The 56387-nt window shown below is 71.1% G+C and carries 50 protein-coding genes and 1 pseudogene (2 of these 51 cut by a window edge); 25 read left to right on the top strand and 26 right to left on the bottom strand.

Translation table 11 applies throughout. From position 1 onward, the window contains the following. Both ACWGKQ_RS08680 and ACWGKQ_RS08675 read right to left on the bottom strand, forming a co-directional pair. Nucleotides 1-320, bottom strand: partial view of a hypothetical protein gene (locus ACWGKQ_RS08680; protein ID WP_453291145.1) — the 5' portion only. Its footprint begins 250 nt before the window's first position; 320 of the gene's 570 nt are visible here — the first part of the coding sequence; the start codon lies at nt 318-320; its stop codon lies beyond the left edge, outside the window. 68 nt (nt 321-388) lie between these two features. After that, complete coding sequence (locus tag ACWGKQ_RS08675; protein WP_453291144.1) at nt 389-2377, bottom strand: SIR2 family NAD-dependent protein deacylase; 1989 nt, start codon at nt 2375-2377, stop codon at nt 389-391. Nucleotides 2378-2673: 296 nt separating this feature from the next. Between ACWGKQ_RS08675 and ACWGKQ_RS08670 the strand changes: the two genes are divergently transcribed. Continuing rightward, on the top strand, nt 2674-2826 hold the full coding sequence (locus ACWGKQ_RS08670; RefSeq protein ID WP_453291143.1) for a hypothetical protein: 153 nt from the start codon (nt 2674-2676) through the stop codon (nt 2824-2826). A 96-nt stretch (nt 2827-2922) separates the two neighbouring features. Here ACWGKQ_RS08670 and ACWGKQ_RS08665 read toward each other — a convergent pair whose 3' ends face one another. Next, a complete protein-coding gene (locus ACWGKQ_RS08665; protein ID WP_453291142.1) occupies nt 2923-3525 on the bottom strand; it encodes a hypothetical protein in 603 nt (200 codons plus the stop codon). 80 nt (nt 3526-3605) lie between these two features. Between ACWGKQ_RS08665 and ACWGKQ_RS08660 the strand changes: the two genes are divergently transcribed. The 3 genes from ACWGKQ_RS08660 to ACWGKQ_RS08650 all read left to right on the top strand — a co-directional run bounded on the left by ACWGKQ_RS08660 (nt 3606) and on the right by ACWGKQ_RS08650 (nt 5730). Continuing rightward, entirely contained in the window at nt 3606-4685 is a 1080-nt protein-coding gene (locus ACWGKQ_RS08660; RefSeq protein ID WP_453291141.1) for a sialidase family protein, read from the top strand. A 47-nt stretch (nt 4686-4732) separates the two neighbouring features. Then, a complete protein-coding gene (npdG, locus tag ACWGKQ_RS08655; protein ID WP_453291140.1) occupies nt 4733-5452 on the top strand; it encodes an NADPH-dependent F420 reductase in 720 nt (239 codons plus the stop codon). Nucleotides 5453-5547: 95 nt separating this feature from the next. Then, nucleotides 5548-5730 (top strand): hypothetical protein, encoded by a 183-nt coding sequence (locus tag ACWGKQ_RS08650; protein ID WP_453291139.1) that lies wholly within the window; start codon nt 5548-5550, stop codon nt 5728-5730. Here ACWGKQ_RS08650 and ACWGKQ_RS08645 read toward each other — a convergent pair. Further along, nucleotides 5720-6430, bottom strand: coding sequence for a PhzF family phenazine biosynthesis protein (locus ACWGKQ_RS08645; RefSeq protein ID WP_453291138.1), 711 nt, complete (start codon nt 6428-6430; stop codon nt 5720-5722). The two genes, ACWGKQ_RS08650 and ACWGKQ_RS08645, sit on opposite strands and share 11 nt — an antisense overlap. A gap of 423 nt (nt 6431-6853) precedes the next feature. On the opposite strand from ACWGKQ_RS08645, the gene efeO reads away from it, so the two are divergent. Genes efeO through ACWGKQ_RS08625 form a run of 4 tightly spaced genes read left to right on the top strand, consistent with a single transcriptional unit; the run spans nt 6854 to nt 11118 of the window. Further along, the gene (gene efeO, locus ACWGKQ_RS08640; protein ID WP_453291137.1) at nt 6854-7987 is read left to right on the top strand and encodes an iron uptake system protein EfeO; all 1134 of its coding nucleotides are present in this window, start codon (nt 6854-6856) and stop codon (nt 7985-7987) included. 10 nt (nt 7988-7997) lie between these two features. Beyond that, entirely contained in the window at nt 7998-9257 is a 1260-nt protein-coding gene (efeB, locus tag ACWGKQ_RS08635) for an iron uptake transporter deferrochelatase/peroxidase subunit (protein WP_453291136.1), read from the top strand. 3 nt (nt 9258-9260) lie between these two features. Further along, nucleotides 9261-10169, top strand: coding sequence for an iron uptake transporter permease EfeU (efeU, locus tag ACWGKQ_RS08630; RefSeq protein ID WP_453291135.1), 909 nt, complete (start codon nt 9261-9263; stop codon nt 10167-10169). Beyond that, complete coding sequence (locus ACWGKQ_RS08625) at nt 10093-11118, top strand: hypothetical protein (RefSeq protein ID WP_453291134.1); 1026 nt, start codon at nt 10093-10095, stop codon at nt 11116-11118. The genes efeU and ACWGKQ_RS08625 overlap by 77 nt, the downstream gene beginning before the upstream one ends. Nucleotides 11119-11207: 89 nt before the next feature. Here ACWGKQ_RS08625 and ACWGKQ_RS08620 read toward each other — a convergent pair whose 3' ends face one another. From ACWGKQ_RS08620 to ACWGKQ_RS08605, 4 genes are all read right to left on the bottom strand, one after another. Continuing rightward, nucleotides 11208-11939 carry a bifunctional DNA primase/polymerase gene (locus ACWGKQ_RS08620; protein WP_453291133.1) on the bottom strand — a complete coding sequence of 244 codons (732 nt, stop codon included), beginning with the start codon at nt 11937-11939 and terminating at the stop codon, nt 11208-11210. A gap of 117 nt (nt 11940-12056) precedes the next feature. Continuing rightward, the gene (locus tag ACWGKQ_RS08615) at nt 12057-13043 is read right to left on the bottom strand and encodes a small ribosomal subunit Rsm22 family protein (protein ID WP_453291132.1); all 987 of its coding nucleotides are present in this window, start codon (nt 13041-13043) and stop codon (nt 12057-12059) included. Continuing rightward, a complete protein-coding gene (locus ACWGKQ_RS08610; protein WP_453291131.1) occupies nt 13040-14233 on the bottom strand; it encodes a serine hydrolase domain-containing protein in 1194 nt (397 codons plus the stop codon). The genes ACWGKQ_RS08615 and ACWGKQ_RS08610 overlap by 4 nt, the downstream gene beginning before the upstream one ends. Beyond that, the gene (locus ACWGKQ_RS08605; RefSeq protein ID WP_453291130.1) at nt 14173-15486 is read right to left on the bottom strand and encodes a multidrug effflux MFS transporter; all 1314 of its coding nucleotides are present in this window, start codon (nt 15484-15486) and stop codon (nt 14173-14175) included. Before ACWGKQ_RS08605 ends, ACWGKQ_RS08610 begins: the two co-directional genes overlap by 61 nt. A gap of 248 nt (nt 15487-15734) precedes the next feature. Between ACWGKQ_RS08605 and ACWGKQ_RS08600 the strand changes: the two genes are divergently transcribed. Further along, on the top strand, nt 15735-16733 hold the full coding sequence (locus ACWGKQ_RS08600) for a Gfo/Idh/MocA family protein (RefSeq protein ID WP_453291129.1): 999 nt from the start codon (nt 15735-15737) through the stop codon (nt 16731-16733). A gap of 147 nt (nt 16734-16880) precedes the next feature. After that, nucleotides 16881-17639, top strand: coding sequence for an SDR family oxidoreductase (locus ACWGKQ_RS08595; RefSeq protein ID WP_453291128.1), 759 nt, complete (start codon nt 16881-16883; stop codon nt 17637-17639). Between the two features lie 240 nt (nt 17640-17879). On the opposite strand, the gene ACWGKQ_RS08590 is transcribed toward ACWGKQ_RS08595, so the two are convergent. Next, nucleotides 17880-19112 carry a D-alanyl-D-alanine carboxypeptidase family protein gene (locus tag ACWGKQ_RS08590; RefSeq protein WP_453291127.1) on the bottom strand — a complete coding sequence of 411 codons (1233 nt, stop codon included), beginning with the start codon at nt 19110-19112 and terminating at the stop codon, nt 17880-17882. 199 nt (nt 19113-19311) lie between these two features. Here ACWGKQ_RS08590 and ACWGKQ_RS08585 point away from each other — a divergent pair, with 199 nt between their 5' ends. Together ACWGKQ_RS08585 and ACWGKQ_RS08580 are read left to right on the top strand one after the other, a co-directional pair. Continuing rightward, on the top strand, nt 19312-20781 hold the full coding sequence (locus ACWGKQ_RS08585) for an ABC transporter permease (protein ID WP_453291126.1): 1470 nt from the start codon (nt 19312-19314) through the stop codon (nt 20779-20781). Nucleotides 20782-20866: 85 nt separating this feature from the next. Next, on the top strand, nt 20867-21652 hold the full coding sequence (locus ACWGKQ_RS08580) for an ABC transporter ATP-binding protein (protein WP_453291125.1): 786 nt from the start codon (nt 20867-20869) through the stop codon (nt 21650-21652). A 28-nt stretch (nt 21653-21680) separates the two neighbouring features. Here the strand turns inward: ACWGKQ_RS08580 and ACWGKQ_RS08575 are convergent, their stop codons facing one another. Next, nucleotides 21681-22667 (bottom strand): aldo/keto reductase, encoded by a 987-nt coding sequence (locus ACWGKQ_RS08575; RefSeq protein ID WP_453291124.1) that lies wholly within the window; start codon nt 22665-22667, stop codon nt 21681-21683. Nucleotides 22668-22733: 66 nt separating this feature from the next. Further along, complete coding sequence (locus ACWGKQ_RS08570) at nt 22734-23060, bottom strand: nuclear transport factor 2 family protein (RefSeq protein WP_453291123.1); 327 nt, start codon at nt 23058-23060, stop codon at nt 22734-22736. 123 nt (nt 23061-23183) lie between these two features. On the opposite strand from ACWGKQ_RS08570, the pseudogene ACWGKQ_RS08565 reads away from it, so the two are divergent. The 3 genes and pseudogenes from ACWGKQ_RS08565 to ACWGKQ_RS08555 all read left to right on the top strand — a co-directional run bounded on the left by ACWGKQ_RS08565 (nt 23184) and on the right by ACWGKQ_RS08555 (nt 24829). Then, a pseudogene (locus ACWGKQ_RS08565) lies at nt 23184-23716 on the top strand (DoxX family protein). Between the two features lie 134 nt (nt 23717-23850). Then, complete coding sequence (locus ACWGKQ_RS08560; protein WP_453291122.1) at nt 23851-24084, top strand: hypothetical protein; 234 nt, start codon at nt 23851-23853, stop codon at nt 24082-24084. 616 nt (nt 24085-24700) lie between these two features. Then, nucleotides 24701-24829: a DUF6408 family protein gene (locus ACWGKQ_RS08555; RefSeq protein WP_240678240.1), complete on the top strand. Its 129-nt coding sequence runs from the start codon at nt 24701-24703 to the stop codon at nt 24827-24829. Between the two features lie 39 nt (nt 24830-24868). Here ACWGKQ_RS08555 and ACWGKQ_RS08550 read toward each other — a convergent pair whose 3' ends face one another. Next, nucleotides 24869-27001 carry a DUF2075 domain-containing protein gene (locus tag ACWGKQ_RS08550; protein WP_453291207.1) on the bottom strand — a complete coding sequence of 711 codons (2133 nt, stop codon included), beginning with the start codon at nt 26999-27001 and terminating at the stop codon, nt 24869-24871. A gap of 195 nt (nt 27002-27196) precedes the next feature. Beyond that, nucleotides 27197-29083 (bottom strand): DNA/RNA helicase domain-containing protein, encoded by a 1887-nt coding sequence (locus ACWGKQ_RS08545; protein ID WP_453291121.1) that lies wholly within the window; start codon nt 29081-29083, stop codon nt 27197-27199. 346 nt (nt 29084-29429) lie between these two features. Between ACWGKQ_RS08545 and ACWGKQ_RS08540 the strand changes: the two genes are divergently transcribed. The 3 genes from ACWGKQ_RS08540 to ACWGKQ_RS08530 all read left to right on the top strand — a co-directional run bounded on the left by ACWGKQ_RS08540 (nt 29430) and on the right by ACWGKQ_RS08530 (nt 33915). Further along, nucleotides 29430-31946, top strand: coding sequence for a hypothetical protein (locus tag ACWGKQ_RS08540; RefSeq protein WP_453291120.1), 2517 nt, complete (start codon nt 29430-29432; stop codon nt 31944-31946). Nucleotides 31947-31957: 11 nt separating this feature from the next. After that, nucleotides 31958-32398, top strand: a complete 441-nt coding sequence (locus ACWGKQ_RS08535) for a hypothetical protein (RefSeq protein ID WP_453291119.1) — start codon at nt 31958-31960, stop codon at nt 32396-32398. A gap of 812 nt (nt 32399-33210) precedes the next feature. Further along, entirely contained in the window at nt 33211-33915 is a 705-nt protein-coding gene (locus tag ACWGKQ_RS08530) for a DUF4142 domain-containing protein (protein WP_453291118.1), read from the top strand. Nucleotides 33916-34142: 227 nt separating this feature from the next. Here the strand turns inward: ACWGKQ_RS08530 and ACWGKQ_RS08525 are convergent, their stop codons facing one another. Next, nucleotides 34143-34409: a LuxR C-terminal-related transcriptional regulator gene (locus ACWGKQ_RS08525; RefSeq protein ID WP_453291206.1), complete on the bottom strand. Its 267-nt coding sequence runs from the start codon at nt 34407-34409 to the stop codon at nt 34143-34145. Nucleotides 34410-34458: 49 nt separating this feature from the next. Continuing rightward, a complete protein-coding gene (locus tag ACWGKQ_RS08520) occupies nt 34459-35667 on the bottom strand; it encodes a PP2C family protein-serine/threonine phosphatase (protein WP_453291117.1) in 1209 nt (402 codons plus the stop codon). A 347-nt stretch (nt 35668-36014) separates the two neighbouring features. Here ACWGKQ_RS08520 and ACWGKQ_RS08515 point away from each other — a divergent pair, with 347 nt between their 5' ends. The 4 genes from ACWGKQ_RS08515 to ACWGKQ_RS08500 all read left to right on the top strand — a co-directional run bounded on the left by ACWGKQ_RS08515 (nt 36015) and on the right by ACWGKQ_RS08500 (nt 38637). Then, nucleotides 36015-36416: a MazG-like family protein gene (locus tag ACWGKQ_RS08515; RefSeq protein WP_453291116.1), complete on the top strand. Its 402-nt coding sequence runs from the start codon at nt 36015-36017 to the stop codon at nt 36414-36416. A 40-nt stretch (nt 36417-36456) separates the two neighbouring features. Continuing rightward, nucleotides 36457-37089 carry a DUF1345 domain-containing protein gene (locus ACWGKQ_RS08510; RefSeq protein ID WP_453291115.1) on the top strand — a complete coding sequence of 211 codons (633 nt, stop codon included), beginning with the start codon at nt 36457-36459 and terminating at the stop codon, nt 37087-37089. A gap of 96 nt (nt 37090-37185) precedes the next feature. After that, nucleotides 37186-37641 carry an NUDIX domain-containing protein gene (locus ACWGKQ_RS08505; RefSeq protein ID WP_453291114.1) on the top strand — a complete coding sequence of 152 codons (456 nt, stop codon included), beginning with the start codon at nt 37186-37188 and terminating at the stop codon, nt 37639-37641. A gap of 99 nt (nt 37642-37740) precedes the next feature. Then, a complete protein-coding gene (locus ACWGKQ_RS08500) occupies nt 37741-38637 on the top strand; it encodes an SGNH/GDSL hydrolase family protein (RefSeq protein ID WP_453291113.1) in 897 nt (298 codons plus the stop codon). A gap of 75 nt (nt 38638-38712) precedes the next feature. Here ACWGKQ_RS08500 and ACWGKQ_RS08495 read toward each other — a convergent pair whose 3' ends face one another. After that, nucleotides 38713-39360, bottom strand: a complete 648-nt coding sequence (locus tag ACWGKQ_RS08495; RefSeq protein WP_453291112.1) for a helix-turn-helix transcriptional regulator — start codon at nt 39358-39360, stop codon at nt 38713-38715. A gap of 293 nt (nt 39361-39653) precedes the next feature. Next, on the bottom strand, nt 39654-40433 hold the full coding sequence (locus ACWGKQ_RS08490) for an alpha/beta fold hydrolase (RefSeq protein WP_453291111.1): 780 nt from the start codon (nt 40431-40433) through the stop codon (nt 39654-39656). 271 nt (nt 40434-40704) lie between these two features. Here ACWGKQ_RS08490 and ACWGKQ_RS08485 point away from each other — a divergent pair, with 271 nt between their 5' ends. Continuing rightward, nucleotides 40705-41760 carry a M28 family peptidase gene (locus ACWGKQ_RS08485; protein ID WP_453291110.1) on the top strand — a complete coding sequence of 352 codons (1056 nt, stop codon included), beginning with the start codon at nt 40705-40707 and terminating at the stop codon, nt 41758-41760. Here ACWGKQ_RS08485 and ACWGKQ_RS08480 read toward each other — a convergent pair. Together ACWGKQ_RS08480 and ACWGKQ_RS08475 are read right to left on the bottom strand one after the other, a co-directional pair. Beyond that, nucleotides 41757-42350: a hypothetical protein gene (locus tag ACWGKQ_RS08480; protein ID WP_453291109.1), complete on the bottom strand. Its 594-nt coding sequence runs from the start codon at nt 42348-42350 to the stop codon at nt 41757-41759. The genes ACWGKQ_RS08485 and ACWGKQ_RS08480 overlap by 4 nt on opposite strands. An 84-nt stretch (nt 42351-42434) precedes the next feature. After that, entirely contained in the window at nt 42435-43112 is a 678-nt protein-coding gene (locus tag ACWGKQ_RS08475) for an alpha/beta fold hydrolase (RefSeq protein WP_453291108.1), read from the bottom strand. A 300-nt stretch (nt 43113-43412) separates the two neighbouring features. Between ACWGKQ_RS08475 and ACWGKQ_RS08470 the strand changes: the two genes are divergently transcribed. Further along, nucleotides 43413-46253, top strand: a complete 2841-nt coding sequence (locus tag ACWGKQ_RS08470; RefSeq protein WP_453291107.1) for an ATP-binding protein — start codon at nt 43413-43415, stop codon at nt 46251-46253. Nucleotides 46254-46257: 4 nt separating this feature from the next. Here the strand turns inward: ACWGKQ_RS08470 and ACWGKQ_RS08465 are convergent, their stop codons facing one another. Then, nucleotides 46258-46914 carry an RNA polymerase sigma factor gene (locus ACWGKQ_RS08465; RefSeq protein ID WP_453291106.1) on the bottom strand — a complete coding sequence of 219 codons (657 nt, stop codon included), beginning with the start codon at nt 46912-46914 and terminating at the stop codon, nt 46258-46260. Between the two features lie 355 nt (nt 46915-47269). Here ACWGKQ_RS08465 and ACWGKQ_RS08460 point away from each other — a divergent pair, with 355 nt between their 5' ends. Continuing rightward, nucleotides 47270-47833, top strand: coding sequence for a PadR family transcriptional regulator (locus ACWGKQ_RS08460; protein WP_453291105.1), 564 nt, complete (start codon nt 47270-47272; stop codon nt 47831-47833). Between the two features lie 25 nt (nt 47834-47858). Here ACWGKQ_RS08460 and ACWGKQ_RS08455 read toward each other — a convergent pair whose 3' ends face one another. The 6 genes from ACWGKQ_RS08455 to ACWGKQ_RS08430 all read right to left on the bottom strand — a co-directional run. Continuing rightward, nucleotides 47859-49565 (bottom strand): amidohydrolase, encoded by a 1707-nt coding sequence (locus tag ACWGKQ_RS08455; RefSeq protein WP_453291104.1) that lies wholly within the window; start codon nt 49563-49565, stop codon nt 47859-47861. Nucleotides 49566-49885: 320 nt separating this feature from the next. Further along, nucleotides 49886-52687: an AAA family ATPase gene (locus ACWGKQ_RS08450; RefSeq protein WP_453291103.1), complete on the bottom strand. Its 2802-nt coding sequence runs from the start codon at nt 52685-52687 to the stop codon at nt 49886-49888. A 332-nt stretch (nt 52688-53019) separates the two neighbouring features. Next, a complete protein-coding gene (locus ACWGKQ_RS08445; RefSeq protein WP_453291102.1) occupies nt 53020-53541 on the bottom strand; it encodes a nuclear transport factor 2 family protein in 522 nt (173 codons plus the stop codon). Nucleotides 53542-53670: 129 nt separating this feature from the next. Continuing rightward, nucleotides 53671-54510: a carbohydrate ABC transporter permease gene (locus ACWGKQ_RS08440; RefSeq protein ID WP_453291101.1), complete on the bottom strand. Its 840-nt coding sequence runs from the start codon at nt 54508-54510 to the stop codon at nt 53671-53673. After that, on the bottom strand, nt 54507-55874 hold the full coding sequence (locus ACWGKQ_RS08435; protein WP_453291100.1) for an ABC transporter permease subunit: 1368 nt from the start codon (nt 55872-55874) through the stop codon (nt 54507-54509). Before ACWGKQ_RS08435 ends, ACWGKQ_RS08440 begins: the two co-directional genes overlap by 4 nt. A 5-nt stretch (nt 55875-55879) precedes the next feature. Continuing rightward, on the bottom strand, nt 55880-56387 hold the 3' portion of the coding sequence (locus ACWGKQ_RS08430) for an ABC transporter substrate-binding protein (protein WP_453291205.1). Its footprint extends 824 nt past the window's final position; the window shows 508 of its 1332 coding nt (coding positions 825-1332); its start codon lies off the right edge, out of view — the gene reads right to left on this strand; the stop codon is at nt 55880-55882.

Below are 56387 nucleotides of genomic sequence, written 5' to 3'. Positions count from 1 at the left end.
GCCCATTGGGTCCCGGTAGGGGACGCCGCCTGGCCCCGCGCGTTCACGAGTATGTCAAAGCACCGCTGAACGTCCGCCGGCGTGAGCAAGCGGTCGCGGGGAACCGACAGGCCTCTGTTCCTGAGGTTGTAGGTGAGCTGGGACGTGAACCACGCATACGGATGCCGCACGAGCCCGAACGTCCACAGTCTGTCCCACCGGTCCGGCCCCACCAAGGCCTTCATGCCGACCGCCGGGAGATGCCGCTTGGTGAAGAACCCCCGGCGCTCGACCAGATCCAGGTCGGCGCGCTCCTGCCATGGCGCAAGCAGGTGCTCCACGGTTGTAGAAGCAACTTTCGGATTCGCCACGAAAGCGAAATTCCGAGAATATGAGACTATCGCCACTGCTACCCCCGACTTGTGGAGACACCCCTCATGCCCGCGTCGCCCTGTTGCGACAGCCAACTGTTCAAAGTTGCCAGAGCATTGGCGAGAAAGTCGGCGCTCGCACTGTTCAGCATTCTGAGGTCATTTCGGTCCGACTGCCCTCCGATATTGACTCCGCACAGTCTTTCGAATTCCGAGTCGAAGGCCCTACAGTAATCATCGACGGCGGTGCTGGACCGGTTCACCACGGTCACCGTGTAACCAGAGGCCGAATCGCTTCTCACACCCCGGTACAATGCCTCCGGTCCGAACGCGACATCCGCGAAATGGGTAGCAGTCGAGCACACCACCAGCAGGCGAGGAGTGTCGGGTGTCTCCAGAGTTGCTCGCACCAGACCGAGAAGCCGTTGACACCTGTCCCTCAGTCGTCGAGCGAGGATGACGTCTCTGGCCGTACTTGTGGACAAGTCGGAGGAGAAGATCGGACGTCTTCCGACAATGAGCCTCATCTCAGCACCCTGACTGAGGAGAGCGCGAAAAGCATCCCGCTCCTGCTTGAGTAGCTCACTGTAATGCGGGTCGTCAGGGTGATCGTTGTCGCCCAGGCTCAAAGCACTATAGCCCTGACGCATCCGGACGATCATGTGCTCGGCTCGTCCACTTTCAAGAATACGACGTGCGCATTTCACAATCGAAGCGGTACGCACGGTCTTGCCTTCGATATACTCCACTTCACGGTCCGCAGATTCGCTTCGCCCCGAACTTTCTTCCTCACGTGCCCGCTTCAGCAGAACGCGGATCCAGTCGACAACTCGCCGCACATAGTCGGCCCCGACCGCATCATGTATTTCTATGACAGTGATTCCACGCGAGGCGAGTTCTAGTTGCTCCAGCTTCTCCAGACCATCGCTGAGAAAGAATGCTCTGCGTTCATAAAGCCCCGGTTCTCCCTTCATTCGTGTCAGGATCGCACGGAAATCAGGGTCTGTGACGGAGTACCCGATGAACAGGAGTGTCTTGGTGTGCAGCTCCGCGGAAAGAAGCTCTGCCATCCCGGGATGACGGGTCTCGAAGAGTTCATGATCCCGGCTCGTGACGACAAGCGAACCAGGACGGTCAAGCGCACCGAACGGCTTGATCAACGGACACGGCGAAGCGGAAACGTAGGGAATCTCATCGTCCGTGACCACAAGAGTGTATGCGTACTGCCGATTACGAAAGGCCCGCTCCAGGCGGTCGTCGAAAGACGTCACGTAAACAGTGCGCGGCTCAAGGAGCGCGACACTGTTATGCAGATCGTTGGGCCTGTCCGAGCCGGCCGCCGCAGACAGCGTGCCCCGTAACCGGTGATATCCGTAGGTGAGCTCGAAATACCGGGCGGTCGTGGGAAGATCGGCTCCTTTTGGTATCTCCGGCAGCTCCTTGCACAGAAACGCGGTGAGTTGGCTCCATGCCGAGCCGCCACCTGAGGCTCCTGCCCCCAGAAACAGCGTGAGGTTCTTACGACGCCAGGCCGCCACCAATTCCGACGGCACCTGGAGGTTGGCATCCGGCCGCCCGCGAGCCGAGGACGATACATGGTCGTGACGATCCGGCGTACCCTCGAACCGCTCGGGCGAGTTGTGCAGGCGTCGGGCCAGTGCTGGCGCCACGCGGCTGCTGTAGACCGTCTGAACCGTTCTCACAGATATGGGATGAAAGCCGGACCCATGCGTCTGGCCTTTCTTCTCCAGCCACTTACGACGGGCGACAACCTTGAGTTCAGAAATTTCCTCGTATTCGAGGTTCAGACTCACCAGGGCCACAGTCCGGTGGACTGGATCGCCAAGTTCCGCTACCAGTCGGGCCAGTTCCACCGAAGTCTTCCGCTGCGCCTCCGCCGGACTGTCCTCGGGTTGGACACCGAAGATCCGACGTAAGTCACTGCCAAGCGCCTCGTACAAATCATGTCGGCGAACACCGAGATCCTTCGGCAACTCTTTGAGGACGGCGACGAGCGGATCATCCACAGGGTGAACCTCCGGGTTCCCTCGCAGAGTCGGCTTCGGCATTTTAGCATTGCAGTGGCTCTACGCGGCTGCGCTGAATCGATCCGGCATGTGAGGTTCCATCGATTGGATCACTGGCTGCCAACTGGCTGCCACTGCGCGACTTTCTGGCAAGTGGCAGCAGACATGGGGGGCACCCTGCCCACTCCCGGCAGCATGGCCATGAGGCCGCACGCCGACCTCACGCCGCCCGCACCGCGGTCGGAATGTGCGTGCGCCTGGCCATGCCGTTCGGCAACATCGCAGGAAGGTCCGTCATGAAGAACCTGGTAATTCCCGGGCTCGTCCTCGGCGCGTTCTACGCCGGAGCGTTGCGCCAGTGGTGGCACGATCGCCAGACCTATCGGTTCGGGCGTCATGTCCAGAAGGCCTTGGAGGAGATCACAAAGCGGGGAGGCGCAGGTGGTTGACGGCTGCAACGGCTCGCGTCGGGCAAGTGGCGGTGGGTTGTCCCGCGGCGGCGCTGCCGAAGGCAGTTCGGCCGGGCGAGTCGGGTGGGTGGGCAATCACCACGGGGTCGGAGGCGGGGCCATCACTGTTTCTGCCAGGCGGGCGAGGCGGTCGCGGAAGCGGCGGCGTCCTCGTGGGGAGGGGCCGTTCTCGCCCGTCGCCGCGCTGACCAGGTGCTGGACCGTGTCCAGGTCCAGTTCCGCGGCCTCGGGGACGGTGAGGGTCTCGTGGGCCATGGCGGTCAGCGCGTCGTCGGCGGTGGAGGAGGACAGGGTCAGGACCGTCACGCCGGCGCGCCGGGCCGTGTGGACCCGCTCCAGCAGCGCTTCCGACTCCCCCGGCGCCACGACCAGCAGCGTCTCGCCCCGGCGGGCCGTCTCGATGCGGCCGGGGCCGACCGCGAGGTGCGCCGGGTCGGTGGGGCGGGCGTCGTGCCGTACGAGGGTCGGCGCCAGTTCCGGCGTACCGGACCAGGCCGCCTCGTCCACCAGGTGCGCGGCGAGATGCCAGGGCTCGTACTCCGGGGTGCCGAGGAGGAGCAGTCCGCCGCCGTGGGTCACCACCGAACCCCGCAGTGCTCCCGCGAATCTCCGGGTGGCGGTCAACCACTCGGTCCCGGCGAGCACTTCGCGCAACAACGCGACCCGTACGGCGTCCATGCCCCCGCATACTGCCGTAATCGGACACTCGTGACACGGAGTTCACCCCGAATTCGCCCGACCCGGGGAGGAGGCGGCCCATGAGTGACGTAGAAGCAAGCATTCCCTTTCGCGCGGGCAAAGAGGGTTACGCCAGTTTCCGGATCCCGGCGGTGGTGGTCTCCCGGGCCGGCACCGTGCTCGCCTTCTGCGAGGGGAGAGTCGACTCCGCCGCCGACTACGGGCACATCGACGTCGTGCTGAAGCGGTCCGGGGACGGCGGGCGCACCTGGGGGCCGCTCCAGGTCGCCGCGAGCAACGGCACCGATCTCGCCGGGAACCCCGCCCCCGTCGTCCTCGACACCGGACGGATCCTGCTCGTGCACGTCCGCAGCGCCGCGTCCGCCACCGAGGACGCCATCCTGCGCGGGCAGGTGCCGGACGCCGACGGGCGGCGGGTGTGGGTGCAGCACAGTGACGACGACGGGGTGACCTGGTCCGGCCCGGTCGAGATCACCAAGTCCGTGAAGAAGGCCGGGTGGCGGTGGTACGCCACCACGCCCGGGCATGCTCTGCAACTGCGCTCGGGGCGGGTCGTCGTGGCCGCCAACCACACCCTGCCGCCCACCGGGACGGACAACGGCACCGAGGCCAAGTACAACAGCGGGCACTGCCTGCTCAGCGACGACCACGGGGAGACCTGGTACCTCGGCTACCTCGACGAGAACACCAACGGGTACGTCAACGTCAACGAGACCACCGCCGCCGAACTGCCCGACGGACGCGTCTACTTCAACACCCGCAACGATTCCCCGGCGCCGGGGAACAGGGCCGACGCCCATTCCGCCGACGGCGGGCGGACCCTCGTCAAGCCCTTCCGGCCGCAGGCCGGGCTCACCGCGCCCGTCTGCGAGGCCAGCGTGCTCCAACTCCGCGATCCGGACCTGCTGCTGTACTCCGGGCCGGGCGATCCGGCGAGCCGTGCCCTGATGACGATCCGCGCCTCCGTCGACGGCGGTACCACCTGGCGGTCCGTGTACACCGTGGACGGACTGCCCGCCGCCTACTGCGACCTGACCCGGATCGACGCGGCGAACGTCGGGCTCCTGTACGAGACGGGCGACTTCAGCGCGTACTCGACGATCACCTTCCGGCGGGTGCCCGTGAACCGGCTCACCTGACCGCACCTGACCGGGTACGGCCGTCGGCCCGGACGTAGAGTCGGCCCATGACCTCTACCGACAGTGCACAGCAGCCGGCGGCCGAGAAGGCCCCCGCCAAGGACCCCTGGGACCTGCCCGACGTCTCCGGTCTGGTCGTGGGGGTGCTCGGCGGCACCGGCCCGCAGGGCAAGGGCCTTGCCTACCGGCTGGCCCGGGCCGGCCAGAAGGTGATCATCGGCTCCCGGGCCGCCGAGCGCGCGCAGGCCGCCGCCGACGAGCTCGGTCACGGAGTCGAGGGTGCCGACAACGCCGAGACCGCGCGCCGCAGCGACCTCGTGATCGTCGCCGTGCCGTGGGACGGACACGGCAAGACGCTGGAGTCACTGCGCGCGGAACTGGCCGGCAAGCTGGTGGTGGACTGCGTCAACCCGCTCGGCTTCGACAAGCAGGGCGCCTACGCGCTGAAGCCGGAGGAGGGCAGTGCGGCGCAGCAGGCCGCGGCGCTGCTGCCGGACTCGCGGGTCACGGCCGCCTTCCACCACCTCTCCGCCGTGCTCCTCCAGGACCCGGAGATCGAGGAGATCGACACCGATGTGATGGTGCTCGGCGAGGTGCGGGCCGACGTGGAGATCGTGCAGGCGCTGGCCGGCCGCATCCCCGGCATGCGCGGCGTCTTCGCGGGGCGGCTGCGCAACGCCCACCAGGTGGAGTCCCTGGTCGCGAACCTGATCTCGGTGAACCGCCGCTACAAGGCACACGCCGGGCTCCGCGTCACGGACGTCTGAGCGGATGGGGGACACTGGTGGGCGCCGGCAGTGTCCCCCGCACTCGTCCCGCGTTCGTCCCGCGTTCGTCCCGCACTCGTCAGGAAAGCGATCTCATGCCCCGCCTCGCCCTCTACGCCCTGATCGTCTGCGTCCTCGCCGTCGTCGCCGCCGTCGTCTCCTTCGTCCAGGGCAGCTGGCTGATCGGCGTGGTCTGGGTGCTGCTGACGGGCCTGTCGTCCAACATGACCTGGTACTACGTGCGGCGCGGGCGCGCCGGCAAGTCGGTCACCGGCTGATCCCCGGCTGCTTCTCCGGTCCCTCCAGGAAGACCCGCCCACCGATCTCCACCCAGCCGTACGGCTGCGGTGCGGTCAGGATCTGCGAGCCCTTGCCCTGAGTGATGTTCAGGGCCCGGCCCAGCCGGTCGGTGAGCAGCAGCGCCGCCGCTCCGGTCGCCTCGTCCTCGTCGATGCCGTCGTCACGGCCGGGGAAGGCGCGGGCCCGGACCCGGCCGGCCGACTCGTCCTCCCACGCCCAGGCGTAGATCCTCCCCCAGGCTTCGCCCGGGGGGACCCCCATCTCGCTTCGCTCGCCCGGCGGCGGCACCGGCAGCGCGTCGACCTCGGCGGCACTGGCGTACTGGCGCAGGGTGCGCGGCGGGGCCCACTCCGGAAGCGCCTCGATCCAGCTGAACTCCCCGTCCAGCCGGGCGCCGACCACACCGGCCGGCGTGACCAGCTCGGGCACGTCCAGCAGCCAGGCCGTACCGACGCAGGGGTGTCCGGCGAACGGCAGGCGCAGGGTGGGGGTGTAGATGTCGATGGCCCCGCGCTCGGGGTCGTCCACGAACACGGTCTCGCTGAACCCGAGCTTGGCCGCCAGCGCCTGCCGGTCCTCCCGGTCGGGCAGTACGGAGCCGTCCCGGACCACCCCGAGCTCGTTGCCGTATCCGCCGTTCGCCGCGCAGAAGACACGCAGCACGTCGTAATCAGTCACCCCGGCATTGAAGCACCACGGGGGCGGACGGACGTCCCAGGCGGGGGTGCCTCCGTCGACGGGTGCGGCGCCGCCGTCATCGACGGGTGCGGCGCCGCCGTGGCTGATCGCGCAGTTCCCCGCGCCTCTGAGGGGCGCCCGCCGCCGGCCCGCCGCCGAGGTGTTCGAGGAGCGGCTGTTGTCGGAGGTCCACAACCTGCCGGTCGAGGTGTTTCCGCAGCCGCGGACGGGAGTTGCCGCCGTCGGACGGAGCGAGCCTTGACCTTCCCTTTGCCCCCACTTGACGTTCGTTTTAGGCCGACGAGATCAAGCCGTGTCTGTGATCTTTCTGTGTCTGGTGAATCACCACCCGCACGGGTATGAGTGAGGTAAGCCTCAGGTAAGTTAGGCCAGCCTCACCACACCATCCCGCTTGGAGCCTGCATGCGTGCCGTCCGACTCACCGTCACCGCCGCCGCGACCGTGGCCGCCTTGACCGCCCTCTCGGCCTGCACGGCGAAGAGCGACGCCAAGGGCGACGACGCGATCAAGGTCACCGCCGCCGACTCGAAGTGCGAGACGTCGACCAAGTCCGTTCCGGCGGGGCACGTCACGCTCGCCATCGAGAACACGGGCGCCAAGGCCACCGAGGTCGAGATCCTCTTCCCGGACGACCGGATCGTGTCGGAGAAGGAGAACATAGGTCCGGGGACCAAGTACACGCTGACCGCCGAGGTGAAGGCGGGATCGTACGAAATAGCCTGCCGGCCCGGGATGAAGGGGCACGGGGTGCGGCAGAAGCTGACCGTCACCGGCGGCACGGTCGCCAAGCGCGACCCGAAGCTGGACGCGGCCGTCGCCGCCTACCGCGAGTACGCGCAGGAGCAGGCCGACGCGACGATCCCGAAGGTGGAGACGTTCGTCAACGCCGTCAAGGCCGGGAACATCCAGGCCGCCAAGGACGCCTACGCCCCCTCCCGGGTCGGCTGGGAGACCACCGAGCCGATCGCCGAGTCGTTCGGGGACATCGACCCCAAGACCGACACGCGCGTCAACGACCTGGAGAAGGGCCAGAAGTGGACCGGCTGGCACGCGCTGGAGAAGGCCCTGTGGGTGGACAAGAAGACGGGCGCCGAGCAGCAGGCCCTCGCCGATGAGCTGCTCACCGACCTGAAGGACTGGCAGAAGCGGGTCGGCAAGGCCGAGATCACCCCGACCTCCATGGCCAACGGCGCCAAGGAACTCCTCGACGAGGTCGCCACCGGCAAGGTCACCGGCGAGGAGGACCGCTACTCGCACACCGACCTGAGCGACTTCAAGGCCAACGTGGACGGCGCGCAGAAGGCGTACGAGCTGCTCAAGCCGGTCGCCCAGAAGAACGACGCGGCGCTCACCGGCGAACTCGACAAGCAGTTCGCCGCGCTGGACACGCTGCTCGACAAGTACCGCACGGACAAGACCTCCGACGGCTTCGTCTCGTACGACAAGGTCACCGAGGCGCAGCGCAAGGAGCTGTCCGACGCGGTCAACGCCCTCGCGGAGCCGCTGTCCAAGCTCGCCGCGGCCGTGGTCAAGTAGGGGGCGGGCGATGAACGAGAAAGTCAATCCGTCGCGGCGGGCGCTGATCGGGTGGGGCGGGGCCGGGCTCGCGCTCGGGGCCGCCGTGGCCGGGGGCGCGGTGGCGATGGCCGAGGCCGGCGACGACGTCGACCCGGTCGCCGCCGACACCGGTGCCGCCGTCCCGTTCCACGGCGCCCACCAGGCCGGGATCGCCACGCCCGTCCAGGACCGGCTGCACTTCGCCGCGTTCGACGTGAAGACCGACGACCGGGCCGAGTTCGTGCAGCTGCTGAAGGACTGGACGGCCGCGGCCCGGCGGATGACCGCGGGCAAGGCCGTCGGCGAGGGCGCCTACGGCGGGCTCGCCGAGGCACCGCCGGACGACACCGGTGAGGCCCTCGGACTCAAGCCGTCCCGGCTGACGCTGACGATCGGCTTCGGCCCCTCCCTCTTCGAGAAGTTCGGACTGGACGGCCAACGGCCCGCCGCGCTCGTCGAGTTGCCCGCGTTTCCCGGGGACAACCTCGACTCGTCCCGTACCGGGGGCGATCTGTGTGTCCAGGCATGTGCCGACGATCCGCAGGTCGCCGTGCACGCCATCCGCAACCTCGCCCGGATCGGCTTCGGCAAGGTCGCCATCCGGTGGTCCCAGCTCGGCTTCGGCAAGACCTCGTCGACGACCCCGGACGCGCAGACGCCCCGCAACCTCATGGGGTTCAAGGACGGCACCCGCAACATCGCGGGGACCGAGACCGACCGGCTGAAGAAGTTCGTGTGGGCCGGGGAGGGGGACGGTGACGGGACGGCGTGGATGAGCGGGGGGTCGTACCTCGTCGCGCGGCGGATCCGGATGAACATCGAGACCTGGGACCGGACTTCGCTCCAGGAGCAGGAGGACGTCTTCGGGCGGGACAAGGGCGAGGGCGCCCCGGTCGGCAAGGCCAAGGAGCACGACGCGCCGTTCCTGAAGGCGATGAAGCCCGACGCCCATGTGCGGCTCGCGCACCCGGACTCCAACGGCGGGATCACCATCCTGCGCCGCGGCTACTCCTTCACCGACGGGACGGACGGGCTCGGGCGGCTCGACGCCGGGCTGTTCTTCCTGGCCTACATGCGTGACGTCCGCAAGGGGTTCATCCCCCTCCAGCGCAAGCTGTCCGCGTCCGACGCGCTCAACGAGTACATCCAGCACGTGGGTTCGGCGGTCTTCGCGGTCCCGCCCGGCGTCCGGGACAAGGACGACTGGTGGGGCCGGACGCTGTTCTCCGCATCCTCCGAGGGGGCGTGAGCCGTGTTCTCCAACTACCTGATCGGTCTGCGGGAAGGCCTTGAGGCCTCGCTCGTCGTCTGCATCCTCATCGCCTACCTGGTCAAGACCGGGCGCACGGACGCCCTGAAGCCGATCTGGATCGGCATCGCGGTGGCGGTGCTCATCGCCATGGGCTTCGGGTGCGCGCTCGAATTCGGCTCCCAGGAGCTGACGTTCCAGGCACAGGAGGCGCTCGGCGGGTCGCTGTCGATCGTGGCCGTGGGCCTGGTGACCTGGATGGTGTTCTGGATGCGGCGCACCGCCCGGCACCTGAAGGCGGAGCTGCACGGCAAGCTGGACGCGGCGCTCGCCATGGGCACGGGCGCGCTGGTCGCCACCGCCTTCCTGGCGGTGGGCCGGGAGGGCCTCGAGACCGCGCTGTTCGTGTGGGCGTCCGTGCACGCGGCGAGCGACGGCACCCCGCGCCCGCTGGTCGGGGTCGCGCTCGGCCTCGCCACCGCCGTGTTCCTCGGCTGGCTGTTCTACCGGGGTGCGCTGCGCATCAACCTCGCCAGGTTCTTCACCTGGACCGGCGGCATGCTGGTCGTGGTCGCGGCGGGCGTGCTGGCCTACGGCTTCCACGACCTCCAGGAGGCCGACTGGATCCCGGGCCTGACCAACCAGGCCTTCGACATCAGCGGCGCGATCCCGCCGGACAGCTGGTACGGGACGCTGCTGAAGGGCGTCTTCAACTTCCAGCCGGACCCGACCGTGCTCCAGGTCACGGTGTGGCTGCTGTACCTGGTCCCGACGCTCGCACTCTTCTTCGCCCCGGTAGGGTTCGCCTCCGGGAAGGGGAAGGTGAAGGCACCTGATGACGCATCTGAGGACGCTTCTGAGGACGCATCCGACGACCGGGGATCGCGGCCCTCGACGGCTCCGCAGACGTGACCGCCGCGCGCTCCTGGCGGTCTCGCTGAGCGCCGTGTCGCTGACGGCCGGCGGATGCGTGGTGGTGCACGGGGAGCGCGAGGTGCTCCCCACCACCACCCGCGCCGAGGCCGCCAAGGCGCTCAAGCAGTTCACGAACGCCTACAACAAGGCCGACAAGGCCTACGACAGCTCCCTGGACGCGGACTACACGACCGGCGCCCTCGCCGACATCGACGCCGCGCGCCTGAAGGCCGGGCACGTCAACAGCCCGGGCGGCAACTCCGGCCATTCGCCGCTGGAGTTCGACGACGTCACGTACACCATCCCGAAGAAGGCCGGCTGGCCGCGCTGGTTCGTCGCGGACGCACACGGCAACAAGGGCGGCGACGAACGCTGGCTGCTGGTCTTCACCCGCAACAGCCTCTCCGAGCCGTTCCAGGTGGCCTATCTGACGCTGGTCGCGCCGGACGACGTACCGAAGTTCACCACCGACAAGGACGGCTGGGCCGAGGCCGTGCCGGCGAACAGCGCCCAACTCGCGGTCTCCCCCGGCGACCTGAGCCAGGACTACGCCACCTACCTGAAGAGCGGCGGCACCGCCTTCGCGGACGGCGCGCACACCAGCGGCTGGCGCACCGACCGCAAGAAGTCCACCAAGCCGGGCCTGGCCACCCAGTACATCGACGAGCCGCTGGTCAACGGCGACTACGCGCCGCTCGCGCTGCGGACCGCCGACGGCGGGGCGATGGTCTTCTTCACCACCCGCTACTACGCCAAGCAGACGGCTGCCGCGGGCACCTCCGTGCCGACGCCGAACCAGGACGTCAAGGCGCTCACCAAGGGCGAGATCAAGCAGTCGCTGACGATGCAGTTCATCTCCAACCAGGTCGCCCTGGACCCGGCCGGCACCGGCAAGGTATCGGTCCTCGGGCGCATCCAGGGCCTGACTTCGGCACAGGGTTCCTGAACAGCGCCCCCGAAGGGGCGCGGGGAACTGCGCGACCAGCCACGACGGCGCCGCAGCCGACCGACGACCCGGCGCTTCCCACGGCGCGCCTACCAGGCCGCGCCCACCTGGTCGGCCTCCTCGCCCGCGTACCGGGCGCCCGCGTCGGTGAGGGTCTCCAGCAGGCTCAGCGGGTCGGGGAGCGCGTGCTCGGGGCCGCGTACCCAGTGCACCCGGCGGTCACCGTCGCCGGGCAGCCGGGCGGGCGGTACGAGGACGTAGGAGCCCCGGCAGTGCCAGCGCAGCCCCGGGTGCTCGTCCATGGTCTCGGGACGGCAGTCCAGCTCGCAGGGCCACCACTCGTCCTCGTCCTCGGGGGTGCCCCGGGTGAGGGTGAAGAAGAGCAGGCGGCCGTCGTCGCTCTCGGCGACCGGACCGACCTCGACGCCGTTCGCGAGCAGCCGCTCCAGCGCCTGCCGGCCGGCCTCCAGGGGGACGTCCAGGACGTCGTGGGTCATGCCGGTCGCGGTGATGAAGTTGGCCTGCGGCTGGTGCCGGGCCCAGCGCTCGATCTGGGCGCGGTCGGTGGTGGACTGCGTCTGCCACGCGAAGGACACCGGGTGCCGGGCCGGGGTGGGACAGCCGACGCGGTCGCAGGAGCAGCCGTAGCCGGGCGCGGGGTGTGCGGCGGGGGCCAGCGGGAGGCCGGCTCCGGCGGCGGCGAGCAGCAGGTCCGCACGGCCGGCGTCGCCGGCGGCGTTCGCGTCCTTCGGGCGGCGTCCGCGGAGCCACCGGGAGAGTCTGCCCTGCCGTCCGCTCGGGCCGCCGAACGTCGCGCTCATCTATCGCCTCGCCTCGCTGTCGTCCGGCCAGGATGCCTTATGGCCCCGTCTGGGTGCGAAGCGGGGGGTACGGGAGCTGTGTCTCGGGCGGTGTCACGGGCGGTGTCACGGGCGGTGTCACCGCGGCGGCCAGGCGTCTCCCCAGTCCGCGTCCCGGGCCGCCTTGTACAGGTCGCCGTGGCGTTTGGTGACCGTCGTGCGGCGCAGCTGTTCGTCGGTCTCGCACAGGTCGAGCAGGACCTGGCCCTTGCGGATCTGGGGGCGGCGGACCACCCGGGCCGGTGCCGGGACGGGCGGGAAGCGGGTCGCGGCCACGTAGCTGAACTTCTCGTCCTCGTAGGGCAGTGACCCGCCCTTGACCTGGCGGTGCAGGGAGGAGCGGCTGACCCGGGCGGAGAAGTGGCACCAGTCGGTGCCGGGGACGATCGGGCAGGCGGCGCTGTGCGGGCAGGGGGCGGCGACGTGGAAGCCGGCGCCGGTCAGGCGGTCCCGGGCCTCGATGATCCGGGCGTAGCCGGCGGGGGTGCCGGCCTCGACGATGACGACGGCCTGCGCGGCGGCCGCGGCGGCGTCGACGAGGGCGGCGCGGCCGGTCTCGTCGAGCTCGTTGAGGACGTACGACACCGTGACGAGATCAGTGCTCTCGATGGTGAGCGCCGCTCCGATCCGAGAGCGCTGCCACTTCGCTTCCCGCAGCGCCGGGTTCGCGGCGGCGATCTCCCGGCCGAGGGCCAGCGCCGGCTCGGCCCAGTCGAGCACCGTCACCGGCCGTGCGCCCTCCCAGGTGTCGGTCACCGCCCAGGTCGCCGCGCCCGTCCCGCCGCCGACGTCCACATGGCTGCCCGGCGTCCATCCCTCCGGTACCGCGTCGGCGAACGCCGCCAGCGCGGACCGTACCGCCTCGAAGGTCGCCGGCATCCGGTACGCCGCGTACGCCACCACGTCCGCCCGGTCCCGCAGGATCGGCGCGTCGGTCGGGGTGGCCCCGCGGTAGTTGGCGATCAGCCGCTCGACGGCTCCGGCGGCCTGCTTCGGGGGCAGCCCGTCGAGGAGGTCGGAGAGCGTGGCCCGGAGCCGGTCGGCCGGTGGGATGGGGTGGTTCACCCGGCGATTGTATGGACAGCCCGGGCAAGGCGGGTCGCCGCCGCTGCCCGCGGGGCGCTGTCGCCGGGGCGGCGGCGCGGATGCACCGTGTTGGCCAGCAGCACCAGGAACGTGTCCGTCGCCCGGTCCAGGACCAGGCTCGTCCCCGTGAACCCGGTGTGGCCCGCCGCGCCGTGTCCCGCCAGCTCGCCCATGAACCACCGCTGGTCCACCAGGAAGCCCAGACCGGGCGGGGCCAGCAGCAGGTCCACGAAGTCGGGGCCGAGGATGCGTGCGGGGCCGTACGCGCCGCCCGCGAGCAGGGCGCGGCAGAAGACCGCCAGGTCCCGGGCGGTGCCGAAGAGCCCGGCGTGCCCGGCCACCCCGCCCAGCGCCCAGGCGTTCTCGTCGTGCACGACGCCCCGCAGCATCCCCCGGTCCGCCTTGGCCCACGGCCGCCGCTGGTCCTCGGTGGCCGCCGCCCCCGGGCAGGGGCCGAAGTCGGTGTCGGTCATGCCGAGCGGACGGGTGATGCCGTCGCGGACCAGGACGTCGAGGGGGCGGCCGGTGATCCGCTCAAGGACGTGCTGGAGGAGGAGCATGTTGAGGTCCGAGTACCGGTAGGCGCCGGGGGCGCTGCTCGGGGCCTCCGCGCGCAGCAGGTCGAGGCGGGCCGTGTCGTCGGGGCAGTCGTACAGCGGGAGTTCGGGGCGCAGTCCCGAGGTGTGGGTGAGGAGCTGGCGGACGGTGGTGCCGTGGGCGGCTACCCCGTGGAAGTCGGGGAGGTAGGCGCCGACCCGGGCGTCGATGCCGAGGGTGCCGCGTTCGAGCTGCTGCACGGCGGCGACCGCGGTGAACAGCTTGGTGAGGGAGGCCAGGTCGAAGGGGGTGCCGACGGTCGCCGGGACCCGGGCGGCGGGCGGCAGTCCGACACCGGCGTCGGTCGCGGGGGCGTACGCGGAGTAGCGCACGGCCCAGCCGGACGCCTCCTGTACGGCGATCGCGGGTCCGCGTCCGGCCACCACGACGGCCCCGGCCGCCCAGGGTCGCTCACCGGTGGTGAGGCCGTGCACTTCGCGGACGAGGTGCCTGAGTTCCGCGGGGTCGAGGCCGGCCCGTGCCGGGATCTCGACGCGCAGTCTCGGTACGCTCAGCTCTCTGCTCCCTCCACGCTCGCACGGGTGTTCCCACGTGCTGCCCAGGGACGGCACATTCCCACGAAGCAGGCCAGCGCCACCAGTGTCCCCGCCAGTTGGACGATCGCCATGGGCACGGCGGTTCTCTCCCCGGCGATCCCGACCAGCGGCGAGGCGACCGCGCCGACGAGGAACGAGGAGGTCCCGAGCAGCGCGGACGCGGACCCGGCGGCGTGCCGGGTGCGCAGCAGGGCGAGGGACTGGGCGTTGGGCAGGGTGAGGCCCATCGCGGACATCAGCACGAAGAGGGCGGCGGCGACCGGGGCGAGCCCGACCGGGCCGAAGGCGCCGGCCGCCATCAGCAGCAGCGCGGTCGCGGCGACGACGGTCACCACCAGGCCCGCGCCCAGCACCTTGTCCAGGCTGACCCGGCCGACCAGCACCTTCCCGTTGACCTGCCCGGCGATCACCAGTCCGACCGAGTTGAGGCCGAAGAGGAGGGAGAAGGTCTGCGGGGAGGCGCCGTAGATCTCCTGGATGACGAACGGGGACGCGGATATGTAGGCGAAGAGGGCCGCGAAGGCGAAGCCGCCCGCGAGCATGTAGCCGGTGAAGGGCAGGTCGGCGAGGAGGGTGCGCATGGCGCGGACGGCGGCGGCCGCTCCCCCGGCGTGCCGCCCGGCCGGCGGCAGGGTCTCCGGGAGCCGCACCCAGACCAGCGCGGCGAGCAGCGCTCCGACGACCGTGAGCACCACGAAGACGCCCCGCCAGTCCGTCACCCGCAGGATCTGCCCGCCGATCAGCGGGGCGACGATCGGGGCGGTCCCGGAGACCAGCATCAGGGTGGAGAAGAAGCGGGCCATGGCGACGCCGTCGTAGAGGTCGCGTACGACGGCTCGCGCGATGACGATGCCGGCCGCGCCCGCGAGGCCCTGGACGAGACGGAAGGCGACCAGGGTCTCGACGTTCGGCGCGACGGCGCACAGGGCGGTGGCGAGGACATAGACGGCGAGGCCGGTGAGCAGCGGGCGGCGACGGCCCCAGCGGTCGCTCATCGGGCCGACCACCAGCTGGCCGAGGGCCATGCCGGCGAGGCAGGCGGTGAGGGTGAGCTGGACGGTCGCGGCGGGGGCGCCGAGGGAGCGGGTGACCGCCGGCAGGGAGGGCAGGTACATGTCCATCGCCAGCGGGGGCGTCGCGGTGAGCCCGCCGAGGGCCAGGACCAGCAGGAAGCCGGTACGGCGGGCGGCGGGCACGGCGTGGCGCCGCAGCACGGCCACGGCGGCGTCCTGGGCGTCGAGGCTCGACGACGCCGGCTGCTCGGGCATGTGTCCCCCTTCTTCGTGAGATCTCGCGGTTCTCGCAGGTCTCGCGGTGTCCCGCGATGCGCCGCCCGTCGACTGCGGCGCCGTTGTGGCTGGTCGCGCAGTTCCCCGCGCCCCTTCGGGGGCGCTGGTCGACCCCTCTCTTCGTCGGTCCCGCCGGGTCCGCTGTTGATGACCCTCGTCGGCCCCCGCATATGCTCTCAGCTCGTACAGACTGCCGGGAAACACGTGAGCGAGGGTGGGCGGCCGGGATGGGTGAGCAGAGCGTGCGGTGGGGGATCCTGGCGACGGGCGGGATCGCGGCCGCGTTCACGGCGGACCTGGTCGACCTGCCGGACGCGGAGATCGTGGCGGTGGCCTCGCGGTCCCGGGAGTCGGCGGAGGGGTTCGCGGAGCGGTTCGGGATCGGACGGGCCTACGGGGACTGGGAGTCGCTGGCCCGGGACGAGGACGTCGACGTCGTGTACGTCGCCACTCCGCACTCGGCGCACCGGGCGGCCGCCGGGCTGTGCCTGGAGGCCGGGCGGAACGTGCTGTGCGAGAAGGCGTTCACGGTCAACAGCCGTGAGGCCGGGGAACTCGTGGCGCTGGCGAAGGCGCACGACCGCTTCCTGATGGAGGCGATGTGGATGTACTGCAACCCGCTGATCCGGCGACTGACGGCACTGGTCGCGGACGGGGCGATCGGCGAGGTACGGACGGTGCAGGCGGACTTCGGCCTGGAGGGCCCGTTCCCGCCGGCGCACCGGCTGCGGGACCCGGCGTTGGCCGGGGGCGCCCTGCTCGACCTGGGGGTGTACCCGGTGTCGTTCGCGCACCTGCTGCTCGGCGAACCGGACGGGATGTCGGCGCGAGCGGTGCTCTCGGACGAGGGCGTCGATCTCCAGACGGGTGCACTGCTCTCCTGGGAGAGCGGTGCTCTCGCGTCGGTGCACTGCTCCATCGTCGGCGGCACCGGCACCACCGCCTCGGTCACCGGTTCCCGCGGCCGGATCGACATCCCGGACGGCTTCTTCAACCCCGAATGCTTCGTCCTGCACCGCGACGGCCGCGACCCGGAGGTGTTCGCCCTGGACCCGACCGACGGGCCACGCAACACACTGCGCCACGAGGCCCGAGAGGTCATGCGAGCCCTGCGGGCCGGCGAGACCGAATCCCCCCTCGTCCCCCTCAACGGCACCCTCGCGGTGATGCGCACCCTGGACGGCCTACGAGAGCAGATCGGCGTGCGCTACCCCGGCGAGCTCTGAAGGGCGCCCGAACTGAAAGCGCCAAAGGGGCGCGGGGCTGTATCTGATATGCGGCTCCGCCGCGTGGGCGCGACCAGCCCCAACGGCGCCGCACCCGGCCAACGACGCAACGCAGCCCTCCCAGCGGAGCGCCTACGCTGCGACCCCATGAACACCAAGCAACCAAAGATCGCCGTGGTCACCGGCGCCGGTTCCGGTATCGGCCGGGCCGTGGCCGCGGAGCTGCTGCGGGCCGGCTGGTCAGTGGCGCTGGCCGGACGGCGCCCGGCGACGCTGGAGGAGACGGCCGCGCTGGTGCCCGAGGGCGACTCGGTCGCCGTACGGACCGACGTCTCACAACCCGACGACGTGACCGGGCTGTTCGCGGCGGCCGTGGACCGGTTCGGGCGGGTTGACCTGCTGTTCAACAACGCGGGGATCAACGGCCCTCGCGAGGTGCCGGTCGAGGACCTGTCCTACGACGCCTGGCGGCACGTCGTGGACACCAACCTCAACGGGGCGTTCCTGTGCGCGCAGGCGGCGTTCCGGCAGATGAAGGCGCAGGAGCCGCAGGGCGGGCGGATCATCAACAACGGGTCCGTCTCGGCGCACACGCCCCGTCCGCGCTCCGTCGCCTACACCGCGACCAAACACGCGCTGACCGGCCTCACCAAGTCGCTGTCCCTCGACGGGCGCCCGTACGGCATCGCGGTCGGGCAGATCGACATCGGCAACGCGGCGACGGACATGACGGCCCGGATGCAGACCGGCGCGCTGCAGGCGAACGGGGAGATCGCCCCGGAACCCGTGATGGACGTGGCCGACGTGGCGCGGACCGTGCGGCACATGGCCGAGCTGCCGCTCGCGGCGAACGTGCAGTTCGCGACGGTGCTGGCGACGGCGATGCCGTACGTGGGCCGGGGCTGAACCGCCGTTCAGTCGGACAATCCACAACCTGCACAAGCGGAATGCAGACGTCCGCGATATCGCGGCCGGTAACGGGCCTATGCTCAACTCTCCTCCACCAGAACTTCACAGTTGAGGCTCTGGCATTCCGCCGACCACACCGAGGGGGGAGGCGGCAGCCGTTCCACCGGACCGGGGTGGGGGTGGACCCGCGTGGGACCGCGGGTACGCACCGGTGGGTGGAGCGGCTGCCGCGTGACGTCAGCTGGCCGTCGTGTCGTCCGAGCCGACGGGCGCGTCACCCGAGCCGGGGACGGCAGCGGCGCCGGCACCTGCCGCCCGCCGCCGTCGGCGCAGCACCCACGCCCCCGCGCCCGCGCCCAGCAGCGCGAGCGTCGTCGCCCCGCCCTCCGCGACCCGCCACGGCGACGGTCCCGACGACCCGGAACCGGCCGCCCCGGCCGCCCCCGCGGCCCCCCGCCCCTTGGACGGCGACGGACTCGCACTCGCCCCGCCCTCGCTGAGCGGATCCACAAGGAGGCCCACCGACTGCGCTGCCGAACCGCCCTTCCCGAAGCCCCAGTCGAGCAGTGCGGCGGTCTGCTCGTACACGGCGTTGGTGGCGGGGGCCGGGTGCATCACGGTGACCAGCAGGGTGCGGCCGTCCCGGGTGGCGCCGCCGGTGAAGGTGTTGCCGGCGTGGCTGGTGTAGCCGTTCTTGACGCCGAACAGGCCCTTGTAGACGTCGAGCCCCCAGGCGCCGGTGAGCAGGCGGTCGGTGTTCTGGATCTGGAAGGTCTTCTTGCCGCCGGCCGGGAAGTTCGCGGTCCGCGTGCCGCAGTAGCCGCGGAAGTCGTCGTTCTTCAGCCCGTGCCGGGCGAAGAGGGTCAGGTCGTACGCCGACGAGAGCTGGCCCGGGTGGTCGAAGCCGTCGGGGCTGACCACATGGGTGTCGAGGGCCTGCAGGTCGGCCGCCTTGGCCTGCATCTCGGCGACGGTCCTCGCGATCCCGCCGTTCATGTGGGAGAGCACGTGCACGGCGTCGTTGCCGGAGCGCAGGAAGACGCCCTGCCACAGCTGCTCGACGGTGTAGGTGAGGCCGGGCTTGATGCCGACCAGGCTGGAGCCGGCCGGGACGTCGGAGATGTCCGAGTCCTTGACCTTGTAGCGCTCGGTCCGCTCGAACTTCTTCAGCACGGTGTCCGCGAACAGCATCTTCAGGGTGGAGGCGGGCGCCAGCCGCCGGTGCGCGTTGTACGAGGCGAGCACCTCGCCGCTGTCACAGTCGGCGACCAGCCAGGCGCGAGCGGTGATCTTCTTGAGCAGGCCGGCGGCTCCGCGTACCTGTATGCCGCCGCGGGCCAGCCGTTCGCCGCCTATGACGGTGGCGGCCGAGGCGGGGGCGGCCGAGGCAGGGGCCGCCGCGGACAGGGGAAGAGCGGCGGCCGTCAGTCCGAGGGCGGCACGCCGGGTCAGCCGAGAGGAATCGCGCATCCCGGGACCGTACACCGCAGGCCACCGGGGCTACCTGGCAGTACCCCTCGCCCCGCCTGGAATTTGCTGTCTTATGAAAGTTTGCTAAGACCTCCCCTTTTCTCAGCTCTGACACATGTTTTACCCAGGGCTGCTCAAAGGTTCCTCCCTAACTTGAGCTCGCGTCCACAGCGGGCGCCAAGAACCTTCGAGGAACGGGATGTTTGGCATCTATCTCAAGCGCGAGCTGGGCCGCAGAAAGAAGGCTGCCCTGGTCATCGCTCTGGGTCTGGCGCTCGGTATCGCGCTGGTCATCACGGTCAACTCGGTGTCGGCCGGCATGACTCAGGCGCAGGACAAGGTCCTCAAGTCGCTGTACGGCCTCGGGACCGACATGACGGTCACCAAGGCCCGTACGGCGCCGACCTCGGGCAGCTCAGGCGGCCCGAACTTCAAGTTCGACGCCAAGTCCAGCAGCAGCTCCACCCAGAGTTCGGACCGGGTGCAGACGCAGGGCGGTCAGGCCCTGAAGTCGTCCCTGGTGACCCAGGTCGCCGGCCAGAAGGGCGTGGAGAGCGCGGTCGGAGCGCTCTCCCTCAACGTCACCAAGGTCGACGGCTCCTTCACCCAGGGCAAGGCGAAGTCCTCCACCAGCGGCAGCAGCAGCACCAGCGGCGGCCAGGGGCAGCCGGGCGGCGGCACCAGCAGCTCGGGCGGTGCGCCGCAGGTCCAGGGCGGCGGCGCCAACTTCAACGTCAACAGCTACTCCGTGGCCGGCGTCGACGTGGCCCACCAGGGCCTCGGCCCGCTGTCCACCATGAAGATCACCACGGGCAAGACCTTCACCTCCACGCAGACCGGCGCCAAGGTCGCGGTGGTCAGCAAGTCGTACGCCAAGGAGAAGAAGTACAAGGTCGGCTCGACCTTCAAGATCTCCAGCACCAAGTTCACCGTCATCGGCATCGCCACCCCGGACAGCAGCGAGTCCGACACCGACGTGTTCGTCCCGCTGAAGGTCGCGCAGACCCTCGGCGACGCCAAGAACCAGGTCACCACGATCTACGTCAAGGCGACCGACTCCAAGCAGATCTCCGCCGTGAAGAAGGAGATCACCGCCAACATCTCGGGTACGACGGTCACCACCTCCGCCGACCTGGCGTCCACCGTCTCCGGTTCCCTCTCCACCGCCTCCAGCCTGGCGACCAGCGTCGGCAAGTGGCTGTCCATCGCGGTGCTCGCGGCGGCCTTCCTGGTGGCGGCCCTGCTGACCTCGTCCGCGGTGTCCCGCCGGGTGCGCGAGTTCGGCACCCTGAAGGCGCTCGGCTGGCCCTCGCGCAACGTGACCCGCCAGGTGGTCGGCGAGTCCATGGTCAACGGCCTGATCGGCGGCGCCCTCGGCATCGCCCTCGGCGTCGGCGCGGCCTACGCGGTCACCGCGATCAGCCCGAAGCTCACCGCCCAGCTGGGCAGCACCGGCGGTGGCGGTGCGGGCGGCGGCCCGGGCGGCGGCGGTCCCGGCCAGCAGGCCTCCCAGAACACCCTGGAGATCGCGCTGTCCGCGCCCGTCTCCCTCACCACCATCGCGCTCGCGGTCGGCCTCGCGGTCACCGGCGGTCTGATCGCCGGCGCGATGGGCGGCTGGCGGGCCTCCCGGATGCGCCCGGCCGACGCCCTGCGCAGCGTCGCGTAACACCCCGCCCCCGAGCCGGGGCGCCGCTTCCACTCCCCCCGGGACGCGGCGCCCCCACCCCCTTACAGCACCCAGTGGAGAACCCATGTACAGACTCACCGGAGTCACCAAGCGCTACACGCGGGGCAAGGAGACGGTCGAGGCGCTGCGCGGCGTCGACCTGGCCATCGAGGACGGCGACCAGCTCGTCATCCAGGGCCCGACCGGCGGCGGCAAGTCGACCCTGCTCCAGATGATCGGCGGCCTGGACCGCCCGACCGAGGGCAGCGTCGAACTGGACGGCGTCGACCTCGCCCGGATCAGCGAGACCAAGCTGACCCGGCTGCGCGCTGAGAAGATCGGCATCATCTTCCAGTCGTTCAACCTGATCCCGACCCTCACCGCCCAGGAGAACGTCGAGACGGCCCTCGTCCCGCTCGGCATCAAGCCGGCCGATCGCCGTGAGCGGGCAGCGGAGGCGCTGCGCTCGGTGGGCCTCGGCGAGCGCCTCACGCACGCCCCCGCCGAGCTCTCCGGCGGCCAGCAGCAGCGCGTCGCGATCGCCCGCGCGCTGGTGAAGAAGCCGAAGGTGCTGCTCGCCGACGAGCCGACCGGCAACCTCGACGAGGGCACCCGCGACGACATCATGGCCCTGCTCGAAGGCCTGTGGCACGAGTACGGCCTGACCTTCATCATGGTCACCCACGACTCCTCCATCGCCCGCCGCGCCCCGCGCCTGGCCACCATCAAGGCCGGCCAGATCACCCTCACCGAGCAGGGCGACGGCCGGCGCTTCGCCCAGCAGGCGGCGGGGTACGGCGACCAGCAGCAGGCGGCGTACGACCAGCAGCCGTACGTGCAGCAGCAGTACGGCGGTGGCCAGGGCTACTGACCGACGCAGGTGAGCGGCACGGGGCCGCTCACCGTCCGAGGAGCCGGTCGATCTCGGCCAGCTGCTCGGCGGTGAGCGGCCCCTTCGCCATCGCGCCGGCGTTCTGCTCCGCCTGGGCGACCGACCGGAAGCCGGGGATGGGGACCGTCCGCGGGCTGCGCGCCCAGATCCAGCCGAGGGCGCCCTGGGCCAGGGTCCGCCCGCCGCTGGTGAGGACCTCGCGCAGGGCCTCGATCCGCTCGACCCACGCGGGATCGGCGCCGTCGCCGTCCCCGAACCCGGGCAGCCAGGCCGGCGGCCTGCTGCGGATGTCGCCGGCCGTGGCCGCCGCTCGCCGTCCGCCGAGCAACCCCATCGCAAGCGGACCGCGGTTGATACTCGCGAGCTCCAACTGCGCGCTCAGCGCGATGAGTTCCGGCGCGTCCTGAAGCACGTTGAGGGTGTGCTGCACGGCCGTGCAGTGCGCCCCTTCGGCGAAGACGGCGGCGCGGGCGGGATCGTCGGTGCTCCAGCCGTAGGCGCGGATGAGACCCTCTTCGGTGAGTTCCTCGCAGACATCACGCAGTTCGGCGGCGCGGGCCGGGTCGGCGTCCGAGAGGTGAAGCTGGTAGAGGTCGACGTGGTCGGTGCCGAGGCGGCGCAGGGAGGCGGTGAGGGCGCGACGGACGTAGGCCGGGGAGTCGTCGTGCCCGGTGAGCGTCCGGCTCTCCTCGTCGAAGACGTTGCCCCACTTGGTGGCGACGACGACCTCGTCCCGCCGCTTGCCGAGGGCACGGCCGAGGACGCGCTCGCTGTGGCCGGCGCCGTAGGTGTCGGCGGTGTCGAAGAAGGTGACGCCGAGGTCGAGGGCGCGGTGGACCGCCCGTACGGACTCCTCGTCGTCGACCTTGCCCCAGCCGAGCGGCTGCCCGGTGGCGTCCTGCCACTCACCTCCGATGGCCCAGCAGCCGAAGCCGAGCGCGCTGACCCGGATGCCGGAACGTCCCAGGGTCCTGGTGGTGCTGTCGTGTTCCATGCCCCAGACGCTAGAAGTTGAAGTGCGCACGAAGACAAGGGAATTACCGGACCCGCCGCCCTGCCGCTACGCCTGCCCGGTCTCGAAGCGGGAGATGCGGCCGTCGTCCTCGACCGTGAAGTCCCAGCGGGTGACCATCTCGCCCCAGGTGTCGTTGCGGTAGTGGGCGACCAGGGAGCGGCCGCCGTTGGACTCGTTGTCGACGTCGATGTGGCCGTTGGAGGAGAAGATCTCCCGGTCGATCCAGTCGTCGAGGTTCCGGTCGGAGCCGTCGTCGGCCATGGTCGCGTCCGGGGTGAGCAGGCCCCGGAAGCGCTCGCGGTCGCTGGCGTTGACGGCGGTGACGAAGGCCCGGACGGCGGGGTCGCTGAGCTTGGCAGTCTTGATCGTCATGTCAGTCAGCGTCACATCGGTCCCGGTGGCCCGCCACCCGAACGGCGGCGCGGGCGGGCCGACCGGGTGGCGCGGGTGCGACGGTGGAGACCCGCGTTCCGCTGTCGCCGATGGGAGCACTCCGTGACCTGCTACGACCGACGTGACGTAGGCCTGCTGCTGCTCGGCTGGGGACCGGCGGGGTGCTGGCGGCGCACGGCGCGCAGAAGCTGTTCGGCTGGTTCGGCGGGGGCGGGATCGAGGGCACGGGCCAGTTCATGGAGTCGGTCGGGTACGCGCCCGGGAGGCAGAGCGCGCTGGCGGAGGCGGGCGGCGGGAGCCTGCTGGCGCTGGGCCTGGCGACGCCGGCGGCGGGTGCGGCGGCGGCCGGGGCGATGGCGGGAGCGGCGGCCCTGCACATGCCCAACGGCTTCTTCGCGGCGGAGGGCGGCTACGAGTACGCGGCGAGTCTGGGCCTGGCCGCAACGGGCCTGGCGGTGACCGGCCCCGGGCGCCTCTCCCTGGACCACGCGTTCGGCCATGTCTTCGACCGGGGGTGGATGGTGCCGGCGGCGCTGGGGGTGACGGCGGCGGCGACGGCGGTGGTGATCGGCGCGCGGAACCGGCGGGTGCGGCGGGCCAAGGAGGGCGAGCAGGAGTCGCTGTTCGAGGAGTAGCCGTGGGTGGGGGCGGGGCGGGCTTGCCGCCATGACGGAACGCGGACATCGCCTTGTACGCCCCTGTGCCTGAAGTTCTCCTGAACCTCGGGCTTGAGCCGCGAGTGGTGGCAGCTCCCTGCCATCATGTCGCCGTGATCACCGTGGACTCCGCAGGCGTTCCCGACCAACCGCTTCGCGCCCGGCTGAAGAGTCTGCTCAGCGGCATCCGGCCCTGGGATGACCAAGAGCGGACACACCTTGCCGAAACCGCTGAATGGATCACCAGCGGGGCGCCCCTGTACACCATCTACGTCGGGCGCGATTCCGTCCTCGGATCACCGGGCGGGGTCGACACGCGCGCGATGACGCTCTGCAAGATCTTCTGAGCGCCTGACACGCGCCGCTTGGACCTCCATCACGAACCGCACGGATGGGGTCCTCCGACTGCGAAGTGGGCTCGAACCATCACCGACCGCACTCAGCCCCGGGCCGGGAACCTGTCACTCGCCGCAGCAGGGCGAGCCGAGCGAACCGACGCCGAACCTGCAGGCCGCGTACGGCACGGTGGTCCGCGTCGGGCAGTACGAGGCGCTCACCTGTGTCCTCGCGGGCCGTGCGCCAGTCGGTCGGGGCGCGCTGCCAACGCTCCCCGCAGCCGTGCACACCATTGAGGCCCGTGGGCGTGAGCTCCTGCTCATCGAGGCGCTGACCGCCTCGTGGGGACGGAACCTCGTACGCCTGCACAGAAGACGGCCTGGGCCGGTCTTGAGTTCTGACTCCGCCCGGAGGCCTGGGAGTTGGCAAGATCCGGTGTCCGAGCTTTGCGCTAGGCTTGCCATTCGCTGCGCACCTTCCCGGAGGGTACTCGGCGGAGCCGCGGTCCAGTCCGCTGGTCGTGAGTGACGGATGGTGAATCCACCACGTGGACCTCACTTAGGTGAGGGCGGATGCCCGGTAGGGCGATCCCTGCCATTCCGAACTCACAACCTGGAGTGGCCCTTCATGGAACCGGTCGAGTACAAACCTGCGCGTCGTTCCTGGATCCGCGAGATCCTGGTCGGCGCCGCCGCCGGAGTCGTCTCCAACCTTGTGTTGGAGGCGCTGGCGGCGGCAGCGCACCTGCTCGTCTGAGGCAGGCATGTGGCGGGCCCGGCGAGCCCGCCACTCCTCTCAGAAGAGAGGTGGCTGCTCAGGGCGGGTCTGGTTCTGCTTCTTCTTCCGGTTGCGGGCACGGTTGCGCTTCCCCTTCGGTCGGGGAAGGTGAGGGACTCTGGCTATGGGCGGAAGGTTCTCCCACGTGGGTCGCAGGCCGTGTATCTGCACGTCACCGACGACCTCCTTCAGGTAGGCCTGCGTCTCCTCGTCCGTGGAGTAGAGGACGGTCGCACGGCTCGCCCGGGTCATGAGGACGTGGTACGCGTGCCGGACGCACCGAGCGAAGTCCTCCTCGCTCAGGTTCTTCCATCGCAGCCTGGGGTCGAAGGAACCGGGGACAGCGACACGCTTGACCCCCGCTTGCGGGTCCTTGCGCGCCTTGCCGCGCCGGAAGACCCAGCGGCCGTCGCGGCGCACCATGTCCTCGCCCATGATCACGCCGCACCAGTCCCACTCCAGGCCCTGTGCGGTGTAGACGCAGCCGATCTGGTTGATTCCGGCCGGGTCCACCGACCAGATCTTCGAGGGAGGCACGGTCCCGTTCTCGCACCAGCTGCCGCTGTCGGCGTTCCAGGGCTGATGCCAGCCGCCGATGCGGACGTCCGCCTCCAGCCATCTCCCCTTTCCCTTGCCCCGCGGTTTGGTCCAGGGCCAGCAGAAGCCAGCGACCATGCGTGCCGAGGCGCCGGCATCGAACTCGGTCCTGATAATCCGCTCCAGCTCCTCCGGGCTGTCGGCGACCTCGACGTGCATCAGCCCGTCAGGGGTCCAGGTCCGCGGTTCGTCCCCTGTCAGTCCCACAAGGTCCTGCACCCAGCGCACGTATCCGTCGCTTCCCCCGCAGCGGTACTGGTCGGTGAGCTCGTGACGGGCCGGCACGAGGCCGCGGGCCTTGGCCGCGTCCTCGATCAGGTCGACGGTGCCCACCTCGTTCGGACGAACCGTCTGGCTGCCGTCCAGGAAGAACACGGTGAGACGGGAGGCATCCAGCAGCTCGTCCACCTGAGGTTTCGTTCCCTGCCGCTCGGCCGGCAGGTAGCGGTTGGTGGTGCGGTCCCGCAGGCGGTGGGCCTCGTCGCAGATGAGGACGTCGAGAGGCGGCTCGGGTGGCGTGACGAAGTTGCTGAAGTAGGTGAAGCTCTCCTTGAACTCCTTGTCGCCGTAGCCGACGTGCTCCTGCAGCGCGCCGTTGAAGGCCCGGCTGCCGCTCGCGTACTTGACCGTTCGTCCGGCAGCTTCGAACTCCGCCTTGAGTTGCAGTCCGACAGCGCTCTTTCCCGTGCCCGCCCCACCCGTGATGATGAAGACGGCACGGCGGTCATCCGCCAGGAGGGCCGGCTGGTCAGGGTCATCGAGGATGAGCGACGCCTTGAGCAGCACGTCCTCGGCAACCTCCTTCTGCTTGCCCCGCAGCGCGAATACGGTGTCCTCGCCACGTGACCTGATCATTGCGTCGAGGAGCGGCGTGTTGCGGAGGTTCATGCCTCTCAACAGGAGTTCGGCTGCCGAGTCGCCGCCTTCTTCCGCGAAGTGCTCGCGCAGGTCGGTGAGCAGCCTGTCGCGACGGTCCTTGGTGTAGGTGCGCGCGTACGGCCCCATGGGTGCATCGACGGTCAGCAACGGCTTCACGGATTCCTCTGTGGCATTGTGCAGATACGTGAAGCCACCGCACTCGATGCGATGCCCGGCCAGCGGGCCCTTGTCGCCGATGAAAAGCTGGAAGTACTCGCCCAGTTGTAGGGCCGGGTGCCGTTTCGGCTCGGAGATTCCCGGAACGTAGACCAGTTCGGCCGTGGCCTGCTCGACTCTCGTGACCGTCGACCACCGTTTCAACTCCACGAGTTGGAACGACGGACGGTGGGTCTTTGGGTGGTAACCGGCGAGCACCACGTCGATGAGTCGCTGGTCGCTCGGATTCTCGGGCTCATCGACGGTCGCGCCGCATTCGACGATCATCTCCACACTGCCGCGACCTGCCTCGATGAGGTCGTTGGCCAGTTCGACCAGGCTTTCCGCCCAAGCCTCTCGTTCGGTGAGCGAGGCATCGGTCCCCCGGAAGTGCTTCCACCTCGCCGCGAGGTGGGGCACCATCCGGCGCCGCGAGTTCAGAGCGAGCAGGTCCTGCGCAGACAGCCTCAGCAGGAGCATGGACACGAGGTGGTTCCCCCAGGGCACGAGTGACTCGTGCGGGTGGGGGCGTGTCCTCGCATGGGGGAAGCCCGTCGGGCCGCAATTGGTACGGCGATCTTAGAGAGCGCGGCAGCTCACGCGAGCCCCTCCCACCAACTCATGGCATGTGTCAGCGGCAAGTTGGCGGAAAAGCTGTGGGTTGAGGCCGGTCGTTCACGCCGTGACGGCCACGCGCTGCGCAGCACCCACCAGCTCCCGCAGTTTCTCCTGGGTCTCCCGGTCCGTGGAGTAGAGGACCGTGCCGACCATTCCGCGGGTCAAGAGCACCTTGTACGTGTTGCGGATCAGGCGGTCCACGTCGGCGTCGGGCGTCGAGCGCTTGAACACCGGATCCTTGGACGCCGTGCGGTCCGTCACCCAGCGGTCGCCGCGCCAGACCAGATCGGGGCCGATGATGACGCCGGACCAGTCGTACTCGAAGCCCTGAGCTGTGTAGACGCAGCCGACCTGTCCGAAGCCCGCCGGGTCGGTGGCCCACAGGGCGGCCGGGGGCGCGCCGGAAACGGAGCGGTCACCGCGCAGGTTCCAGGGACGGGCCCAGCCACCGATGACGACGTCGGGCGGGAGCGGATCGCCGGGCTTGGGTTCCGGGGACCAGCGCCAGCAGTAGCCCGCGGAGATACGGGCGCCGTAGCCCTGGGTCCGGCGGGCTTCGAGGAAGGCTTCCATCTCCTGCGGGCTGTCGGCGACCAGCAACTGCATGCGGTCGTCGGGTTCCCACACGACCGGGCCGCCCGGCTCCAGGCCGAGGAGACGGACCACCCAGCGCAGGTAGGCGTCGCTGCCGCCGCAGCGGAACTGGCTGTCCAGCGGGACGACGCTGCAGGGGATGCTCCGCTTCGCCGCTGCCGCCTTGATCTCGGCCACGGTGCCCATCTCGCCGGGGCGGACGACCTGGTGCTCGTCGAGGAAGAAGACGGGCACGTGGGCGACGTCGATGAGTTCGTCGATCTGCGCCCTGCCGGTACGGTTCTCCGCGCGGGTGTAGCGGTTGGCCGAGGTCTCCCGGATGCGGTGTGCCTCGTCGCAGATCAGGGCGCCCAGGCTGTTCTTCTCGGTCGTCATGAAGCTGTTGAAGTACTTGAACAGGTCCTGGACTTCCCGCTTGCGGGCTCCGGCAACCTTCCGCATCGTCTTCGTGAACGACTGCGAGCCGGTGGCGTGCAGCGCCGGAACCCCGCGCCGGTAGAGCTCGCCGAGCAGTTGGAGAGCGATCACGCTCTTGCCGGTGCCGGGGCCGCCCGTGACGATGACGACCTCCTTGTGGTCGGCCCGCTTCGCCTTCTCCACCGCGTTGAGCACCATGCGGTACGCGACCTGCTGCTCGTCCAGGAGGACGAACTGTGTGCGCTCGCGCACCTCCTCAGCGGCCACGGACATGAGCTGCCTCGACGGCACCGTGGCTCCTGCGTGGAGTTCGTCCGCCGCCCGGACCCCCGGGTGCTTGTCGCTCAGCCTCGTACGAAGGTGGTCGAGGAGGGCCCCGCGGCGTTCCGCGGTGAAGAGCAGGCCTTTGCCGTCGCGCTCGATCTCCCGCAGCCCGGCCACGCCGAACTCGGTGGCGTTGTGCAGATATGCCACTCCGGCCACCCGGTGCCCGTGGTCGGACACCGCCCCGTTGAAATTGACCAGGTATTCGCAGTAGCGGCGCACCTGCTCGATGGGGTTGAGAACCGGTTGGGCATAGGCGTCGACGTGACAAAGGGAGGGGTCGTCCTCTTGGGGCATTGCCTGGCTCCACTGCTTCAGTTCCACCACGACGTAGGACGGCTCCCCTGTGACCGGATGCACTCCGGCGAGGACGACGTCGGCGCGCTTGCTGTTCAGCGGGAGCGAGTACTCCAGCATGACCTCCACGTCGCCCAGGCCGGCGTCGTTGAGTGCGGCAGCCAGGACGGGGATGCTGCGCTCCCAGGAACGCGCCTCCGAGACGCCGGGCCGATAGCCGTGCATGTGGACGAAATTGTCGGTGAGGTGCAGGAACAGCGAACCGTCGAGTGCCATGACGGCGACCGTTTCCGCGGACGCGCGGAACAGCAAGGACTTCCCCCAGGCAGCACGAAAAGACTCGTGCGGGTGGGGGCATGTCCTTCGAGACTCCACCGGGGTGGAGCGGAAGCCCGTCGGGCCGCGTTGACGACGTGTTCGAGGGTACCTGGCGGTACTGACCGTCGTACCGCTGGTCGCAGTGGCGGCGGCAGACGCCTTGCCTGATCTCCGCTGCCAATGCCAAGACGCTGCGTCCGCGCATGAAGGGTGGTGCGTTGCGTGGAGGCGCCCGGCGGGCGCCTCCACGCGCCCTGTCCCCGTGGTGCTGCGCGCGGGAGGCTTTCCGCCCCGAGGGGATTCCCTGGACGGGAACGCCGGAGAGGGGATGGGGGACGGGATGACTGGTGCGACAGGTATCGAAGTCGGCCGGGATGTCACCGGGCAGATCGCGGTCGGACACCATGTGATTCAGGTGGCGGGCAGTTATTCCACGGTCACCGTGGTGCAGTCGGACCAGCTGCCCACCCCGGTTCCACGGCAGGACGTGACGCTGCTACCGCGCCCAGCCCTGGACATCGTTGGGCGCGAGGACGAGACGGCCGACCTCGTCCGGATGGTGGAACGAAGTGGCCCGGTGCAGCTGCACGGGGCCGCCGGCATCGGCAAGAGCACGCTGCTGCGCAGGGTGGCGCATCGCATGGCCGAGGACGGGCAGCGGGTCGTCTTCCTGTCCGCGACCGGACGCGAGCTCGGCGACGTGCTCCAGGACATCTTCGAAGCATGCTACGAGGCGCCCGGCTACCGGCCGGGCCGGGCTGAGCTGCGTGCCCTCATGACCGGGCACGAATTCCGACTCCTACTGGACGATGTCGGCTGTCCGGCAGAGGAATTGGACGAACTGCTCGACGCCGCCCCGTCCGCCTCCTACCTGATGACGACCACGGAGCGCACCCTGTGGGGCGAGGGCCTTGCCAGGCGTTTGGGCGGACTGGCACAGGCGGACTCCCTTGAGCTGCTGGAACGGACCCTGGCACGGGATCTCGACACCGACGAGTTACCGGCCGCGAAGTCGCTGTGGCGGCTGACCGAGGGTGCCCCGCTGCCGCTGCTCGCCGCAGCCGCAGTGGCCGACCGGTCCGGGGGTCCGCTGCCTCGTCCGGCCCAGGTCGCGGAACTGCTTCCGCTGGTCGTCGAGCGGCTCTCCGCGCGCGAGCGCGCAGTCAGGCGGATCCTGGCACTGGCCGGCGAGGGGGGCGCCGGCCCAAGTCTCCTGTCGATGCTCCTTCCTCAGTGGACTGACGGCGAGCCCGACACGGCGCGTGGCCTGGACGACATGCGCAACGTCTGCGACCGGCTGGTGACGGCAGGCCTGGCTGTGGAAACGGATCACGGCTACCGACAGGCGCCAGGTGTGCCGCGCGAGACCCGCGCCGGGTCCGAGGCGGACGCGGACGAGCTGGTGACCCTGTGCGAACGCCTGCGGCACTGGGTGGCCGAACCGGAGCGAACCCCGGTCGACCTCGCGGCACAGGCCGGGCTGATCGCGGGCCTCGTCGACGCGGTCACGGCGGCAGGACACCCTGCGCCCGGTGCACGGCTGGCCCGGACCGCTGCCCCGGGCACCGCGCTCTCGCTGCGTATGGGCGCCTGGGGCCGGATCCTGGAGCGGGGAGGCGCAGCGGCCCGGAAGGCAGGCGACCGCCCCCTGATCGCCTACTTCACCCATGAGGACGGCATCCGCCGGCTGGTGACCGGAAAGCGCATCGCCGCCGCGGCGGCACTCACCCTGGCGGCCACACTGTGGCGCGAGCTCGGCGACCAGGGCGGGGCGCACGCAGCCGAGCACGGCACGTCCCTGTGCCACCCCGGCTCTCTTCAGACCGCCGTCGGCCAGCACGGCGGTGGGCACACCGCGTCTCACGATCCCACCTCGTCAGCCGGTCGAGCCCCGGTCCACGGCCATGGTCCGGCAACCACCGCCAAGGCGACAGCCTCGAAACTGGGCATCGGCGCCAAACTGGTCCTGGGCGGCGGTCTGGCTGCCACCGTCGCGGGCGGCACCGTGCTCGGGTTGCACAGCGGCGGCGAGGACACCGTGCCGGTCAGGGTCCACGTCATCACCTCAGCCCTGAGAGTCACCATGCCCGGCACACCCCAGGCAGGCTGCCGCCAGGACGCGTCCGGCACCGACTGCACGACCGTGGTGAAGACGGCCAAGGGCCGCAAGGGCCCGGTGTCCGTGGACCCGGCGGGAACCTTGCCGGCCGGCACCAGAATCCTTTACTGGGGGTGCGAGGAAGGCCCGGCGGCCTCCTCGTGCACGATCACCGCCGACAAGGCGAAGACGGTGTGTGTCTCCACCGACGGCTCCGAAGACGCGAAGGGCCGCGCCATCTGTGGGCGTCCCAGCCCCTCGGACGCGATGCCCGTCACGTATCCCTACGTGATCTCGATGCCCAGCAACTGGCGGGTGACGGTCACCGGTGCGGCCGGCAAGTGTTTCCACGACACCTTCGATGCCCATGCCACGCGCGACAGCAGCGGGTCGAGCGCGTGTGGTCCATTCCGGCTCGCCGTCGGCGACAGCGTCCGGCTGACCGCGGTGATCGACGGACCCGACCCGTACAAGTCCCTTCGGTTCGGGCAGCCTGAAGCGTACGACACCACGCCGGTCTGGTACGGATGCGACGAAGGCCGGCGCTCCGCCACCTGCACGTTCACGATGACAGACAAGCGGATCACCGCCTTCAAGGCGTGGCAGAAGAGCAGTGACGCCCAGAACGGGCAGAACCTGCCGCTCGCCGCATGCGTCACCACCTCGCACGACCTTGAGGACGCGTCAGGCACCGACGTATGCGAAGCCGTCACCTCCGGCGGGAGCTGGACCAGCCTCCCGACTCAGCCCCGGTACTGAGGAACCACTCCATGCAGCATGAACAGCCTTCGGACGGACAGCACGTCACCATCCGTGTCGGCCGGGACGCGACCGGTCAGATCACGGTCGGCCACCACGTCACCGCCGAACAACACCAGACCACCACCGTGACACCGGCGACGGAGCCGGTCGTGGACGGGGCGGACCTGCCGACGGCCATCGCCGGACTTCGCAACCTGATCGAGACCGCGGGACTCGACGCGAACGTCGCGGCCGACGCACTGGCCAAACTCGACGAACTGGAGGAGGCCGTCACCGCCGACGTACCCGACCTGGCGACGATGGAGCACGTCCAGGGCTGGTTCCGGCGCCGCCTGCCCCCGCTCGCCGACGCGGTACGACACTTTCTGCTCGGCCCGCTGGTCACCAGCACGGTCTCGGCAGCGGGTGACGAACTGGCGCAGGAGCTCACCCGACGGCTGGGCGGCTGACCGGCCGGGAGGGAAGCACGGGGCTAGTCGCTTGCACCGTCGCAGCGGCCGCACCTGCGCATCAGCCTCTCCACCCCGAGCCAAGGGCGGAGCCCGACACGTCGGTGCCGGACGGGTCGACATGCACGCGAAGCCTCTGCCGGAGACGGTTCTCATGGTCGAAACCCCATCTACCCTCACCCGCCGGCCGGGCCAACTGCCCAACCCAAGCGCGAGAGGAAGGTCAGGTGTGAGGCGGTGAACGCGCGTACACGACCAGTCACTCCGTCCAGGCAGCCTGGGCGCCGTCGGCGCCGCAAATCCAGATGCCCCGCGCGTCACGACAACAGCGGCGCGCAGCCGCGCCGTACCCAACTGCTGTATCCCATCGACCGAACGGCGTCCTCCCCCGTCAGTTGGTGTCGTCGACGAGCCGGGAAGGACCAGAAGTGCGGGAATGGACCTGGCCCTTCCCGGTCGCCGCTCCATGGTCGGCCGTGAGGCACGCGGCCTCGATAGGGCCTAACAGCCCCTTCCCTCGCCGCCGATAGGGTCGAACGGCCCTTCTTCGCGCCGCTGAGCGGACATGCGCGGCATGCGCGACAGGCGGCTCACCTCACCCCGCGCCGCGGCCGTACGCCGCGGGGAACCGACCGGCCAGGGAACAGCCGCTCGAAGAACCGGTGGCTCGTCAGGCGCTCACCACCCACCGATCGCTTTACGAACCCATGACGAGCCCGGAAGGTTCTACAGAACCCTCGCATCCGTATGTCTGTGTGTGCGGGATCCGAAGAACCGGATCAGGAGACACAGTGCTCGTTTCACGGAAGGCGATGGGAACTCTCTTTGTGGGTGGTGCGCTCAGCATCACCCTCGGCTCCCTCCTCTACCCCTCCATGCTCGGAGTTCAGAAGGTCAGCAGCGCACCCGAGCGGGTCGTCGCCACCCCGGCGACCGGGCCGCTGACGGAAGCCGACCGGGATTTCGTGGTCAAGGTGCGCTCGGCCGGATTGTGGGAGTACCCCGTCGGTCAGAGGGCGTTGAAGAAGGGGACGACGAAGGCGGTCAGGAGCGTCGGGGAGCATCTGGTCGACGGGGATGCCGCTTTGGACGCCGTCTGTCGCGATGTCGCCATTCAGTTGGGCATCGCGCTGCCCGACCAGCCGTCGCCACAACAGCAGAGCTTCGAGTCCCGGCTGAACGCGGAAAGCGGCAAGCAGTTCGACACGGACCTGGCCACCACCGTGCGTGCGACGAACGGCCAGTTCCTCACCACGATCGCCAGCGTCCGCACCACCACGAGGAACTCGCTGGTCCGCGCTCTGGCCGACCAGGTCAACGACACCGTGCTGGACCACATCTCCGCCGTGGAGAAGACCGGCATGGTCGACTTCGGTCAGGTCCTCGTGCAGGAAACCACCTCGCCAAACCCTCCGGCCCAGAACCTGACCCCGCCGCCCGCCGTCGCGGGCCAGCCGCAGGTCGTCCTCACTCCGCCGGCGAACAGCACGGTGTCGCCGAGTCCGGCGGTGAGGTGAGGTGAGCACCTGCCCCGAGCCGCCTACGCCGGCCGCGCGGCCGTTGTGTTCGGCCCCGGCCTCCCGAGCTGACCCGCGTCCCGGCGACAAGCTTCGCGTCCAGGTGCTGGCCGCCGTGCTCGGGTGGGAAAAGAGCAGGGTGTCCCGCCAATTGGCACGGATGCGGCATTCTGGCGGCGATTCCCGACCACGACTGACGTGCCGGGCCGCGGGTCATGCCGGTGTCATCAGTGGTCCCCGTCAGAGTCCCGGGCGGACAGGGCGTTCCGGAGCGCCCCGCGCGAGGTGGTGCCGAGTTCCGGACAGACCTGCCACGGGTGGGCGCCGACAGTGCGGTGGGAGGTGAAGAACGGCTCGGCGATCCGCTTGTTCGTCAGAGCGGACGCGGCCGGCTGCGCGATGTCACGTTCCCGCGGCGTGAGTCCCGTGTCTTGGCCGTAGTCCGCGGACGACGCCGGGCGAGGGCCGCGAGCCGGGCAGCCGGTGCCGGCCAGGCGGCGGGCCTGCCCGGCGAGACGCGGTGGCGGTCCTGCCCGTCGGCCCTCACTCGTTGCGTCGTCGGCGGCGATTGCGCGGCGGTCTGCGGAAATGTGGGCCGTGCCAGTCCAGGCACAGGACGGTGGCGTCGTCCTGCGGATGGCCGTCCCAGGCGTCGGTGACCGCGGTGGCCAGAGTACGCACGACCTCGCGCGGGTGCTCGGCGGCGGTGTCACGGATGAGGCCGGGGAGGTCGACTTTTTTTGCCTCGCGTTCCTGCATGCCGTCGGTGTGCAGCACGAGGCGGTCACCGGGGCGCAGGTCGACATCCTGCACCCGGTACGGTCCATTGTGCGTGGCGACGCCGAACGGCAGGTTCACGGCCAGACGCAGTTCGTCGACCGTGCCGTCCCGCAGCCGCAGGGGCCAGGGATGGCCGGCGTTGACGATCTGGGAGCTGGTTCCGTCCAAGGCGATGCGCAGCAACTGGCCGGTGGCGAAGGTCTGTCGGCCGTGGTCGAGGAGGGCCTCGTGGGTCTGGCGGGCCTGTTCGGCGAGGTCGCACCCGGCGCGGCGGGCGCCGCGGGAGGCGTTGACCAGGAGGGTTGCCATGAGTGCGGCGCTGACGTCGTGGCCCATGGCGTCGGTGACGGACAGGTGCAGGGTGTCGTAGTCGAGGGTGTAGTCGTAGGTGTCACCAGCGATGTCGGCGGCCGGTACCAGGGCGCCAGCGAGGGCGAACTCCGGGGCTTCACAGGAAGGGGCCGAGGGCAGGAGCTGGCGCTGGATCTCCGCGGCCAGACTGACCGAGGTGCTGCGGTTGCCCCAGTGGTAGAGGTCGGTGAAGCGGCGGTCGGTGACGATGATGTACGCCAGCGCGTGCGCGGCCTCTTCGACCTGCTCCAGCACCTCCTGGGTGACCTCGGGGAGGAACAGCTCCAGGACACCGAGGGCGTCGCCGCGGTTGGTGACGGGGGTGAGCACCCTGGGCCCGCGCCCGCTCTCCGGCACCTGCACCGTCTTCTGGGTGCGCAGGACCTCGTCGTAGACGCTGTCGTCGAAGGGGACCTCTTCAGCGCGACGCTCCTGGGGTGTAGCCGCCTCCTCGCTCACCCGCAGCAGTCGTCGGCCGACGACGTCGACGAACAGGAACGACACGTAACGTGCCCCGAACCGCTCGCGCAGATTGCGGGCCACGACATCGAGGGAGCGCACCGGCGCGGCATCCTCCGCCGCTGCCAGCACCTCAGCCAGTGCGATCCGATCGCGTGACATACCAGCCTCCCTTCGGTTGAGACTCGTTTTCCCGCTGACACGTGGGGCACAGCCCCGCTGTGACACATGCCTCAACACGTGCGTGCCAGGACAAGGAGGGGCCCCGGATCCGCGTGTGGGTTGATGCGGAGCGGGAGTGTGCTGCGGACGAGCAGGGCAGACACCCCGCACGCGGCCTCACCCGGCCCGCGGCGCCGGGGCGGTCATGTCCGACGGGACCTCGTGGCGGATCTGCCAGGACAACCGCTGGTGGAGCGTGTTCGACCGGGGCTGAATGGTCCCGGCGGCGCCGCACCAGGCCCTGTTCGAGGAGTAGCCGCCGGGTGGGGCAGGGCAGGCTTGCCGCCATGACGGAACAGCGGACACCGCCTTGTACGCCCCCGGGCCTGTGGACCTCCATCGAGGACCTCTGGACCTGGCTGGACGCCAACCGGGCCCACGGCGGCGAGACGGGCCTCGTCCTGCGCATGCTCAAGCTCACCGAGGAGGTCGGCGAGGTCGCCCAGGCCGTGATCGGCGCGACCGGCCAGAACCCCCGTAAGGGGGTCACCCACACCTGGGAGGACGTGCAGGGCGAGCTGTGTGACGTCGTGATCACGGCGTTGGTGGCACTGCGGACACTGACGCCGGATCCGGAGGGGGTGTTCGGGCGGCATCTGGCGGGGGTGGTGGAGCGATCGCTGGGTGCGTCGACGAACACTCACCCCGCGGACGGACCCGCACCCCGTCCTGTCGATCAGACGCCGTGAAGCGCGCTGACCGACGGCGACGGGGCTACCGTGACGACGCATGAGACGCTCCCTGCCGCTGGATGCCGTGCCCCGCCTCACCGGCGCGGCGATCGTCGGATCGGTGGTCGGCGTGGCCGTGGCGCTGGCGACCGACGGAGCCCTGGGCGCACTGGCCGCGATCGCCGCGACGGAACTGTCCTTCGTCCTGGCGGGCTGGGCGGTGCTGTGGCCGATGGACGCCACGGCCACCCACCGCAATGCACGGCGTGAGGACTTCCGTCCCGTGACCGATGAACTCGTGGTGGTCGCGGTGGCCCTGTGCGGACTCGCCGCCATCGTGCTGCTGCTCCTGCGCGGCAAGTCCGACCCCGGCCATGTCGCGGCCGCGACCGCCCTGTGCGGCGTCTTCACGGCCTGGGCCGCGCTGCATCTGATGTACGCCGCCCGTTACGCCTACGTGTACTACGAGTCCGAGGGCGGGATCGACTTCAATTCGGACGACCCTCCGGCGTACCGGGACTTCTTCTACTTCAGCTACAACCTCGGCATGACCTACCAGGTGTCCGACACCGATGTGTCGAGTTCGGCGATCCGGGCGATCGTGCTGCGTCACACACTGCTGTCCTACGTCTTCGGCACCGGCATTCTCGCCACCGCCATCAATCTCGTCGTGGGAATAGTGAGCGGCTGAGGTGGAGACTCCGCGTCAGGGGCGGGCCCGGCGTGGGCCGGTGTGTCCAGGGTAGGAAGGATGCGTCGCAGCGGAGCGGGAAGGCAGGGGTGGGTCATGACGTCGGAGCAGGCCGCCGGGAACGTGGTGGGCGCGGTCGTCGTGTACGACGGGCGTCTGCTGCTGGTGGACGCGGAAAGCGGCTGGGGGCTGCCGTCAGGCACTCCTGAACCAGCCGAATCGGAGACGGCCACCGCGGCACGTCTGGTGTACGAGCTCACCGGATATCTCGTCGACGGCTCGACGTTGCTGCGACCGACGGACACGGCTCCGACGGCCGCGGCTCCGACGGACATGGCTTCGGCGTCCACGGCTTCGACAGGCACGGCTTCGACGGACACCGCTCCGCCGGACACGCGCTCGTTCGTCGTGTGCCAGCTGCTGAGCGAGACCCCGTCCGCGGACGCGCGGCTCGTCCCGGAGCGGCTCCGCTGGTCTCCGTTCGCGGAAGCCATCGCCGCTGGGCTTCCTGCGCCCGTACGTGTCTATCTGGAGGGCCATACGCCCGTGTAGGAGGGCCGGTCTGTGATCACCACCACAGGCCGGGCCTCGAACTTTGCGCGTTCTTCGCCGTCTTGAGGGTGACACAGCGGCCCCTCGAAGGATGAACACGTGAAGACACGACGCACGCGGCGGACGGGCGGCGCAGGTCGGCTCGCCGTCGCCGGCGGTTTCCTGGCCCTGGCCAGTGTGGTTGCGACGGCCCCGGCCGGAAGTGCCTCCCCGCTGCACACCCGGACACCGGACACGCCCTACGTGGCGCTCGGGGACTCGACGGCCTCCGGGCCGGGGATCCCGGATCAGGTGGACCTCAACTGTGCCCGGTCCAACCGGAATTACCCCTCGCTCGTCGCCGCCGCGCGCGACGCCGAGCTGACCGACGTGAGCTGCTCGGGCGCGACGACCGCGCAGATGACGACGGCTCAGGGCACCGCCCCGGCCCAGTTCTCCGCGCTCCGGCGGTCGACGAAGCTGGTCACCCTCAGCATCGGGGGCAACGACATCGGCTTCACCTCGATCATCACGAACTGCGCCGTGCTGGGCGCCACGGATCCGGCCGGTGCCCCCTGCAAGGCCTCCTACGACGCCGACGGTACCGACGGCGTCCAGGAGGCGATCGCGCAGACGGCGCCGAAGGTCGCCAAGGTGCTGCGGGGCATCAGGAAGCGGGCCCCGCACGCCCGGGTGCTGGTCGTCGGCTACCCGGACCTCTTCCCCGCCGACGGCGGCGCCTGCACGAGCCCCACGGCGCCGTTCGCGGCCGGTGACTTCAGCTGGATGCGGGACGGCGAACTCGCGCTCAACGCGATGCTGGCCAGGCAGGCCCGGCGTGCGGGGGCACAGTACGTGGACACGTACACGCCGACCATCGGGCACGACCTGTGCGCGCCCGCCGACGAACGCTGGATCGAGGACCTGCTGCCCCTGCATCCCGGGGCCCCGATCCACCCGAACGCGGCGGGCCACCAGGCCATCGCCGCGGCGGTCGAGCGCACGCTCGACCGGTAGTCGGGAGCGAGCGACGCCCGGCCCGGGGGTGGGCCGGGCGTCGTCGTGTGCCCTTCCGGAACGGCTGCCCGCCCGTCAGAAGATGCCGGTCCGGATCGCGTACGCCACGGCCTGGGTTCTGTTCCTGACCCTCAGTCTCTTCACGGCCTCGTGGATGATGCCCTTGATGGTGCGTTCCGAGTAGCTCATCTTGTCGGCGATCTCAACCGTGTTCATGCCCTCGGAGAGCATGCGGAGCACCTCGATCTCCCGGACCAGTAGGCCGTCCCTGCGGGACAGGTCGGTGAGTGTCTGCTGCCGCTGCTGGTTGCCCAGTTCGGCGATCAGGTGGGCCAGCAGGTCGTCGGGCATCCGGCAGCGTCCGGAGCCGGCCTCGACGACGGCGTCGACCAGCCGGTCGAGGTCGAGGTCGGCCCGGTACAGGAAGCTGGTCAGTCCGTACTCGACGGCCAGCGACAGCTGTCGCTCGGTGATGTGGTCGGCGATCATCACGACCGGGACGGGGGTGCCGGGCGCGCGGGCGGCGTCCTGCCGCAGCACCCTGATCCAGTGGTCGTCCACGGAGCTCAGCAGGAGGACGGACACGTCCGCGTCGGGCAGCCCCTGCGCGGCCAGGAGTCTCACGCGTGCGCTCGATCGCAGGTAGGCGCCGGTGGCGTGTTCCAGGATCGCGTCGCTCGCCCTCAGGACGACGGAGACCGGAACGCTCAGGGCGTCATACATTGCATCCGCTTGGTTCTCAGGCACGTTCGGAAGTCCCCAGACAGAGCCGGCTCGTGGAACTCGATGCGCACCGCCGGCAGCCGGCGGGCCGGCGAGGCGCATCTGCACCATATGGCTCCGGTGAGTCACCGGCTTACGTCAAATGACCCCATGAGACTTACGCCCCTCTGTGCAGATTTGCCACCCTCTAGTCCCTTTGGGGGCAGGGCAGTCGGGGGCGCCGCGGCCGGAACCCCGGCCCGCGCATCGAGGAGCAGGGGGCGGAGGCCGGTCTTCTGGGCTGACGGTCCGGGTCAGGACCGGCCGTTGACGAACGCGTCCAGTGCGGCGGTCAGTTCGGCCGGTTTCTCCAGCGGAACCTCGTGGCCCGCGTCGACGATGCGGGCGACGGCGTCCGGGATGCCGTCGGCCATGCGCAGCATCTGCGACAGCGGGAGCTGGACGTCGTGATAGCCGTGGACCAGGAGGGTGGGTGCCTTGATCTCGCCGAGGCGGTCGAGGACGTCGAAGGCCCGCATGGCGTCGAAGAGCGGCATGACCAGGTCCTCGGGTAGGGACTGGGCCGCCCTGACGTACTTGTCGGCTTCCTCGCGCGGGAAGCCGGGGCCGAAGGCGCGCCGGATGTTGACGGCGACGAACAGCTTGAAGGGCAGCAGCTTCGAGGCCGTCAGCAGCACGCCGCGGGCGAAGCTGTAGGTCATGCGGCTGATCGAGTCCACCAGCACCAGTCGCTCGACGCGGGCGGGCCGGTCGAGGGTGACAAGCTGGGCGATCATGCCGCCCATGGAGTGGCCGACCAGCACGCACCGTTCGATGCGCAGATGGTCGAGGAGCGCGCGGACGTCGTCGGCCAGGACGCCGAGGTCCCGCACGCCGGTGCCGGTGCTGTCGCCGTGACCGCGCAGGTCAAGGCGGACCACCCGGCGTCGGTCGGCGAAGTACCTGAACGGGTGGTCCCAGCGGTGGCGGTTCGCCGTCCAGCCGTGGACGAACACCAGCGGTACGCCCGCGCCGTCGCGGGGGCCCTCGTCGTCGTAGACCAGGGTGGCACCGTTGACATCGAGTTTCGGCACGGGAGCCTCCGAGGCCGGGTCCGCCGAGGGGAACGAGGACATGCCGGAACACATGTCCGCGTCCGCGGCACACACCGGTTCGGTGTTCAGGTGGTGTGGCCGACGAGTTCAGCCTAGATGAGCTGTGGTTGCCCGCCGTGTGGAGACGCGCAAGGTCGTGCCGGTTCTGCCCGAACGTTCACTCTCCGCGGCCGAAGGTACGCAGGGGCTGGGATTTCCCGGGCCCGCGACGGACACTGGTGGGGAACATACCTCCTGCCCCGGAGCAGCAGTGACACACGGCGTACCTGGCGGTTCCGGCTTCGAGCCGTTCGCGGACGGGGCCCGGCTGCGCCGCGACGTCGAGTTCCTGAGCGCGGGGCCGCGGAGCCGACGGCGGGCGCCCGACGCCATGCTTCGGGCCGAGACATATGTCTCGGAGGAACTGGCCGCCGCCGGCTGGCGGGTGCGTCGGCAGCCGTTCGATCTGCGGTGGCGGATCGGCTCGACCGACCGGCACGGTCACCGGGCGCTCGCCCTGAAGCCCCGGCTGCACCGGCGGCTCCGGGGAGCCAACCTCCTCGCGACTTTGCCCGGCGCCGACGACGGCAAGACCCTGCTGGTCGGAGCGCACCTCGACAGCGTCGAGGGCAGTCCCGGCGCCGACGACAACGCGTCGGGAGTGGCGGCCGTACTGGAGATCGCGCGGCTGCTGGCCCGGCTGCCCGCCCCGCCCCCGGTCACTCTCGCGCTGTTCGACATGGAGGAGCTCGGGCTGATCGGGGCGCGTCATGCCGCCCGGGAACTCACCGAACGGCAGCATGTCTCGGGCATGATGTGTCTCGAATCGGTGGGGTACTTCGTGGACGAGCCGGGCTCGCAGCGGCTTCCGGCGGGCTTCTCGACCGCCTTCCCCAAGGCGGCCGCGGCCACCGAAGCCGCCGGTTTCCGCGGGGACTTCGCCCTCGTCGTGCACCGGAAGTCCTCCGCTGCCGCCGCCGGGGTCTGGCAGCGGGCGGCCGCGGCGTCGTCGGCAGGTCTGCCGAGTCTGTTGCTGCGCGACCCCAGGCCGGACGGGGTCGTCGGACTGCTCGCCGGACTGGCGCTGCCGCCTGCCGGGCATCTGGGGCGCAGCGATCACGCGCCCTTCTGGAACCGCCGGGTTCCCGCCCTCATGGTGACGGACACGGCGAACTTCCGGAATCCGCACTACCACCGGCCGACCGATGTGGCGGACACGCTCGACTACCGGCGGCTGGCGGCTGTGGCCTCGGCGACCGCGGTCACCGCCGTGCACTGGCCCGCCGCCGTACCGGCTCCGGGTGCGGATGCCCAGGCCGGGGCCTAGGCTTCGGCCTCGGCGTCCGGGGCCGCCGGCGTCGCCGTGTAGAAGACCGCCCGGCCCTGCCTGGTGCGCTGGGCCCGGTTCCTGGCGACCAGGTTCTCCAGCGTCGTACGGATCACCGTCGTCTTGATGGTGCGGCCGGGCTGACCGGCCCTGATCGCCTCGGCGACCTCGGTCGCGGACCGCGGCTCCGACTGCCGGGCGAGGTAGTCGTGGACGGCCTCGACAAGGCTCGGCCGGGGCTCCGCGGGGGCCGGCTTCGCGGAGTCACGGCGCCTCTGCGCGGGCTCGGTCCGCTGGTGCGGCACGGCGGCCTCGACGGCATCGGAGTCGGCGGTCCCGGGTGCGGAGACGGAGGCCGGGGCGGACGCGGTGGCCTGCGGGGTGAGCGCCTGCTGCAACCGCTCCAGCACCACCCTGTCGTCCCGTACCGCGCGCAACTGCTCTTCCAGGGCGGCGATCTCGGTGGCGAGGCGGTCCTGTTGCGCCGCGTTCAGTTCGAGGTCCTGCGCGATCCGCGCGCTGTACTCGGACGCCAGCTCGGTCCCGGGTGACTCGGACATGCGGTCGGGCCTCTCGTCGATGTGCTGCACGCGGGGAAGCCGATGCGTTCCGCGTGGTGCTACAGCCTACGCACACGAGGAGTCCCACGGACATGACTCGGGCCGACGGGTGTCTCAACCGGTCGCGGCGGCCCGCTCGATGACATCGACGACCAGTTCGGGCCGCGACACATAGATGGCATGGCTGCCGGGCGCCTCGACGACCGTGGCGCCCGCCCGCTCGGCCATCGACCGCTGGGCCAGCGGCGGGATCATCCGGTCGTCGGCCGCGACCAGGTACCAGCTGGGCCTGGTCCGCCACGCGGGTTCACCGACGGTCCCGGCCAGCGCCTCGGATCCCCACGGGACCTGCGAGTCGGCCATGAACCGCGCCCGTGCCTCGGGCAGGTCACCGGCGAACGCGGCGTGGAACCGGTCGCGGTCGAGCAGCACGTAGCCGTCCCGCATCGGCAGCAGCGGCGGCACCGACGCGCCCGGCGGCGGGTCGGCGATCAGGGAGTCGACGGACTCGCCCCGGTCCGGCGCGAACGCGGCGACGTAGACCAGTGCGGACACCTTGGGGTCGGCGCCGGCCTCGGTGATGACGACACCCCCGTAGGAGTGCCCCACCAGGGTCACCGGCCCGTCCTGAAGGGCGATGAGCCGCCGCACGGCCGCGACGTCCTCGGCCAGGGAGCGGGTGGCGTTCTGCGCGACGGTGACCCGGTAGCCCGCGTCGACGAGGCGCTCGTGCACCCCCGCCCAGCCGGATCCGTCCACGAATCCGCCGTGGACGAGAATCACGTTCCGCACAGAAATTCCCCCTGTCGTGACGGGCCGTCCGGCTCCGCACCGGGTCCGGGGCGCTTCGCCGTGCTCACTGTACGAGGCCGTGACATGCGCTGTACCGACAAGATGACCTGATCGCCCGCACGGACACACCAAGCCTGCCCGTCCGTCTCTGTGACGCACGCCACTGGGGCACCTCCGAACTTTCGGCACCGGTTCACCATCCAGTCGCAGAGCCCGACCTGACCAGACGTGACCAGACCAGACGTGACCAGACCAGACCCGATCCGATGCGATCCGACCACGATGGGAAGCTTCTTCATCATGTCGCCCCCCACACCCCCGGCCGCGGAAGACGGCGAACACCCCGCCGACGGTCCCGGCCTGCCCGGCGCCGGCCGGCTCGTCGGGCGTTCGGCGGAACTGGCGCTCCTCGACGGGTTCTTCGGTTCCGCCGCCGCGCGGGGCCGGGCGCTGATGCTGACCGGCGAGGCGGGGGTGGGCAAGACCGCCCTGCTGGACGCGGCGGCACGGCGGGCCCGGGAGGCGGGCTTCCAGGTGCTGCGGGTGGTGGGGTCGCAGTTCGAGGTGAGTGTCAGCTTCGCCGCGCTGAACCAGGTCCTCCAGTCGCTGACGGCGGAGATCTCCGAGCTGCCCCCGTGGCAGGCGGAGACGCTGCGGGCGGTGCGCGGGATGTCGGACGAACAGCCGACCGAACTCCTCGCCGTCGCGGGCGCGGTGCAGGTCCTGCTGTCCCGGAAGGCCGCGCGCAGCGGGCCGGTGACGATCGTGATCGACGACGTGGCGTGGCTCGACCGGCCCAGCGCCATCGTGCTGGGCACCGTGGCCCGCTACACGCAGAGCGCGCCGGTGGCGCTGCTGGCGGCGTCCCGGACCGGTGACGAGTCCTTTCTGAGCAGCACCGGGATCCCGGCGCACGAGGTCAGGCCGCTGGACGAGGCGGCCGCGCACGAACTGGTGGCGCAGCGGTTCCCGGCGATGGCATCCCGGGTGCGGCAGCGGCTGGTCGCGGAGGCGGCCGGCAATCCGCTGGCCCTGCTGGAGCTGCCGGCCTCCCTCAACGAGGCGCAGCGGCAGGAGCGCGGCCCGCTGCCGGCCGTACTGCCGTTGCCCGAGCGCCTGAAGAAGGTCTTCGCGGTGCGGGTCGGCGCGCTGCCGGAGCGGACCCGGGAGCTGCTGCTGCTCGCCGTGCTCGACGGCTCGGGCGGGCTGCACATCCTGGAACGGGCCCTGGGCGGCGGCGATGTGCTGGCCGAGCTGGCCCCGGCCGAGCAGGCGGACCTGGTGCGGGTCGACTCCGCCACCGGCCGGCTGGTCTTCCGGCACCCGCTGACCCGGTCCGCGGTGATGGACCTGTCGACGGGCGCGGAGCGGCGGCGCGGGCATCTGGCGCTGGCCCGGGAGTTCCCGGCGGGCTCCGAGCACCGGGCCCGGCATCTGGCCAACGCCGCGGTCGGCCCGGACGACGAGGTGGCCGCCCTGCTGCACGAGGTGGCCTACAGCACGCTGCGCCGCGGGGACGCCGTCGGTGCCATCACCACCCTGCTGCGCGCCTCCGACCTGAGCAGCACCGGCGCGGCCCGGGGGCGGCTGCTGGCCGAGGCGGCCTGCCTGGGCGCCAACATCACCGGCGACCTGCGCAACGTGCACGCCCTGCTGGACAACGCCCTGCTCGCGGACCCGGTGGGCAGCGGTTCGCTGGCCGCCGCGACCGCGGCCGCCAGCCGGCTCATCAACGGCGAGGGCGACGTGGACACCGCCCACCGGCTGCTCATGGGCGCGATCCGCAACCACGCCGGGCCGAGCGGTGCCGACGACGACATCCTCAACGAAGCGCTGCTCACCCTGCTCATGGTGTGCTTCCACAGCGGCCGGCCGGAGCTGTGGCAGCTCTTCGACGCCGAGGTGGCCGAGGCCCAGCAGCGCTCCCCCGACCATCTGCTGTGCGTGCTGCGCGGCACCTTCGGCGATCCCGCGCACGTGGCGCCGTCCGTCCTGGACCTCCTCGACGGCATGGTCGCGGACCTGCACCGGGAGACCGACCCCCGGCGCATCGTCCGTACGGCGGTCGCCGCCGCCTATGTCGACCGGCTGCCCGGCTGCCGCAGCGCCCTGCGGCGGGTCGTCGACGACGGCCGGGACGGCGGCGCCATCACGATGGCCATCGAGGCGTTCTTCCTGCTGGCCAACGACGCCTACTTCAGCGGCCAGTGGGGTGAGCTGCCCAAGCTCACCGAGGAGGGCCTGCGCTGGTGCGCGATGTACAACTACCGTCTGACGGCGGAGCCTGGCCGGTTCCTGCGGGGGCTGCTGGCGGCCGCCCAGGGCGACACCGAGACCGTCCGAAAGACCGCCGACCGTCTGGTGGCCTGGGGGAATCCGCGGGGACTGGGTCTGCTGCGGGTGTACGCCGCGCACATCCGGGCGCTGTCCGCGCTCGGCGCCGCCGACTTCGAGGGCGCCTACAGCCATCTGCGGTCGGTGATCACCCCCGGTGAGATACCGGCGCACCAGCCGCACGCCCTGTGGCTGTTCCTGGACTTCGCCGAGGCCGCGGCCCGTACCGGGCGGCACGCCGAGGCGGCCGCGCACGTGGCGGCGGTGCGCGCGACCGGCATCCCCGGCGTCTCGCCGCGGCTGGCCATGATGACCGACGCGGCCCAGGCCATCGCCACCCCGGACGTCATCGACCACGAGCTGTTCCAGCGGGCCGTCGGCACCCCCGACGCGGAACGCTGGCCGTTCGAGTGGGCGCGGATCCGCCTGTCCTACGGCGAACGGCTGCGCCGGGCGAAGGCAGCCACCGAGGCGCGGGGCCATCTGGACGCCGCGCTCGGCACCTTCCGGCGGCTGGGGGCCGAGCCGTGGAGCGCGCGGGCCGCCAACGAGCTGCGGGCGAGCGGCATTCCCGTCGGCACCGCGGCCTCCGGTGCCGGGCGGCCCGCGCTGCTGACTCCGCAGGAGCTCCAGGTGGCGCAGCTGGCCGCCACCGGACTGACCAACAAACAGATCGCCGCCCAGCTCTTCCTGTCGCCCCGCACGGTGGCGGGGCACCTGAGCAACGCCTTCCCGAAGCTGAACGTCACCTCCCGTGCGGGCCTGCGCGACGCGCTCACCGGCCTGCCTCCGGACGGGACCTGGTGAACCGTCAGGAGGCCAGCGTGGTGCGGGCCCGCTCCGCCCGCGCCGCGTCGAGCATCCGGCGTGCCTCGGCCCGGCCGGCCCGGGCCCGTTGCTCGGCGTCGCCGTGCGGGGCGTCCGCGGTGGCGGCGAGCGCGACGGCGAGTTTGGCCCGCCCCTGGCTGAGGCGGCTGCGGACGGTGCCGAGCGGGATCCCGCAGGCGAGGGCGATCAGCTCGTACGAGGCGCCCTCCGCGGTGAAGTAGCGCAGCACCAGCGGCATGCGCAGCACCGGGGAGAGTTCCTCCAGTGCCTCCCAGAGCCAGTCCCGTACGGCGTTGCGCTCCAGCCACTGTTCCGGGCCGGCGTCCTGGGACGGCGCGGCCAGCTCCTCCATCGGCAGCACCAGGGCGGAGTACCGCAGCACGGACCGGCTTCCGTTGCGCACGATCATGCGCAGCCAGGCGCCCACCGCCGCCGGGTCGCGGACGTCTCCGATCCGCAGCAGCGCCGTCAGCGCCGCGTCCTGCAGCACGTCGTCCACATCCGCCGCCCGCCCCAGCACGCTCAGCGCGACCGCCCGCATGCCCGCCCGGTGCCGCTCCAGCAGCACCCCCAGGGCGGCGACCTCACCCGACTGGGCCGCCCGCGTCAGCACGGCGTCCTCCGCGACTTCCCGAACCATAAGTTTCCCCTCCTGTCCGGCGCCGCTCCGCCGGGCACGGCAGCGCCCCGCGCGAACGCCCCGAACGGCAGGCCAAGACGGGTCAGACGGCATCCGGCAGCCGACTGCCGGGGAAGCCTGCGGGCAGTCGGCCGCCGGTGGTCCCGGCCGGCGCCGGTGGGAGGCCGTCGGTGCGCAGTGGCGGGGTCTTGCTGGTGTTCATGGGAACTGCTCCTTCCGGAGGGGCGGTTGACGTGGCCGCCTCGACATTCCAACTCTGACAGGTGGAACGTAGAAGCTCTTGGAACAACATGTCAAGAGTGGAATGTGAGCCACGACCTGTCAATGTTGGAATAAGAGAGCTAGAGTGGTCGGCATGAGCCTTCGTCACGCCCTCCTGGGTCTGCTCGTCTTCCGCCCCGGCAGCGGCTACGACCTGCTGAAGATGTTCGACACCTCGCTCGGCCACGTCTGGCCGGCCAGGCAGAGCCAGGTCTACGGCGAGCTGACCAAGCTGGACGCGGGCGGCCTGATCACGGTGACCGACGAGGGCCCACGGGGCCGCAAGCAGTACGCGCTGACCCCCGCGGGGCACGCGGAGGCGCGCCGCTGGCTGGCCGAGACCGAGGAGCCCCAGCCGCAGCGCAACCCGATGCTCCTGCAGACGTTCTTCCTGGGCCTCCTGCCCCGGGAAGAGGCGGCGCAGCGGCTGCTGCGGTACGCGGACACGGCGGCCGAGGAGCACGACGCCCTCGTGGCACTGCGGGATTCCGACGCCTGGGAACGCGACGCGCTGGCCGAGTGCGGCCGGCTCGTCCTGGAGTACGGCGTCCGCCAGCGCGCCCTGGATCAGGAGTGGGCCCGCTGGGCTGCCGAGCGGCTCCGCGAGGAGTGCCTCACCGCACCGCCCGGCCTGCCGGACGCACCGGACCCCGGCTAGGAACGGGACGGCGCCGTCGTACCCCTCAGGTCACCGGCGCCAGCGCGGGACCGGTGGTGCCGAGCTGCTCCGTGGCGACCACCTGCGGCACCGGCCAGGTCACCCCGGGCGGCGGCCAGCTCTGCCCGGTCTCCCGGAGGAAGGCGGCCGGCGGCTGGTAGAGCGGCGGCTGGGTGCCGTCGGGAATCATCGACGCCCAGGCCACGCCCGCCGTGCGGTCCTCGAACTCCTGCTTCATCGCCGCCAGTTGGTCGGGCTGCTCGATCAGGTCCACGGCGGCGGCCGCCAGATAGCGGGCCGCGGACAGCAGCGCCTGGTGGCCGATGTTGGTGGCCGCGGTCGCGGTGACGCCCCAGTTGTGGTTGGGGATCCCGGTCGGGTAGGCCGCGGACAGCAGGACGGCGGTGGGTGCCTGCCAGCTGATGTCCGCCGTGTCGGTGGACAGCCCGCCCGTGTACGACGCGGCCGGCGGCGTCAGCGGGGTCAGTTCCGTCGGCATGCCCGTCTCCGGCTTGCCCAGCGACTTCTGCACGGCCTTCGCCAGCGCGTGGTCGGCGTCGGTGAAGGCCGGCGCCCCGATCCGCGCCATGTTGTCGTTGAGCAGTTCCGCGCCGGCCTTGTTCGCGAGCAGGTTCCAGGTCGCGGAGTGGAACTTGTGCACCAGCCGGGTCTGGCTGGCCTGGGCGGCGGCCTGCGCGCACGCCACGATCTTGTCGTAGAGCACGCGGGCCCGCTCCGGGCTGCCCTCGCGGACGAAGAACCAGATGGAGCACATGTCCGGGGTCACGTTCGGGGCGCCGCCGCCGTTGATGACCGCGTAGTGGAAGCGGCCGGAGGCGGCGACGTTCTTCTCCCGCAGGTACTCCGACATCGTCGCCATCAGCAGGGCGCCGTCCAGGCCGCTCTTGTTGCCGAGGGGCGAGCCGCCGTGCCCGGAGGCGCCGAGGAACGTGAAGGTGGCCGAGACCAGGGCGCTGGTGGTGTTCCAGAACGGCATCGTGACGTTGAAGGGGTGCCAGTCCAGGAAGGCGTCGAGGCCGTCGTAGACACCGGCCTTGACGGCGTACGCCTTGCCGACGAGCTGTTCCTCCCCGGCGCTGCCGAACAGCTTCACGGTGGCCTTCAGGCCGTGCGCGCGGATCGCGTGCGCCGTCGCGATCGCGGCCGCGGTGCCGCCCGCGCCGAGGGCGTTGTGGGCGTCGCCGTGCCCGGCGCCGTACGAGGGGCCGTAGGCGTCGTAGTTGTACGCCAGCGGGTCGTGGCTGCCCGCGCCCTTCTTCTGGGACAGGCCCGGCAGGGCGTCGTACTCGGCGTTGAAGCCCAGGACCGGGCCGCCCGGGCCGCCGTTGCCGCAGGTCGCGACGAAGGCGGTCGGGAAGCCGCCGGCGCCCCAGGTGATGTCGAACCCGTTGGCCTTCAGCAGGCGGGCGGTGGCGAGGGAGGAGTTCCACTCCCGCAGGGACAGCTCGGCGTGCTCCCACACCTCGTCGCTCAGCCGCGTTATCGCGCCCTCGTGGGTGCCGATCCAGCCGAGCGCCGTCCGCTTCGCCTCGGTGTCCTCGGCCAGGCCCGTGGGTGCCCGGTAGTCGGCGGGAGAGACCCCGGTCCGCTCGTCGTATCCCAGGGTCGCCGCCAGCACCGGGTCCGCCTGGAGTACGGCGGCCGTGGTCGCGGTGGCGCTCAGGCCGAACATCTTCAGCAGGCGTCTGCGGCCCATGGTCACGTCTGTCATGCGGTCTCTCGTTTCGCCGGGTGCGTGGGGTGAACCGCCGTACGGCGGGGGCCGGTTCGGGAACGCCGGTGCCCGGCCGATGACCTGCGGCCCATGGCGGACTCCGATGACGGGTGGGGGGTGCGTCAGCCGGCTCGATACGTCTGGGATTCCCGGAGACGACAGGGTGAGCGAGGCGGAAGCGCTTGCACTCCGCCCGGTATATCAGCGGTTCCGGACACCGCCCCGAAGGTCCCGGACACCGCTGGCCGAAGGTGAAAGGACTTGGTGCGAAAAGGCACCCCCGCACGGCGGCCGGTGCCCGGCCTGCCCCCTGCCGCCTACCCGTCCGGTCGCTCCAGTCGCTCCAGCGCGTCGCGCAGGCCGGCGCGGGAGGTGACGCCCAGTTTGGGAAAGGCCTGGTAGAGGTGGGTCGAGACGGTGCGCGGGGAGAGGAAGAGCCGTTCCGCTATCTGCTTGTTGGACAGGCCCGCGGCCGCCAGGCTCGCGATCTCCCGCTGCTGCGGCGACAGCGCCGGCAGGTTCCGGGCCCGCACCGGGGCGCCGCAGGCGCGCAGTTCCGCGTCGGCCCGCTCGGCCCACGGGCGGGCGCCGAGCCGCCGGAAGGTCCCGGCGGCGGCCGTGAGTTGCTCGCGTGCCTGGGCCGACGCCTTGCCGCGGCGCAGCCGTTCGCCGTAGTAGAGGCGGATGCGGGCGTGGTCGAAGGGCCAGCGCTCGGCGCCCTCGACGGCCAGCGCCCGGTCGAACCAGCGCACCGCAGCCGCAGCGTTCTCGGCGGCCAGCGCGGCCGAGCCGCGCAGCACCATGCGCAGCCGCGGCGACACCGCGTCGAGCCCCGCGTCCCGGGCCGCCGCGACATGCGCGACGGCCTCCGCACGGCGGCCGGTGCGCACCGCGGCCTCCGCCAGGTCCAGGATCGCCCACAGCGCGTGCCCGGCGAACGGCGCGAACGTCCCGGCCGGCGAGATCGTGCACGCGTGCCGGTAGGCCGCCTCGTAGTCGCCCTGCGACAGGGCGATCAGCGTCCGGGCGTGGGCGGCGTAGCAGCGGACGGCACGACCGCGGCGGGAGCCGGCCCACTGGTCCATCTGGTCCGCGAACCCGCTCGCGACCTCGAAGTCACCGCAGGCCGCGGCGGTACAGGCGAGCACGAACTTGCCGGTCCAGGACCGCAGCGGATATTCGAGGTCCTCGCACCAGCGCAGGCCCTGGTGGACCACCCGCCGCAGCTCCGGCCACTGGCCGGTGAACCAGGCGTGGCTGCCCCACAGGAACGAGGCCTGGATGGCCGGGAAGATGTTCTCGCCGCGGAGTCCGCCGCGGGCCGTGAGCAGCAGCGGCTCCTCGATGTCGCCGAGCCGGTCCGCGTAGGCGCCGGCCGTGGCGATCCGTACGATCCGCACCGGGTCCGTCGTGCCCGGCAGCGCCCGGACGGCGGCGTCGAGCCGGGCCCAGTCGGCCGGGCGGGCCCGGGCCGGGTCGCCGAAGGTGGTCCGCATCAGCCGCAGGGTGTCCGGGACCGAGACGCACTTCGCCAGGGTCGCGTCGAAGTCCGCCCACAGCTCGGGCCGCCCGGCGTGCACGCACACCATGAACAGGGTGCTCAGCGCTTCGCACAGGGTGACGTCGGCGAGGTCGTACGGTTCGGGCTGGAGGGCGACCGCGCCGGACAGCAGCCGGTGGGCGGTGTCGAGGTCGCCGTAGCTGTTGAGGAGATACAGCGCGGCGGCCACCGCGACCGCCGGGGACTCCGCGTCCGGGGCGGCCTGCCGGGCCTCGTCCAGCAGCCGGGGCACGTCGCGCACGCTGCCGGTGAGGTTCGCGCCGACGTAGGCCGCCTTCGCTAGCCGCCGGGCGTACCCGGGGGCCGCCGGGCTCAGCTCGGCGGCGCGCACCAGGGCGGCCACCGCGTTCGGCCCGTCACCGCGGCGGCCGCTGACCTCGGCGGCCTCCTCCAGCAGCGCGGCGACCCGCTCGTCCGGCTCGACGGCGGCCTGCGCCAGGTGCCAGGCCCGCTGCTCGGGCACCCCGTCCCAGGCGCCGGCGAGCGCGCGGTGCACCGTGCGCCGCTGGTCGCCGGTCGACAGCTCCACCACCGCCGAGCGGATGAGCGAGTGCCGGAAGGTGAGCCGCCCGGTCGCCTGGTCGACCCGCACGAGCCGCGCGCGTTCCGCCGGGACCAGGTACGTCAGGTCGCCCCGCCCGGCCGCCGCCCGGCGCACGATCAGCAGGTTGCCGCTGCCCTCCAGCGCGGCCACGAGCAGCAGGTGCCGGGTGATCGGCGGCAGTGTCCCGATGCGGGCGGCGAAGGCCGACTGGAGCCGCTCGGTCAGCGGAATGCGGGCCGGCAGGGCCTGGGACGCGATGCGCTGGGACTCGCTGAGCGCGGCCGGGAGTTCCAGCAGCGCCAGCGGGTTGCCCTCGGCATCGGCGATCAGCCTCCGGCGCACTCCCGACGCCATCTCCGGGAACCGGAGGCAGAGCAGCTCGTCGCAGGCGGCCTCGCCGAGCGGGCCCAGTTCGTGCACCGGCAGCCCGCTGTGGTCGAAGAAGCTCTCCTCGCCGAGCCGGGCGGCGCAGGCCAGCCCCGTACCGGTGCCGTCGAGCCGGCGCGCCACCTGCCCGAGGACGACGGCGCTGGCCCGGTCCAGCCACTGGGCGTCGTCCAGGACGAGGAGCGAGGGCCGCTCCCGCGCGAGGCCGACGGCCAGCTCCACCACGGCCTCGGCGACCGCGTCGGGCCCGGGCGCGGTGCCCGGCTCGAAGCCGAGGGCCCCGGCGAGGGCGGGTGTCCGCACCGCCCGTGAGTGGAACGCGGGTACCGACGTCAGCAGTTGCTGCAGGGCGCCGTAACTGGCCTGTGCCCGGTACTGCACCCCGGCGGCCCTCAGCACCCACAGCCCCGCGGCCTCGGCGCCCCGGACGACGGCGTCGAGCAGCGCCGTCTTCCCGACCCCCGGGTCCCCCAGCACCACGAGCGAACCACCGCCGCCCGGCCGCGGGACGCCGGCCAGGAAACCGTCCAGCCGCGCCAGGTCGGCCTCCCGCCCGATCAGACCTCCGGTGGACAACTCCCGTATCGGCGCCGGGGGTTCGGGGGCGAAGCCGCCGGTGTCGGGCATGGAACGGGCTCCTGGCGAGGGTGTGCGGCGAGCAGGGATGTCCCATGATGCGTGACAGGGTGCCGATCGCCCTCATCGTTGCGAACAGGGGCGCGTCGCCCGGTCCGCGACGGCCCTCAGGAGATGGCGGCGGCTCGGCGGACCGGCGCCCGGATGCGCTTTCAGCAGCGGCTGGTCGCTCTGTCCCCTGCAGTCGCTCGCACAGGGCGACCAGCGCTCAGGACACGGGTGTTGACCGTCCTTGGCGGTGCTGGTGATGCCGACCGGGTCGAACCAGGACGTGACCTCGCACATCGGCGCTGCCGGACACCCCCTGGTGCGCCCGGGAGGGGTCAGGTGGCGGTCCCGAACTCGGACTGGCCGAGGTCGAAGTAGTCCACCCAGGAGGTGAACCGCCGGAAGTCCGGCGTCAGCTCGAAGACGCCGACGATCGGGAGGTCGACGTCGTGGTCGGCGTTCGTGTAGCGGTACGAGTCGACGCGGGTCGCGATGACCGTGTTCCGCCAGGAAACAGCCTGCTGGATGTCGAGGGTGGTGTACTGGAGAATCCGGATCTGCTCCGCGAGGGCCTGCTGGATCGCGTCGCGGCCCGTGATGACGCCCGGCAGGGGAATGTTCTGGTAGGTGGCGTCCTCGGCGAAGAAGGCGGCCAGTTCGGCGGCGTCCAGGTTCGACCAGGCGGTGCAGAACCGCTGGACGAGGGCGGTGCCCGGGCCCGGTTGCAGTGCGCCGTCGGTCTCCGGGAGCGGGGGCGCCGCCGAGGCGGGGGCCCCGGCGGTCGCTAACCCGATGGCGCCGAGGGAAGCGCCCCCGGCGGCCCGGAGGAGTCCTCTTCTGGTGGAGCGGATGTCCATGCCGAACTCCGTTGCTCGTGCGGCGGATTGTGTCGCCTGTGTAGCAGCGGGCCGCCATGGCGCCGTGAACGTGACTCGGGTGGCCGCCCGAAGGGGAAGAGGCTCCGCCCGAAGGGGAGCCTCTCCGGACTACTTGACCGACCCCGCCATCACGCCCTGTACGAAGTGCCGCTGGAAGGCGAAGAACACCGCCACGGGCACCACGAGGGACAGGAACGCGCCCGGTGCCAGCACATCGATGTTGCTGCCGAACTGCCTGATCTGTGACTGGAGTTCGACGGTGAGCGGCTGCGAGGAAGGGTCCGCGAACAGCAGCGCGACCAGCATGTCGTTCCAGACCCACAGGAACTGGAAGATGGCGAGGCTGGCGATGGCCGGCCGGCCCACCGGCAGCACCAGCCGGGTGAAGATCCGCCACTCGCTGCCGCCGTCCATCCGGGCGGCCTCCAGCATCTCCTTGGGCATCTCGGCGAAGTAGTTCCGCAGCAGGAACACCGCGAACGGCAGTCCGTAGGCCACGTGGAACAGCACCACGCCGGGAATCGTGCCGAACAGCCCCAGTTGCCCGAAGAGTTTGGCGACGGGCAGCAGGCCGATCTGCACCGGTACCACCAACAGGGCGACCACCAGCAGGAACACGGGCTCGCGGCCCGGGAAGTCCAGCCAGGCGAAGGCGTATCCGGCCAGCGCGGCCACCACGACCACCAGGGTGGTCGCCGGCACCGAGATCAGCACGGTGTTCCAGAAGGCCTGGGTCATGCCCGAGTTCTTCAGCAGGGCCGAGTAGTTGTCGAAGGACAGCTGCCCGGGCCTGGCGAGCGCCGTCCACCAGCCGCTGCTCGCCGAGTCCTGCGAGGACCGCAGCGAGGACAGCAGCAGCCCGGCGAGGGGGGTGAGCCAGACCAGCCCGACCACCACGAGGAAGACCTGCACCACGGCGTTGCCCAGGCCGCGCCTGATCGCGTTCATCGCTGACTCCTCCGGAAGCGCCGGACGTTGAAGGCCATGGCCGGGACGACCAGGACCAGGAGCAGCACGCCGAGGGCGCTGCCGAGGCCCTGGTTGTTGCCGCCGCCGAAGGACACCAGCCACATCCGGGTCGCGAGGACGCCCGCGTCCTCCTGCACCTGCCCCGGCGCGATGATGTAGACGAGGTCGAAGACCTTCATCACGTTGATGACGAGGGTCACGAACACCACGGTGAGCACCGGCGCCAGCAGCGGCACGGTGATGCGCCGGAAGATCTGCCACTCGTTGGCGCCGTCCATCCGGGCGGCCTCCAGGGCGTCCCGGGGCAGGGCGGCCAGGCCGGCGCCGATCAGCACCATCGCGAACCCGGTCCAGATCCACAGGTAGGCGCCGATGATGGCGGGCGTGACCAGGGCGGGGCCGAGCCAGGAGACGCCCTGGTAGGGCTGGGCGAAGTTGGAGGCCGGCAGCGCGACCCGGTAGGAGCCGGCCGCAAGTCCCGTGAAGCGGAAGGAGCCGTCGGCCGCGGTGGTGGTGCTCGCGACCGCCTTGCCGTCGGCGGCGCGTACCGCCTCGACCTTCATCCGCGGCAGCCCGCTCTCCCCGCGGTCGACCACGCCGGGACTGCCGCCGCCGCCCGGGGTGAAGTCCAGGTAGACCACCCCGCCCAGACCACCGGCCGCGGCCTTGCGGTGCGCCGCCGGGTAGGCGGGCTGTGCGCCGCCCGGCAGGTCCTTCGGTGCGACGCCCACCAGTCCGAGCGTCACCGTGTCGCCGGGCCCGAGGTTCGCGGCCGTGCGGTACGAGCCGTCCTTCTCGGCCGTGAGGTCCTGGCCGGTGCGGGCGCGGGCGGTGGGGTACTCGGCGGTGCCCTTGAACGCGTTGTGCACGGTGACCACGGCCGCGTTGAGCACGCCCTTGTGCGGGTCCTCGTCGTAGGCGAGCCGGAAGATGATGCCGGCGGCCAGGAAGGACACCGCCATCGGCAGGAACATCAGCAGCTTGAAGGCGGTCGCCCAGCGCACCTTCTCCACCAGCACCGCGAGGATCAGGCCGAGCCCGGTGAGCAGGGTGGGGGCCACCAGCACCCAGATCACGGTGTTGCGGATGGCCTTGAGGGTCGCCGGGTCGCGGAACATCTCGGTGTAGTTGTCGCCGCCGACGAACCGGGTGCCGGACGCGTCGAAGAAGCTGCGGCCGATCGAGAACAGCACCGGGTAGACGACCAGCGCGCCCAGCAGGAGCAGAGCCGGGAAGACGAAGAGCAGGGCGATGATCCGCCCGCGGCGCCGGGTCCGTCTGGCACGTTCGGCCTGCCCGGTGGACGGTGGACTGGTCTTCTCCGAGACCACGGTCGCGGTCACGGCCGTCAGCCCTTGTAGGCCTTGGCCGCGGCGGTCTCCAGCTGCGCGGCCGTCGCCTTCGGGTCGGACGGGTCGGCCAGGAAGTCCTGGAGGATCTTCCACTCGCCGGCGCCCTTGGTGCCGCCGAAGGCCGCGGGTGCCTGGTCGGACATGTCGAAGCGGACCGAGTCGCCGCCGCCCACCAGGGACTTGGCGATGGCGCGGGTGACGTCGTCGCCGTAGGAGGACAGGTCCAGGTTCTTGTTCGGGGAGAGGAAGCCGCCTTCCTTCGCCCAGACGGCCGCGGCCTCCGGCGTGGCCAGGTACTCCAGGAGCTTCATGCCGGCCGTGGCGTTCTTGGCCGCCTTCAGGACGACCGCCGCGTCACCGCCGCTGACCACGGGGGCCGTGCCGCCGTCGACGGCCGGGAACGGGAAGAACGTCGCGTCCTTGCCGATCGTCTTGCCGAACGTGTCGTGGGCGACCCCGGCGACGAAGTCGCCCTCGTAGACCATGGCGGCCTCCGGCTTGGGT

It is taken from the genome of Streptomyces sp. NPDC054770, assembly GCF_053611985.1.
Note: the sequence above shows the minus strand (reverse complement) of the source record. Positions and strands in the feature narration are given on the sequence as shown.

Coding starts and splice junctions, on each gene's coding strand:
- ACWGKQ_RS08670 (WP_453291143.1), top strand. CDS start 2,674: ATGAAGAACCTGGTAATTCCCGGGCTCGTCCTCGGCGCGTTCTACGCC.
- ACWGKQ_RS08665 (WP_453291142.1), bottom strand. CDS start 3,525: ATGGACGCCGTACGGGTCGCGTTGTTGCGCGAAGTGCTCGCCGGGACC.
- ACWGKQ_RS08660 (WP_453291141.1), top strand. CDS start 3,606: ATGAGTGACGTAGAAGCAAGCATTCCCTTTCGCGCGGGCAAAGAGGGT.
- npdG (WP_453291140.1), top strand. CDS start 4,733: ATGACCTCTACCGACAGTGCACAGCAGCCGGCGGCCGAGAAGGCCCCC.
- ACWGKQ_RS08650 (WP_453291139.1), top strand. CDS start 5,548: ATGCCCCGCCTCGCCCTCTACGCCCTGATCGTCTGCGTCCTCGCCGTC.
- efeO (WP_453291137.1), top strand. CDS start 6,854: ATGCGTGCCGTCCGACTCACCGTCACCGCCGCCGCGACCGTGGCCGCC.
- efeB (WP_453291136.1), top strand. CDS start 7,998: ATGAACGAGAAAGTCAATCCGTCGCGGCGGGCGCTGATCGGGTGGGGC.
- ACWGKQ_RS08625 (WP_453291134.1), top strand. CDS start 10,093: ATGACGCATCTGAGGACGCTTCTGAGGACGCATCCGACGACCGGGGAT.
- ACWGKQ_RS08620 (WP_453291133.1), bottom strand. CDS start 11,939: ATGAGCGCGACGTTCGGCGGCCCGAGCGGACGGCAGGGCAGACTCTCC.
- ACWGKQ_RS08605 (WP_453291130.1), bottom strand. CDS start 15,486: ATGCCCGAGCAGCCGGCGTCGTCGAGCCTCGACGCCCAGGACGCCGCC.
- ACWGKQ_RS08600 (WP_453291129.1), top strand. CDS start 15,735: ATGGGTGAGCAGAGCGTGCGGTGGGGGATCCTGGCGACGGGCGGGATC.
- ACWGKQ_RS08595 (WP_453291128.1), top strand. CDS start 16,881: ATGAACACCAAGCAACCAAAGATCGCCGTGGTCACCGGCGCCGGTTCC.
- ACWGKQ_RS08590 (WP_453291127.1), bottom strand. CDS start 19,112: ATGCGCGATTCCTCTCGGCTGACCCGGCGTGCCGCCCTCGGACTGACG.
- ACWGKQ_RS08585 (WP_453291126.1), top strand. CDS start 19,312: ATGTTTGGCATCTATCTCAAGCGCGAGCTGGGCCGCAGAAAGAAGGCT.
- ACWGKQ_RS08580 (WP_453291125.1), top strand. CDS start 20,867: ATGTACAGACTCACCGGAGTCACCAAGCGCTACACGCGGGGCAAGGAG.
- ACWGKQ_RS08575 (WP_453291124.1), bottom strand. CDS start 22,667: ATGGAACACGACAGCACCACCAGGACCCTGGGACGTTCCGGCATCCGG.
- ACWGKQ_RS08570 (WP_453291123.1), bottom strand. CDS start 23,060: ATGACGATCAAGACTGCCAAGCTCAGCGACCCCGCCGTCCGGGCCTTC.
- ACWGKQ_RS08555 (WP_240678240.1), top strand. CDS start 24,701: ATGGAACCGGTCGAGTACAAACCTGCGCGTCGTTCCTGGATCCGCGAG.
- ACWGKQ_RS08550 (WP_453291207.1), bottom strand. CDS start 27,001: ATGCTCCTGCTGAGGCTGTCTGCGCAGGACCTGCTCGCTCTGAACTCG.
- ACWGKQ_RS08540 (WP_453291120.1), top strand. CDS start 29,430: ATGACTGGTGCGACAGGTATCGAAGTCGGCCGGGATGTCACCGGGCAG.
- ACWGKQ_RS08535 (WP_453291119.1), top strand. CDS start 31,958: ATGCAGCATGAACAGCCTTCGGACGGACAGCACGTCACCATCCGTGTC.
- ACWGKQ_RS08530 (WP_453291118.1), top strand. CDS start 33,211: ATGGGAACTCTCTTTGTGGGTGGTGCGCTCAGCATCACCCTCGGCTCC.
- ACWGKQ_RS08520 (WP_453291117.1), bottom strand. CDS start 35,667: ATGTCACGCGATCGGATCGCACTGGCTGAGGTGCTGGCAGCGGCGGAG.
- ACWGKQ_RS08515 (WP_453291116.1), top strand. CDS start 36,015: ATGACGGAACAGCGGACACCGCCTTGTACGCCCCCGGGCCTGTGGACC.
- ACWGKQ_RS08510 (WP_453291115.1), top strand. CDS start 36,457: ATGAGACGCTCCCTGCCGCTGGATGCCGTGCCCCGCCTCACCGGCGCG.
- ACWGKQ_RS08505 (WP_453291114.1), top strand. CDS start 37,186: ATGACGTCGGAGCAGGCCGCCGGGAACGTGGTGGGCGCGGTCGTCGTG.
- ACWGKQ_RS08495 (WP_453291112.1), bottom strand. CDS start 39,360: ATGTATGACGCCCTGAGCGTTCCGGTCTCCGTCGTCCTGAGGGCGAGC.
- ACWGKQ_RS08470 (WP_453291107.1), top strand. CDS start 43,413: ATGTCGCCCCCCACACCCCCGGCCGCGGAAGACGGCGAACACCCCGCC.
- ACWGKQ_RS08465 (WP_453291106.1), bottom strand. CDS start 46,914: ATGGTTCGGGAAGTCGCGGAGGACGCCGTGCTGACGCGGGCGGCCCAG.
- ACWGKQ_RS08460 (WP_453291105.1), top strand. CDS start 47,270: ATGAGCCTTCGTCACGCCCTCCTGGGTCTGCTCGTCTTCCGCCCCGGC.
- ACWGKQ_RS08455 (WP_453291104.1), bottom strand. CDS start 49,565: ATGACAGACGTGACCATGGGCCGCAGACGCCTGCTGAAGATGTTCGGC.
- ACWGKQ_RS08450 (WP_453291103.1), bottom strand. CDS start 52,687: ATGCCCGACACCGGCGGCTTCGCCCCCGAACCCCCGGCGCCGATACGG.
- ACWGKQ_RS08445 (WP_453291102.1), bottom strand. CDS start 53,541: ATGGACATCCGCTCCACCAGAAGAGGACTCCTCCGGGCCGCCGGGGGC.
- ACWGKQ_RS08440 (WP_453291101.1), bottom strand. CDS start 54,510: ATGAACGCGATCAGGCGCGGCCTGGGCAACGCCGTGGTGCAGGTCTTC.